The sequence below is a fragment of the Lysinibacillus sp. NPDC086135 genome (genome assembly GCF_044746345.1).
Taxonomy (GTDB): Bacteria; Bacillota; Bacilli; order Bacillales_A; family Planococcaceae; genus Lysinibacillus.
Genome location: NZ_JBIVCA010000029.1, coordinates 1 through 47,161 on the forward strand (window position 1 = coordinate 1; position 47,161 = coordinate 47,161).

Annotated in this window: 38 protein-coding genes, 1 pseudogene and 1 other annotated feature; of the genes and pseudogenes, 26 read left to right on the top strand and 13 right to left on the bottom strand. The window is 37.7% G+C overall.

Going from position 1 to position 47,161, the window contains the following annotated elements; genetic code table 11:
- Positions 1 to 430 precede the first annotated feature (430 nt).
- A pseudogene (locus ACIPKN_RS24870) lies at positions 431 to 1,366 on the top strand (IS30 family transposase).
- 155 nt (positions 1,367 to 1,521) lie between these two features.
- On the opposite strand, the gene ACIPKN_RS24875 reads toward ACIPKN_RS24870, so the two are convergent.
- A complete protein-coding gene (locus tag ACIPKN_RS24875) occupies positions 1,522 to 2,235 on the bottom strand; it encodes a hypothetical protein (protein WP_400941375.1) in 714 nt (237 codons plus the stop codon).
- A gap of 238 nt (positions 2,236 to 2,473) precedes the next feature.
- Here ACIPKN_RS24875 and ACIPKN_RS24880 point away from each other — a divergent pair, with 238 nt between their 5' ends.
- Both ACIPKN_RS24880 and ACIPKN_RS24885 read left to right on the top strand, forming a co-directional pair.
- Entirely contained in the window at positions 2,474 to 3,655 is a 1,182-nt protein-coding gene (locus ACIPKN_RS24880) for a PDZ domain-containing protein (RefSeq protein WP_400941377.1), read from the top strand.
- Entirely contained in the window at positions 3,655 to 3,885 is a 231-nt protein-coding gene (locus ACIPKN_RS24885) for a DUF2198 family protein (protein ID WP_400941433.1), read from the top strand. The genes ACIPKN_RS24880 and ACIPKN_RS24885 overlap by 1 nt, the downstream gene beginning before the upstream one ends.
- Before the next feature lie 52 nt (positions 3,886 to 3,937).
- On the opposite strand, the gene ACIPKN_RS24890 is transcribed toward ACIPKN_RS24885, so the two are convergent.
- Both ACIPKN_RS24890 and ACIPKN_RS24895 read right to left on the bottom strand, forming a co-directional pair.
- A complete protein-coding gene (locus tag ACIPKN_RS24890) occupies positions 3,938 to 4,264 on the bottom strand; it encodes an AzlD domain-containing protein (protein ID WP_142510287.1) in 327 nt (108 codons plus the stop codon).
- The gene (locus tag ACIPKN_RS24895; protein WP_400941380.1) at positions 4,261 to 4,992 is read right to left on the bottom strand and encodes an AzlC family ABC transporter permease; all 732 of its coding nucleotides are present in this window, start codon (positions 4,990 to 4,992) and stop codon (positions 4,261 to 4,263) included. The genes ACIPKN_RS24890 and ACIPKN_RS24895 overlap by 4 nt, the downstream gene beginning before the upstream one ends.
- A 124-nt stretch (positions 4,993 to 5,116) precedes the next feature.
- Between ACIPKN_RS24895 and ACIPKN_RS24900 the strand changes: the two genes are divergently transcribed.
- The 8 genes from ACIPKN_RS24900 to ACIPKN_RS24935 all read left to right on the top strand — a co-directional run bounded on the left by ACIPKN_RS24900 (position 5,117) and on the right by ACIPKN_RS24935 (position 19,355).
- The gene (locus ACIPKN_RS24900; RefSeq protein ID WP_323653037.1) at positions 5,117 to 5,668 is read left to right on the top strand and encodes a helix-turn-helix domain-containing protein; all 552 of its coding nucleotides are present in this window, start codon (positions 5,117 to 5,119) and stop codon (positions 5,666 to 5,668) included.
- Positions 5,669 to 5,679: 11 nt separating this feature from the next.
- The gene (locus ACIPKN_RS24905) at positions 5,680 to 6,309 is read left to right on the top strand and encodes a TVP38/TMEM64 family protein (RefSeq protein WP_142510284.1); all 630 of its coding nucleotides are present in this window, start codon (positions 5,680 to 5,682) and stop codon (positions 6,307 to 6,309) included.
- 503 nt (positions 6,310 to 6,812) lie between these two features.
- The gene (gene addB / locus ACIPKN_RS24910) at positions 6,813 to 10,322 is read left to right on the top strand and encodes a helicase-exonuclease AddAB subunit AddB (protein WP_400941384.1); all 3,510 of its coding nucleotides are present in this window, start codon (positions 6,813 to 6,815) and stop codon (positions 10,320 to 10,322) included.
- A gap of 1 nt (position 10,323) precedes the next feature.
- Complete coding sequence (gene addA / locus ACIPKN_RS24915; protein ID WP_400941386.1) at positions 10,324 to 14,040, top strand: helicase-exonuclease AddAB subunit AddA; 3,717 nt, start codon at positions 10,324 to 10,326, stop codon at positions 14,038 to 14,040.
- Positions 14,041 to 14,139: 99 nt separating this feature from the next.
- Entirely contained in the window at positions 14,140 to 15,306 is a 1,167-nt protein-coding gene (locus tag ACIPKN_RS24920) for a DUF418 domain-containing protein (RefSeq protein ID WP_400941388.1), read from the top strand.
- A 783-nt stretch (positions 15,307 to 16,089) separates the two neighbouring features.
- A complete protein-coding gene (locus ACIPKN_RS24925; RefSeq protein ID WP_400941390.1) occupies positions 16,090 to 16,992 on the top strand; it encodes a fumarylacetoacetate hydrolase family protein in 903 nt (300 codons plus the stop codon).
- Positions 16,993 to 17,185: 193 nt separating this feature from the next.
- Positions 17,186 to 17,554 (top strand): YisL family protein, encoded by a 369-nt coding sequence (locus ACIPKN_RS24930; protein WP_400941392.1) that lies wholly within the window; start codon positions 17,186 to 17,188, stop codon positions 17,552 to 17,554.
- 331 nt (positions 17,555 to 17,885) lie between these two features.
- Entirely contained in the window at positions 17,886 to 19,355 is a 1,470-nt protein-coding gene (locus ACIPKN_RS24935) for an alpha-amylase family glycosyl hydrolase (RefSeq protein ID WP_400941394.1), read from the top strand.
- 94 nt (positions 19,356 to 19,449) lie between these two features.
- On the opposite strand, the gene ACIPKN_RS24940 is transcribed toward ACIPKN_RS24935, so the two are convergent.
- Both ACIPKN_RS24940 and ACIPKN_RS24945 read right to left on the bottom strand, forming a co-directional pair.
- Positions 19,450 to 20,307, bottom strand: a complete 858-nt coding sequence (locus ACIPKN_RS24940) for a DegV family protein (protein ID WP_400941435.1) — start codon at positions 20,305 to 20,307, stop codon at positions 19,450 to 19,452.
- Positions 20,308 to 20,582: 275 nt separating this feature from the next.
- Positions 20,583 to 21,392, bottom strand: a complete 810-nt coding sequence (locus ACIPKN_RS24945; RefSeq protein ID WP_142510277.1) for a Cof-type HAD-IIB family hydrolase — start codon at positions 21,390 to 21,392, stop codon at positions 20,583 to 20,585.
- Between the two features lie 121 nt (positions 21,393 to 21,513).
- Here ACIPKN_RS24945 and ACIPKN_RS24950 point away from each other — a divergent pair, with 121 nt between their 5' ends.
- Together ACIPKN_RS24950 and ACIPKN_RS24955 are read left to right on the top strand one after the other, a co-directional pair.
- Entirely contained in the window at positions 21,514 to 22,278 is a 765-nt protein-coding gene (locus tag ACIPKN_RS24950) for a prolyl oligopeptidase family serine peptidase (RefSeq protein ID WP_400941397.1), read from the top strand.
- Positions 22,279 to 22,331: 53 nt separating this feature from the next.
- A complete protein-coding gene (locus tag ACIPKN_RS24955) occupies positions 22,332 to 22,640 on the top strand; it encodes a metal-sulfur cluster assembly factor (RefSeq protein WP_400941400.1) in 309 nt (102 codons plus the stop codon).
- A gap of 490 nt (positions 22,641 to 23,130) precedes the next feature.
- Here ACIPKN_RS24955 and ACIPKN_RS24960 read toward each other — a convergent pair whose 3' ends face one another.
- The gene (locus tag ACIPKN_RS24960; RefSeq protein WP_400941403.1) at positions 23,131 to 23,817 is read right to left on the bottom strand and encodes a Crp/Fnr family transcriptional regulator; all 687 of its coding nucleotides are present in this window, start codon (positions 23,815 to 23,817) and stop codon (positions 23,131 to 23,133) included.
- Between the two features lie 270 nt (positions 23,818 to 24,087).
- Here ACIPKN_RS24960 and ACIPKN_RS24965 point away from each other — a divergent pair, with 270 nt between their 5' ends.
- Positions 24,088 to 26,214 (top strand): ATP-dependent Clp protease ATP-binding subunit, encoded by a 2,127-nt coding sequence (locus tag ACIPKN_RS24965; protein WP_400941406.1) that lies wholly within the window; start codon positions 24,088 to 24,090, stop codon positions 26,212 to 26,214.
- A gap of 48 nt (positions 26,215 to 26,262) precedes the next feature.
- Here ACIPKN_RS24965 and ACIPKN_RS24970 read toward each other — a convergent pair whose 3' ends face one another.
- Complete coding sequence (locus ACIPKN_RS24970) at positions 26,263 to 26,457, bottom strand: YjzD family protein (protein WP_400941408.1); 195 nt, start codon at positions 26,455 to 26,457, stop codon at positions 26,263 to 26,265.
- 1,307 nt (positions 26,458 to 27,764) lie between these two features.
- On the opposite strand from ACIPKN_RS24970, the gene ACIPKN_RS24975 reads away from it, so the two are divergent.
- Positions 27,765 to 28,703 (top strand): beta-ketoacyl-ACP synthase III, encoded by a 939-nt coding sequence (locus tag ACIPKN_RS24975; RefSeq protein ID WP_400941410.1) that lies wholly within the window; start codon positions 27,765 to 27,767, stop codon positions 28,701 to 28,703.
- Positions 28,704 to 28,734: 31 nt separating this feature from the next.
- Positions 28,735 to 29,976, top strand: coding sequence for a beta-ketoacyl-ACP synthase II (fabF, locus tag ACIPKN_RS24980; protein WP_142510271.1), 1,242 nt, complete (start codon positions 28,735 to 28,737; stop codon positions 29,974 to 29,976).
- Positions 29,977 to 30,626: 650 nt separating this feature from the next.
- Here fabF and trpS read toward each other — a convergent pair.
- A complete protein-coding gene (gene trpS / locus ACIPKN_RS24985; protein ID WP_142510269.1) occupies positions 30,627 to 31,616 on the bottom strand; it encodes a tryptophan--tRNA ligase in 990 nt (329 codons plus the stop codon).
- Between the two features lie 298 nt (positions 31,617 to 31,914).
- Positions 31,915 to 32,149: a binding site (T-box leader), on the bottom strand.
- Positions 32,150 to 32,756: 607 nt separating this feature from the next.
- On the opposite strand from trpS, the gene spxA reads away from it, so the two are divergent.
- The 6 genes from spxA (at position 32,757) to ACIPKN_RS25015 (ending at position 40,477) form a co-directional block, all read left to right on the top strand.
- The gene (spxA, locus tag ACIPKN_RS24990; RefSeq protein WP_024362527.1) at positions 32,757 to 33,152 is read left to right on the top strand and encodes a transcriptional regulator SpxA; all 396 of its coding nucleotides are present in this window, start codon (positions 32,757 to 32,759) and stop codon (positions 33,150 to 33,152) included.
- A 436-nt stretch (positions 33,153 to 33,588) separates the two neighbouring features.
- Positions 33,589 to 34,257 carry an adaptor protein MecA gene (gene mecA / locus ACIPKN_RS24995; RefSeq protein WP_400941414.1) on the top strand — a complete coding sequence of 223 codons (669 nt, stop codon included), beginning with the start codon at positions 33,589 to 33,591 and terminating at the stop codon, positions 34,255 to 34,257.
- Between the two features lie 27 nt (positions 34,258 to 34,284).
- Positions 34,285 to 35,559 (top strand): competence protein CoiA, encoded by a 1,275-nt coding sequence (locus tag ACIPKN_RS25000; protein ID WP_400941416.1) that lies wholly within the window; start codon positions 34,285 to 34,287, stop codon positions 35,557 to 35,559.
- Between the two features lie 48 nt (positions 35,560 to 35,607).
- Complete coding sequence (pepF, locus tag ACIPKN_RS25005; protein WP_400941418.1) at positions 35,608 to 37,419, top strand: oligoendopeptidase F; 1,812 nt, start codon at positions 35,608 to 35,610, stop codon at positions 37,417 to 37,419.
- A 457-nt stretch (positions 37,420 to 37,876) separates the two neighbouring features.
- Entirely contained in the window at positions 37,877 to 39,565 is a 1,689-nt protein-coding gene (locus tag ACIPKN_RS25010; protein WP_400941420.1) for an MFS transporter, read from the top strand.
- A 312-nt stretch (positions 39,566 to 39,877) separates the two neighbouring features.
- Entirely contained in the window at positions 39,878 to 40,477 is a 600-nt protein-coding gene (locus tag ACIPKN_RS25015) for a TetR/AcrR family transcriptional regulator (protein ID WP_400941422.1), read from the top strand.
- A gap of 91 nt (positions 40,478 to 40,568) precedes the next feature.
- Here ACIPKN_RS25015 and ACIPKN_RS25020 read toward each other — a convergent pair whose 3' ends face one another.
- The 4 genes from ACIPKN_RS25020 to ACIPKN_RS25035 all read right to left on the bottom strand — a co-directional run bounded on the left by ACIPKN_RS25020 (position 40,569) and on the right by ACIPKN_RS25035 (position 43,408).
- Positions 40,569 to 41,378: a DsbA family protein gene (locus ACIPKN_RS25020; RefSeq protein WP_132363933.1), complete on the bottom strand. Its 810-nt coding sequence runs from the start codon at positions 41,376 to 41,378 to the stop codon at positions 40,569 to 40,571.
- Positions 41,371 to 41,778, bottom strand: a complete 408-nt coding sequence (locus tag ACIPKN_RS25025) for a globin domain-containing protein (protein WP_132363931.1) — start codon at positions 41,776 to 41,778, stop codon at positions 41,371 to 41,373. Before ACIPKN_RS25025 ends, ACIPKN_RS25020 begins: the two co-directional genes overlap by 8 nt.
- Positions 41,779 to 41,995: 217 nt before the next feature.
- Positions 41,996 to 42,784 (bottom strand): lytic transglycosylase domain-containing protein, encoded by a 789-nt coding sequence (locus tag ACIPKN_RS25030; RefSeq protein ID WP_142510262.1) that lies wholly within the window; start codon positions 42,782 to 42,784, stop codon positions 41,996 to 41,998.
- Between the two features lie 39 nt (positions 42,785 to 42,823).
- Positions 42,824 to 43,408, bottom strand: coding sequence for a CYTH domain-containing protein (locus ACIPKN_RS25035; RefSeq protein ID WP_400941426.1), 585 nt, complete (start codon positions 43,406 to 43,408; stop codon positions 42,824 to 42,826).
- 335 nt (positions 43,409 to 43,743) lie between these two features.
- Between ACIPKN_RS25035 and ACIPKN_RS25040 the strand changes: the two genes are divergently transcribed.
- The 4 genes from ACIPKN_RS25040 to ACIPKN_RS25055 all read left to right on the top strand — a co-directional run bounded on the left by ACIPKN_RS25040 (position 43,744) and on the right by ACIPKN_RS25055 (position 46,562).
- Positions 43,744 to 44,127, top strand: a complete 384-nt coding sequence (locus ACIPKN_RS25040) for a UPF0738 family protein (RefSeq protein WP_400941428.1) — start codon at positions 43,744 to 43,746, stop codon at positions 44,125 to 44,127.
- Positions 44,128 to 44,189: 62 nt separating this feature from the next.
- Entirely contained in the window at positions 44,190 to 44,861 is a 672-nt protein-coding gene (gene yjbM / locus ACIPKN_RS25045) for a GTP diphosphokinase (RefSeq protein WP_132363923.1), read from the top strand.
- Positions 44,858 to 45,652: an NAD kinase gene (locus tag ACIPKN_RS25050; protein ID WP_132363921.1), complete on the top strand. Its 795-nt coding sequence runs from the start codon at positions 44,858 to 44,860 to the stop codon at positions 45,650 to 45,652. The genes yjbM and ACIPKN_RS25050 overlap by 4 nt, the downstream gene beginning before the upstream one ends.
- A gap of 1 nt (position 45,653) precedes the next feature.
- Positions 45,654 to 46,562, top strand: a complete 909-nt coding sequence (locus ACIPKN_RS25055; protein ID WP_400941436.1) for an RluA family pseudouridine synthase — start codon at positions 45,654 to 45,656, stop codon at positions 46,560 to 46,562.
- 301 nt (positions 46,563 to 46,863) lie between these two features.
- Here ACIPKN_RS25055 and ACIPKN_RS25060 read toward each other — a convergent pair.
- The coding region (locus ACIPKN_RS25060; RefSeq protein WP_400941431.1) for a hypothetical protein at positions 46,864 to 47,161 on the bottom strand (298 nt) is incomplete at its 5' end.

The window sequence follows — 47,161 nt, forward strand, 5'->3', positions numbered from 1 at the left end:
AGTTAAGCTCTTTAGCGCCGATGGTAGTTGGGGGCTTCCCCCTGTGAGAGTAGGACGTCGCTAGGCACCTAGAAAAGTCGAGGATTTATTCCTCGACTTTTCTATTTGCATTTTTCCAGCTGGGTAACCCAAATAATAAAATGGTTATGGGTTCTGCCATTTATCTAGCCGAAGGTTAAGAAATAAGGAAACTCCTCGGAAAAGTAATGGGCGATGGAGCAAAATATCGAGCACCAGCTGACGAAGATGCAGGACCTAAAGGTTAGTTTGTTTAGAATAAAGTTTGATTAAAAGTAATTCTAAAAATCATTTTTTATAAATGACGGATTGTAATATTAAGTGCAACACCTAGATGTCAACATAAAGGAAGCCCATAACAACCTCGTGTAGAATGTAGTTACCACACCAACATTCAAACGGAGGAATTGTTATGAGCTATACTCATCTTACCATATCAGAACGTGTAAAAATAGAAACATACCTGGAACTTGATTATTCGATTCGTAAAATAGCGAAACTCTTAAATCGTCAACCTTCTACGATTTCCAAAGAAATAAAACGCCACGCCGGTAGTACGGCTGACGAAGCACAAGTACGTTACCAACAAAATAAATCCAACTGTGGTGCCAAGTTAAAATATACGCCAGAAGTAAAAGAAGCTGTTCAAGAAAAGTTGCGGGATACTTGGTCGCCTGAACAAATTGTCGGCCGTTTATATCAAGGACAGCTGAGTTTTAAAACCATCTATCGCTGGATTTACGATGGTCTTTTAGAAGTGCCTATAACCGTTCTCCGTCAAAAAGGAAAGCGCCAAAAACCACGCGAAACAAGAGGAAGATTTAACATTGGTACACCAATTTCTAAACGCCCAAAAGAAGTACGTAAACGTGAAACCTTTGGACATTGTGAGTTAGATACAGTTGTATCTAGACGTGGGAAAGCAAAAGGTTGTGTAGCAACATTTATTGAGCAAATGACACGGTGGTATGTTGGCTTTTTGATACCGGATCGCTCAGCTCAATCAATGGAAAGAGCAGTACGTCTACTTCATACTAAATTACCCAAAGGCGCTATAAAAACAGCCACAACAAGACCGAGGTAAAGAATTTAGCTGCTATAAAGTGTTAGAAAATGACTTGAAAATTGATGTTTATTTTGCGGATGCTATTCTTCTTGGCAGCGCGGAAGTAATGAAAATGGGAATGGATTACTTCACGAGTTCTTCCCTAAGCAAACAAATTTTGAAGAAGTATCACCAGAAGAACTAACAGAATCATTAAACTATATCAACAACCGACCAAGAAAATGTCTTGGTTGGAAAACTGCAAACGAGGCTTTTAATGAGCAATTGTTGCACTTAATTTGACAAATCATCAAATGAAAAGAAAGCACATTGAACAAAGTTTGATTAAAATGCTTTCTTTTCCGTCTCAAGCTGTAGAAACAACTTTGATAGCACAATTTGAAAAATAGCGACTTCTACAGCTCATGATTGTAGGAATTTTTATTATATTACTTGTATTATTTTTTTAGATTTGATAATTCATAGTTAATAACTTCCTTTATCTTATCGTTCCCAATTGCTCCATTCTGGAATGTATTAGAATCGCTCCAGTAAAGCTGCCTAAATGAAACACCATTATTAAGTTCAATCCCCAAAAATATACGTGTATCTTCTAGCTTACCTACATCAATTAATGATTGTACATCTTCTAATTTTAATTCATAAAATGCGGCTAGGAACGTATCCTTAGAAGACTGTGAGAATGTGTGTATTCTCTTGCCATCTTCAGTGCTTTCAAAATAGATATTCTTCACCAAATGATCCATAGGGTAAAGTTCTCCTACTGTTTTTGCCTTTTTATTTGTGTTGGCTACATAAACATCATTATTTGCAGCAATAATCAAGGAAGATGGATATCCTTTTATTTCAGAAATGATTGTTCCTTCTTTTAAATATGTCGCATCACCATTTTGCATCTTGTGATTACTGCATGCACTGTCAGCCATTTTATATGTCACTTTACCAAGTTCTTTACCTTTTTCAATCGTTATAGGAAGATTTTCATTCACTGGCTCTGGAAAATGATGCTCATACTGTATATCGTTAATCATCAACACATCCACCCATTCAATTTCCCCATCAGGACACCCTTTAAGAAAAGTGAAGTTACTGCAAGAAGATATCAACAAAGCAAATACAGAAATAAATATCATCTTTTTAAGAACTTTCAATATAACACCTCCTAGTTATTAGACACTTATTACAAATTTAAGTTACAAGAAATATTCGAATGTTCGGCTTAATTCATAAAAATGGTAATCGACATACTTGCAACGTTTTAAATTAATATCCGCTGAATACATAAAAAAATAAGAATAGAAGGCTTTCTGCTAGATTGTACTACGCAAGAGTGTAGTCGTTTGATACAATAAAATCATAGTATTCAAGATAGAAACGGCGGGTGTTCGTATGGTTAGTGATATTTTAATAGAAATTGTAACAGCGATTGGCCGCTTTTTAATCAACCCATTAATGTATATCGCAATGTTATTTGCGGTTTTATTAGGTTATAGTCGTGTAAAACAGGAGCGGAAGTTTTTTAATAGACGTATTATTTGGGGTTGGACAGAGCTAATTGGTCAATGGAAATTTGGGTGGCTAAATGCCCTCCTCATTTCACTCATAAGTGTTGGTTTAGGTTTAACAGTGCCTAAAGCTTTTTTAATGAATTTAATCGCTATTTCTGCGTTGGCACTATTACTGTTCTTCATTAATGCACTTTCACCTATCTATACAATGGGGCTTGCGACATTAGCAATGTGGTTGATGTACCATTACAATTGGACATTTTCTTGGTGGAAAATCTCTTTAGAAGGTGTAAATTTATTAGATGGTTCCATTATAACGATTACGGTTTTAGCAGGTCTAAGTGTGATTGCTGAGGGGATATTAATTCGTCGAACAGCAATGAAGGTAACGACACCGAGAGTTGAAAAGACGAAGCGAGGTATGCAGGCAATTGTCTATCGTTCAAGAAATGTATGGATATTGCCAATTTTCTTTGTAATACCTGGTGATATTATTCCTGTAGATTTCCCATATTGGCCACAATTTACATTAGGGGAGAGTACTTTTGCACTTGTACTATTTCCACTCGTCATAGGCTTTTCAAAGCTTACTCGAAAAGAATTGCCGACTTTGCAATTGCCTAAAATTGGCCGAGCGGTGCTAATACTAGGGCAGTTAATTTTAGTAGGTGGACTTGTTGCTGCGTTGGAGCCGTTAATTGGCTTTATCACGTTGGTAATTGGTGCAGTGATTCGTATCATTATCACAATCTTCTATGCGCTGCAAGATAAAACAGACATTTATGCGGTTGCACCAAATTCAAAGGGCGCTATTATTGCGGCTGTCTTACCTGATTCACCTGCTGAAAAAATGGGCTTACTGGCAGGAGAATGTATTCGTAAAGTAAACGGTCAGACCATTTTTACTGAAAATGATTTATACGAGGCTTTGCAATTAAATGCTGCACATTGCCGTCTAGAAGTAATAGATCGTAACAATGAAATACGCTTAACACAGCATGTTATATATAGCAATGATCATTATCGCATTGGATTATTACTAGCTGAGCAGAGGGATATATGATGGATGTTTTTGGGAAAATGATGCTAGCGTTATTTTTACCAGCATTACTCGTATTATTGTTTACTAGAATTACGTATAATCGGTATGTTGCCTTAATATTGGCAATTGCGCTTATTGCGGCGTCTGTCTATGCAGGATATACTTCGCCGCCTCTTATCTTCGTAATCGATGCATTTTCGTTAACAGTAGGCTTTTGGCTAGCAAGTAAAATGAAAAAAAACAAAAATTAATATAAAAGGTCAGTCCAAAGTGATAGCTTTCTCACTTTTAAGACTGACCTTTTTACATGAAGAATCTTACGGCTGCCATAATGATAACCCCCGCTACAACTGTAATAGATAAGCTTTTGGTAATAATTGCAATTATAAGGGTTGGCACAAAGGTAATCAATACGGGCCAATTTAATGTAACAATTTTTCCGCTTTCTGTATCCAATAAGTTTTCGATGACAAGAGCACTCAAAATACAAACTGGGATAAAGCTTAGCCATTTTAATACAACCTCAGGTAGTTTTACATTTCGAACGAAAATAAAAGGAATAATACGTGGTAGCCAAGTGACAAGTGCACAGCCAATGATGAGCCATACCATAGTAGTAGTTGTCGTCATTTATCTGTCACCACCCCTATAGTTGCTACAATAACTGTTGAAAGAAGAACAGCCACATGGGAGGGCACAATATAAGAAAGACCATACATAATGACAACCATATAGCCTATTAACATAAGATAATGCATTATTTTACTTTTACCTACACTGTTAAGTTGGAGAACAAGAAGTGCCACAAACATAGCAACCAATGCGAAATCTAGACCCCACTTTTCAGGAGTTGCTACCCACTGTCCTAAATATGCGCCAGCTACACAAGAAAGAATCCAAAATGAGTAAGCAGTTATGTTCAGCCCATCCATCCATTTGCCATGTAATTTCCCGCTTTGCATTTGCTTTGTAATAGCAACGCCAAATGTTTCGTCCGTCAATAATGTGCCGAAACCAACATTTCTTAGCATGGAATAGCGTGTAAAGTGCGGAGCTAATGTTAAACTCATTAATAAATGGCGTAGATTTACAACAAAAATGGTTACAATAATAGCAGAAGCAGGGCTATTTGTTAAAAGAAGTGCACAAAAGATAAATTGTGCGGAGCCTGCATAGATGAGTATAGTTAATAGTGCAATTTCGAATACAGATAACCCAGAAGCGGAACCTACAACACCGAAAGCGAGTCCTATGCTTATATAACCGAGTAAAGTGGGAACACAATCTTTAACGCCTTGTAAAAAGCTATCGTCTGGCATGTTTGCTGTTTCATTCTGAAAATCGGTTGTACTTGTCATAAATAAATCGTCCTTTCTTAAAAATTTCCATGTATACTAATAATGGAATAGTCTGATAGTTAGTTGTGTTTATTAAAGTATACATATGTCTGATAAAATAAACAATAGAAATTGGTGAAAAAAAATGGAGCAAATGAGTCGAAATTTGGCATTTCAATTAAAGAAGATCCGGCAACAACGTCATTTAAGCTTAGATGATGTTGCCAAAGCTACAGGGGTAAGTAAAGCTCAACTGGCCCAAATTGAAAAAGGGGAGGCAAATCCTACAGTATCAACGATTTGGAAAATTGCTGCGGGAATGCGTACTTCATTTTCCTCATTATTACAAGCACCAACAGCACACTTCATGAAATATAGTAGTAAGGATGCGCCACGTGTAGATGAAGATGAGGGGCGATATCGTGTGTATTCCATTATTCCTTATAATCCAGATCGTGGCTGGGAACTTTATAGGATTGAAATGGAGCCCGGTGCTTTCAGTAGAAGTGAAGCCCACACAGAAGGGGTAGAGGAAACTGTGACTGTAATCCAAGGGCAGGCCAATATTTCTGCTGGGGAGATGCATGAATTACTAGAAGAAGGGGATACACTAGTATTCTCAGGACATCAACCACATGAGTATAAAAATACTTCGGAAAAGTTAACGATTTTACATTTGATTTTGCAATATAAATAGAGGTGTCGATTTTGAGTGAATGGTTTACTGTAGATAATATTGAGCAGATTGCGGCACAATATCGAACGCTTGGCCCGGTCATTGGTTTATTTTTAACGTTTATAGAGGCGTTTTTTCCATTTTTACCTTTGGTCGTGTTCGTTGTCGCAAATGCGAGCGCATTTGGTTTATGGTTAGGTTTTTTATTATCCTGGATAGGATCCGTAGCGGGCTCATATGCGGTATTTTTGCTTGTCCGACATTTTGGCAAGCATCCAAAGCTTCGATTTGTAACAGGCAGTAAAAAAGTAGAGAAGCTAATTAAATGGGTAGATATGAATGGTATTAGTCCTCTGTTCGTGTTACTTTGTTTTCCTTTTACCCCCTCAATCATTGTAAACATTGTAGCGGGTCTATCTCATATTCATAAAAAGTTTTATTTTGTGGTGTTATTGGCTGGGAAGTTCGTTATGATTTTAGGAATGAGCGTACTTGGTTACGATTTAAAGTCTCTCCTAACGAGCCCTGTTAGACTGATTATTGCAGCTGTTGCGATTGTCTTGCTTTGGTGGGTTGGCAAGTTTATGGAGAAACGATTAAATGCCCGGGTAGAAAGAGACTTAAAACATGCGAGAAAATTGACGAAAAATCATCAACGTTGAAAGTTGAATATGCACATCTTACCCCTTATATCATGTAAAATGAGAGAAGGGGTTTTTTATCTTCATTCATAAAGGTAAGGCGATGTTCGAGAAACGTGGAGCAGCGTTTAGATAAAATAGTAAAATGCAAAGTTAGAGAAGCAAAAAGCTCGGGGGAACCATCAAAGTAATCGGGTCCATGCAAAAACTGCTCAAGTAGACCAGCAAAGCCCGTGTATTTACGACTAACATTTCTCCCATCTCTATAGGTGTTGTAATGAATTCGGGTTTAAGTTACTTTTTAGCGGGTGTACAAACATCTACTGAAAGAAGTTAAAGCCTCGGCGGATGTCACGGAAATCGGACAGGCGTTAATAAAGGATGTTAGCCTAAAATCATCGCATCCTTGCGATAACGGCTAACTGACCTGCTGCATCCTGCAGGCCTAAGCACAAAGCCGATTCCGGACGCAATTATGCCGAGGCATAATTGATATAGATATATTAACAGGAGGAGAAAAGTACATGACATTGCGTATTGTATCAGGACGTTCAGGAACGGGTAAATCAACGTTTATTCATCAAGAGATTGTCGAGCAACTAAAAACAGATCCGTTAGGTCATCCAATTTTTGTGATTGTACCTGACCAAATGTCTTATTCAACGGAGTATGAGCTTACGAATAAGCATGACTTGAAAGGCTTAATCCGTGCGCAGGTCATGACATTTAAACGATTAGCATGGCTAGTATTACAGGAAACGGGTGGTATTGCTCGAAAAGAAGTAAATGGCTATGGCTATCGAATGCTTATTCGCAAACTTTTAGAGGAACAAAAAAGTGAGTTTTCATTATTTCGACAAGCAGCTGGGAAACGAGGCTTTACTGAGGAAATTGAATCGCTATTACGAGAGTTTAGTCGTTATAGTGTAAATAGTTCGGTGCTAGCTGAAGTGACAGCATCTTTGCAAGCCATTGATGCGCCAAATACATTGCAAGCGAAGACGAATGATTTACAAGTAGTTTTGCAAGCTTTGGAGGAACGACTTGGCACGACATATGTCGATAGTGAGGGGTATTATCCGATTTTAACCGAGCAACTAAAATGCTCCGAGACGATGAAGCAGGCGTCAATTTATATAGATGGTTTTACAGCATTTACGGTAAGAGAATTAGAGCTTGTAAAAGAGTTATTAAAGGTGACAAAACAGGTAACGGTAGTTCTTCCCTTTGACCATATCGATGAAGTTTATGATGAGCAATCTTTATTCCATGAAGCCGCTTCTACGAACCAACGTTTACACGATATTGCAGATGAAGAAGGCATTGAAGTTGAAGCACCATTGCACTTCTATAATACGTATCGTTTCCAGTCTATTGATTTACAACATATGGAAGCTCTCTTTGCTGATATGGTGCCTCAAACGAAAGAAACTTCAGGTGATGTAATGGTGCTTGAAGCATCTAATCGACGTGCGGAGATACATGCCATTGCCCGGGAAATAACAAAGCTGACGAGAGAGAAAGGGTATCGTTATCAAGATATAGTACTTCTTTATAGACAAGCAGAAGTCTATGACCCGCTCATTACAACAATTTTCCAACAATATGAAATTCCTATTTTTACAAATTCGAAAAAGACGATGTTACATCACCCTTTAATTGAACTTAGTCGATCTGCTTTAGAGGTTATTACTTCTAATTGGAAATATGAACCAGTTTTTCGTAGTGTAAAAACAGATTTATTTTTCCCATTACATGCTGAGTTAAATGTTTGGCGTGAGCGAGCGGATCGTTTAGAAAACTACTGTTTAGCACAGGGCGTTTTTGGAGAGCGCTGGTTTGAAGAAGCTCGATGGTTTTTCAAAAAGTATCGTGGACTAGAATTCCATTCGCGAGTGCAGACGGATGAAGAACGTGCAATGCAGGCAGAAATCGAGGCTATTCGCAACGAAATTCGTCAGCCGCTTAAATCATTACAGGACAAGCTGGAAGTGGCGACAACAGGTAGAGATGTAGCGACAGCTTTATTTGAGTTGATTGAGCATTTAAATGTTTATGAAAAGCTTCAAGCAATGAAAGACCGTGAACTTGATCGAGGCGATGCATTAGCTGCAAGTGAGCATGATCAAGCGTGGAAAGAATGGATTGCAGTGCTCGATCAGTTTGTGTATATGTTTGGTGAGCAGGAGATGTCCGTAGAGGAAGCGGCGAAAATCTTAGACGAGGGCTTTGATACATTAGAATTTTCGCGTATCCCGCCTACATTAGATGAAGTTATGGTAGCGACAGTTGATTTAGCTCGTTTATCGAATATAAAAGTCGCTTTTGTCTTAGGAATGAATGATGGAGTCTATCCAACTCGTATGGATTATGAGGGATTGCTGTCAGATAACGAACGTGAATGGTTTAGTCAAATTGGCTATGAACTGGCGCCAACATCTAAAAATCGTTTGCTGCAGGAAAATTTCTTGCTATATCGAGCTTTAACGACACCCTCCGATAAATTATATATGTCCTATCCAACGGCAGATGAAGAGGGCAAGGCGCTACTGTCTTCACTCTATATAAAGAAAATTATCGGCAATGATAAAACGGCAGGCCTTTTGAGCGGTGTCGAGGTCGAGCGAGTTGTAATCGATCCAATTGAACTATTGGATGAAAGTGCATTACCGTATTTACGCCATCCACGTACAGCTTTAGCACATTTAATGGTGCAAAAACGTCAAGCTGAACATAGTCGAGAACTAGCGCCAGAGTGGCTTGCTTTACAAAAATTTTATAAACAAGACCCTTATTGGGCACTTATTTATGATCGAGTTTTACATCCAATCACTCATAAAAATGAAGCAGAACCATTAGAAAACTACATCACTCAGGAATTATATGGTCAAAAGCTAACATCTAGCGTGTCTCGTATTGAGAAATATTTCCGTTGCCCATTCTCTCATTTTACAACGTATGGACTTCATCTAGAAGAGCGGGCAGAGTACAGACTAGAAACATTTGCAATGGGTGATTTATTCCATGAGGCATTGAAATGGATTACTGAAGAGACACACCGTCTGCAACTATCATGGATACGTTTAACAAAGCAGCAAATTAAACAATTAGCACGCCAAGCTGTAGAGCAAATTGTGCCGGTATTTTCACATCAAATCTTACTGTCAAGCGCACGTTATCGCTACATTCAACGCAAACTTATTCGTATTGTCGAGCGAACAATGACGGCACTTACGCAGCATGCGAATGTATCTCACTTTAAGCCAATTGCCATTGAGGCATCATTTGGACCGGGGCAAAATGAACAGCTTCCTCCACTTGAAATAGATTTAACAGGTGGTAAGAAAATGTTTATGCGAGGTCGTATTGATAGAGTGGATAGTGCGTCTATTGATGACCGCTCTTATTTACGGATCGTCGATTATAAATCATCCGCTCGTGATTTAGATTTGAATGAGGTTTACCACGGTTTGTCTCTACAGGTACTAACGTATTTAGATGTGGCGATGGAAAACGCTTCTTATTGGCTGTCAGGTGAGGCGGAGCCAGCTGGGGTTCTTTATGTACATGTCCACAATCCAATGCTAAAGCTTGATAAGGATTTAAGTGATAGTGAAATTGAAGTAGACCGTTTAAAACAATACAAAATGAAAGGACTTTTGTCAGAAAATGCGGAGGCCATTTTATCGATGGATGAGCAATTAGAGGAATCGAGTGGGCATTCAAAAATTATTCCTGTCTATATGAAGAAAGATGGGACACCGTCAGAATCTCAGTCGCGTATTGTACCTGTTAATGATATGAAAAATCTACAGCATTTTGTACGGCGCAAGCATCAAGAGGCTGGTGATGGAATTTTAGCAGGGGATACGTCCATTAGTCCTTATAAACTTAAAACAAAAACAGCATGTGACTACTGTCAATTTACAGCTGTTTGTCAATTCGACCCATCTGATGGCAAGCAAAGCTATCGTCAGTTACAGCAAGCAAAACCGAATGATATCGTTGAGAAAATTCGGAAGGAGATGAAGTAAGTTGGTACAAAAAATACCCGAAAAGCCAGCGGAAGTAACGTGGACTGACGACCAATGGAAGGCCATATATGCAAGCGGTCAGGATACACTTGTATCGGCTGCGGCAGGCTCTGGTAAAACGGCAGTACTTATTAATCGCATGATTGAAAAGGTAGTTGCGATAGAGGATCCCATTAATGTGGATGAGTTACTTGTCGTTACATTTACAAATGCATCTGCTGCTGAGATGCGTCACCGTATGGCGGAGGCGCTTGAAAAGGCTATTGCAGAAAATCCAACTTCCAACCATTTACGACGCCAGCTAAGCCTTGTCAATAAAGCACAAATTTCAACGCTGCATTCCTTCTGTTTAGCAATCGTTAAACAGTATGCCTATATGTTAGATATTGACCCAGGCTTTCGTATAGCGAATGAGGCGGAGGTTGCGTTGCTAAGGGACGATATATTGGCAGAAGTATTAGAAGATGCTTACGATTCTGAGGATGAGGCACAGGTTCAAGCAATCTACCGTCTCGTTGATAGCTTTACGTCGGATCGTGATGATCAAGCTATTGAAACATTAATAAGCAAGCTATATGATACGTCTCGTGTACATGCAGAGCCTCTAAAATGGCTTCGTAGTCTACCAGAGACATATGACTTAGCTGCGGACGTGACCATTGATGATTTAGAGCTGTCGAAATATGTAAAGTTAACAGTCAAGCATAGTCTTGAGGAGGCATTCGTTTTAATTTCTGAAATGCGTGCCATTACGCTACAGCCCGAGGGACCTGCTCCATATGCTGAAACCGCAGAAATGGATTTTGCCATGATTCAGGAAGGTATTCGTATTAGTCGTGAAGGAACATGGCAGGAACTCTTTGATTATTTTGGTACGGTGAAATGGTCAACGTTAAAGCGTGTATCAAAGGATACTTTAGTAGATGTGGAGCTACAAGAGCTTGCCAAGAAAAAACGTGAGTCAGCTAAAAAAATTGTCAATAAGCTGAAAGAGACTTATTTTGTTCGTACTCCTGCACGCTTGCTTGAAGAAATACGATTAATGGGTCCGACGATCGGAACATTAGTCCAATTAACAAATATTTTTAGTGAACAGTTCCGCATGGCAAAATTAGAACGAGGAATTATTGATTTCTCGGATTTAGAGCATTTCGCATTGCAAATTTTAACTGTAGAAGTTGAAGGTAACTTACAGTCTTCACCTGTTGCACTAGATTTGAAACAACGGTTTAAAGAAGTACTTGTTGATGAATATCAAGATACAAATATGCTTCAAGAAACAATATTGCAGCTTGTGAAAACAGGTAGTGAGCAAGATGGAAATCTATTCATGGTTGGGGACGTGAAGCAAAGTATTTACCGTTTCCGTTTAGCAGAACCGAAGCTTTTTATGCGAAAATATAGTGAGTTTCTAGAGGCCCCAGATTTAACGGGAATGCGTATAGATTTAAACGCTAATTTTCGTAGTCGAAAAGAAGTGTTGAACGCTACAAACTATGTATTTGCACAAATTATGGGTGAGCGTGTAGGGGAAATTCTTTATGATGAAAATGCTTCATTAAAGCCAGCAGCGCCGTATGATGATAAAGAAGTTCCGGTAGAGCTAGTCATCATGCATCCTCCTGAAGAAGAGGCATTGGACGAAGAGACGGAAGACATTGCAAGCGATGCCTCTGAACTAGAGGAATTAAAAAAATCACAGTATGAGGCACGTTTTATCATTGAGCGTATTCGGCAGATGATGGAGGATGGGACAACCGTATTCGATACAAAAACGAAGACAGAACGTCCATTAAAATATAGTGATATTGTGATTTTAATGCGTTCAATGACATGGTCAACTGATTTAGTTGAGGAATTTAAGCTTGCGGGAATCCCTCTCTATGCGGAGTCCTCTAAAGGATATTTTGATGCGCTTGAAGTCATGATTATGCTGAATGTACTAAAGGTTGTCGATAATCCATATCAGGATATCCCTTTAGCTTCAGTGCTCCGTGCACCATTTGTTGGCTTAACAGAAAATGAGCTAGCAAAAATACGGTTAGCAGATAAAAAAGCACCATTTTATGATGCATTAAGGCAATTTATTCGAAGTGATGGGCATGGTGTGCAATCAGATACTTTTGTGAAGCTTCAACGATTTATGCTAGCATTTGAAAACTGGCGAGATTTAGCACGACGTGGTTCACTGTCAGATTTAATTTGGAAAATTTATTTAGACACGCATTATTATGAGATGGTTGGTGCTATGCCAAATGGTAAGCAACGTCAGGCCAACCTACGCATTTTACATGACCGTGCTTTAATGTATGAGAAAACAGCCTTTCGAGGACTATTTCGCTTTTTACGTTTTATTGATCGTATGCGTACGCGTGGAGATGATTTAGGAACAGCTAAATCGATTGGAGAAAAGGACGATGTTGTACGTCTTGTAACGATCCACTCTTCAAAAGGTTTGGAATACCCTGTTGTCTTTGTTGCAGGGATGGGGAGACCGTTTAATAAAATGGATTTCCACAATCCATATTTATTCGATCAAGATTTTGGCCTTGCAGTGAAGGCAATTGATCCAGAAAATCGTATTACGTATACATCTCTACCATTTTTAGCGCTAAAGGAGAAAAAGGAGCTTGAAATGCGGGCTGAGGAAATGCGTGTATTATACGTAGCGATGACACGTGCGAAGGAGCGACTTATTTTAGTAGGCTCCGTAAAAAATTGGCGTAAAACGCTCGATAACTGGCAGGATGCTCAAAGTTTACCTGTGGATGCCCCATTACAAGAGTATTTACGCGCGAGAGCTAATAGCTACTTTGATTGGCTTGGGCCTGCAGTTGCGAGACATGCAGATTTTGCAAAAATTGCTTCTTCCTCCTATAAGGCATCTGAAGACGTATCGCATTGGTGGGTACGAGCTGTTGAAACAAGCCATTTTGCGTATGATATACAGGCGTTAGAGGATGAGGTACAGCCATTGCTAGAAACGCCAGAGGACGAAGCATTGCTGTCGGAAATTACGATGCGTTTTCAAGCACATTATGCATTTCAGAAATCAACACAAAAACGCTCAAAAACATCTGTAAGTGAAATAAAGCGTTTAGAAAATCTACAGCGACAGGAGGAGCCTGAATATTACTTTTCAGTACCTTCTAAGCAAAAAACGACGACTATTGCGCCCCGTCCAACCTTTTTACAGGACAAACAGTTGACAGGTGCAGAAATAGGAACAGCTGTCCATACAGTCATGCAACATGTACCTCAAAACGGCTTTACGGATGTACAGGAGGTTAAGGAGTTTGTCGCTAATTTAGTGGCAAGACAGCTTCTGACCGAGGCGGAGGGGAAGATTGTCCCATGGAAAAAAATATATAATTTCTTTACAACAGATATTGGACAACGCTTTAAAAAAGCAAAAACAATCCGAAGAGAACTGCCATTTACGATTAGTAGGGTAGATGAAGATGGCGACGCTCAAATTGTACAAGGGATTATTGATTGCTTATTTGAGGATGAGAATGGTGAATGGATTTTGCTTGATTATAAAACAGATCGTATTCAATCACATTTTGCTGAGGAGCCAGCGCTAACAAAGGAACTTTTAAACCGATATGGTGTTCAGCTGAGAGTTTATAGTGAGGCGATTGAATCTATCCTTCATATAAAAGTGAGTGATAAGGTTCTATATTTATTCGATATTGAACGGGCTTTACATGCATAAGTGAACACGGTGTAAACAGGGCTATCTGATATCGTTTCATATAAAGGAATGAATGTTAGAGAGCTCTGTTTTCGCCGTATACATAGAGGAGGCTATTTTGTGGAGTTTAAACCGACAATGTTGCAGGAGCGCGTCGCAACATTAGATATTTTGCGTGGTATTAGCTTACTAGGCATTTTACTCGTTAATATGTTTGCCTTTTATTTGCCGATGCCATATATTGATTTGGCATCATGGTTTACAACACCATCTGATACAGTGTGGCAGCAAAATTTAGATATTTATGTACAAAGTAGCTTTTATCCGCTGTTTGCCATGTTATTTGGCTATGGACTCGCTATGCAGTGGCAGAAAGCGCAAAGTCGTGAACAAAATTTTTATGCAATAGGACTGCGAAGACTTTCTGTATTATTTGTATTTGGTTTGCTACATGCTGTGCTCATTTGGTGGGGCGACATTTTGATGATGTATGCATTTTGCGGCATTTTTTTATTGCTTTTACTACGTCTTCACCCTATTTGGTTAATGTCAATAGGTATTGTGATTAACGGCGTTATGCAAGTTTTTATGTTATTTATTGTAGGATATATTAATTTTAATATGAAAATTGATGAGTATTTAGATATTACTTCGGTAGAGCAGGCGATAATTTCTTACGGAACGGGCAGTTGGATGGATGCATTTATGCAACGTTTAACCGATTTATCTGTTCAGGCGGGGATCGGCATGTGGTTTGTAGCGTTATTTACAATTTTACCATTTATGTTAATTGGTGCCGCGGCATCTAAATGGCGTTTAGTGGAACGAGCAAAGGAGCTAAAATGGCTTTGGCTGGCATTAGCAATAGCTGGATTAGCAGTTGGCATTTTTATTAAGAGCTTACCAGTCATGTTTACGCGTACTTATTTGCTAGACTACTTGAAAGTATACATAGGTGGTCCAATTTTAGCAGTTGGCTATACGGGGCTCATTGTTTTACTTTGTTTACTTCCAGTTATATCAAAGCTGCTTAGTCCTTTTGCAAAAATGGGGCGCATGTCATTAACGATGTACATACTTCAATCAATGATTGGAACATGTTTATTTTATCAATTTGGATTTGGCTTGTATGGAAAAGTGAGTGTCGCAACAGGTGTGTTAATTGCAGTCGGTATTATTATTGTCCAAATGATTGTGGCAGAAATTTGCCTAGCGAAATGGCAACAAGGCCCGTTAGAGGCTTTATGGCGCAAGTTAACGTATAAGATGAAAACTAAAGCAGGGTAATTGTTGAGGGCTTGACTCTCGTGCAAAAAAACGCACAATCTGCGGTGGAAATTAGCGTTCATTTTCAATGTGAGGGCAACATAAAGTTAATGAACACGTCTTGTTTAATAAGAATAATTAATTGCGATTTAGCTTATTATTAATTGTTTGGGATAGTAAATGTTAAACCGTATGTTATTTATCTTCATTATGAAGATAAAGCCTCTGGCGGATGTCATGAATTTTTAAAGGAATGAATTGTGCGGGCACAATTCAAAATTCAGAAGCAATTACGTCAAGGCGAAATTGATATAAGTGGATTGTAGTGGAGATTGGGCGACTCCTCGGGATTAGCAATAGAGGAACGAAGGCTAAAAGCATCACATCCTGTGATAATGCCTTCGTGACCAACATCGTGTTGGCCCGAGACCCTGCAGCGCAGCGGATGTTTTCTGTGCGAAAGCGTAGCGTCAGCAACAAATGTTTTCTGTAGCGAAAGCGAAGCGTCAGCTACAAATGTTTTTTCTGTGTGAAAGCGAAGCGGCAGCAACAAATGTTTTCTGTAGCGAAAGCGAAGCGTCAGCTACAAATGTTTTGACTGTGCGAAAGCGAAGCGGCAGCAACAAATGTTTTCTGTAGCGAAAGCGAAGCGTCAGCTACAAAGCGCCCAGTCGGAACGGAAATCAACCACACGTTATGGTGAAAAAACACAAATTATTCGGAATAAAAATAGTTATCGTAAAAGTAAGGCAATTTCTATAATTTTGTTGTATCATGTAGAAAAAAGAAGGAGCTCTGAAAATCATGAAAATTTTATCGTTTAAATTAGGTGGACATGTAAGTTTTGGACCAAAAGTAAAAAAAGAAGAAGCGGTATGGGATGTACTCGCTATTCAAAATGAACTTCAAGTTCTCCCTTCTTTTTCAAGTTCAATTGTAGATGGCATTGCTCTAGGCTTTGATTTTGTTGAACAGATTCGTAAATTAGTAGAAGCCGCTGAAAAATCAGACCGTGCAGAAAGTTTTAAACGTGAATTTACAGTGATCGAGTGGTTATCACCGATTCCGCGTACACCAAAAAACATTATGTGTATTGGGAAAAACTATGATGAACATGCTAAAGAAATGGGGACAGAGGCAGCTCCAATAGACTTAATGGTATTTACAAAATCTCCGACTGCTATTGCAGCTGATGGCCAAACAATTTCTATTCATGCTGATCTTTCATCGAAAATGGATTATGAAGGCGAATTAGCAGTTGTCATTGGTAAGCGTGGTAAAAATATTCCGAAAAACTTAGCATATGATTATGTATTTGGCTACACGATTGCCAATGATATAACAGCTCGTGATTTACAAGAAAAACATAAGCAATTTTTCTTAGGAAAAAGCTTGGAAGGAACTTGTCCACTTGGACCTTACCTTGTAACAAAAGATGAAATTCCAAATCCACAAGATTTAACAGTGGTAACAAAAGTGAACGATGAAGTGCGTCAAAACGGCTCAACAAAAGATATGATGTTCACTGTAGAATCATTAGTATCGATTTTATCTCAGCATGTAACATTAGAGCCAGGTGATGTTATTTTAACGGGTACTCCAGCGGGTGTTGGCAAAGGCATGAATCCGCCACAATTCTTAAAAGCTGGAGATACTGTGAAAGTGTCTATCCAGGGCATCGGTACTTTAGTAAATCATTTTGAATAATACTCCAAATCCGCGTGAGTTTACCTCCGCGGATTTTTATCCTTTTCGGCATTGTTTATCTGTAGCGACAGCAACCATGATGCCGAGGCATAATTGTTGTATATTACATGAACACTATTGTAATGTTTGAAACCCTTTCCATCACATGGTAGGATAGAGTTTGATAGAAAAAAGAATATGAGGTGGGAAAATAATGAATTTCTTAACTAGCCAAACGCATTTGCATATTACCACTTGGGTAGTTGCAATCGTAATCTTTTTAATTGCAGCATTAATGGGCAAGCAGTCAAAAGGCTTACATATGACATTACGTTTATTCTACATTTTAATTATCATTACTGGTGGGGCACTATTCATTAAAGGCATGGATTATAATATGGGTATGCTCTACGGCTTTAAATTCCTAGGCGGTATTTTAGTTATTGGGATGATGGAAATGGTATTAGTTCGTCAAAAGAAAAATAAACCAACAGGTATGTTTTGGATTTTATTTGCAGTATTCTTATTCATTACATTATATTTAGGCTTCAAACTACCAATGGGGCAAACTTTCTTAGCATAATTATTTGGAAAGGTCGTGAAGATTTCGCTTCACGGCTTTTTATTTTGGAGAGAAGATGAAATTGCTTAGGTAGCTTAAAAGACTGATCGGGTTAGCCAGAGAAGTGCTCGGGTAGGTAAGAAAACTGATCGGGTTAGCCGAAGAAGTGCTCAGGTAACTCGAAAAACTGCTCGGGTCCCCGCCCGAGCCACTGAATGAATTGATAGTAAAAGTTGACACCTTTTTGTCGTAATTAATTTTGCATTTTCGGAAAATATTTTTAAATGATAGCGACGTGACTATTTTATTTGGTAAAATGACGATGGATTGGTTTGAAAGAGAGGGAATAAATGTGAAATTCAAGAAGTGGATAAGTGCGACAGCTGCATCGCTTTTACTAGCAACTTCATTAGTGAGTGCTACACCAATTGCGTATGCTGATGAAGCATCGACAAGAACGATTGCAGAAGAAAGCATCTATGATTTACTCGTTGACCGTTTCTTTAATGGTTCGGGCACTAACGATTTTGATACAAATACGCAAGACCCTACTAAGTTTGCAGGAGGCGATTTTGTAGGCTTACAGGAAAAACTAAAATTTATCGGAGAGATGGGCTTTACAATCGTTTCTATTGGTACGATTTTTACCACTGAGAAATATGATGGATCGATGCCGACGAGCTACTCTACAATTGAGCGTCATTTTGGTACATCTGAGGAATTCCAAAGCGTCATTGAGGCCTATAAAGCTAAAAATGTATCGATCATGGTTGATTTCCCGCTAAACAACGTAAGTCCGAATCATGAGTGGGCAAAAGATCCAGCGAAAAAGGATTGGATTGCTTCAACAAATAATGGACAAGTACAGTGGGACTTAACAAACAAAGATGTACAAGAAGCACTTATTAAATCAGCAACAGATTTTGTCTCTACATATAATGTTGGTGGGGTGCGTTTAACAAATATTGCTGGTGTCGATACAGGATTTATCAATGAAGTGATTAAAGCAGTAAAAGATTCGAAAAAATCGCTCTATGTGATTTCGAATGAAGAAAGTGATGCAAACTTTGATGCAAGTATTTCACCGGCTACGGCTGATATTTATCGTAATATATTTAAAAATGTTGATATGGATTCTTCTAAGTTGATGGAACCTTTTACGGGTGAAAAGCCAACTCAAATTATGGTGGATTCCCTAGAAACGCGTCGTTTCACATTTGATTCTGCAACAGAAAATATGTTCCCACCAACGCGTTTGAAAATGGCGATGGGTGCTTTATTTATGATGCCAGGAATTCCAGTTGTGCAATATGGTACAGAAATTGCGATGAACGGGGAAACAAAGCCAGATACGCACCAAATTTTCAACTTTAAAACAGATGATGAATTAATCGAATATATTAAAAATGTTCAATCGTTACGTAATAAATCTGAGACATTACGCAAAGGTGATTTTGACGTTATTACCAATGAAAATGGCCTGCTTGTATTTACACGTACATCCGATAAAGAAAAATGGGTCATCATGGTTAACAACACTAGTAAAACACAACGCGTTGATTTAACACCTGCTCAGCTTGGGGAAGGTAAAATGTTAAATGGTATTATCCATCAAGAAAAAGTTCGTATAAATGAAAAAGACGTGTATCCGGTTATTTTAAATCGTGAAATGGTAGAGGTTTATCAAGTTAGAAATGATGAAGGATTAAATGTACCTTATATGGTAGCACTAGGATTAGTATGGGTTATATTCATAGGATTTGTAGTTGTTATTATTAGACGAGGTAAAGTACGTCGTAATGAGCAAGATGCTCAATCATAAAGGGTGCTTCACCCCTTAATGATTTTACAGGTAGTTAATACAAGATAAAATGATAGACCCCCTCAACACTTTTTAAGTGCGGAGGGGGTTTTTGTTAAGCTTGATAGCTTTTATTCGTAAAGAAAATAGCAATTGTACCTGGTCCAACGTGTGAGCCTATTGCTGAGCCAATCATTGTTACTTGAATGGCTTTTGGCGAAAATCTTTTTTGGATAGAAGCCTTTACTTCGTTGGCAAAGTCCACATCATCACTATGACTAATACCAACAATTTTATCAGAAAAATCATCGCCGCGTTCTTGCATTAAATTTAACATGCGAGCGATGGCTTTTTTGCGCCCGCGAGATTTTTCAATCGGCACAAGCTTACCGTCCTCTACATTTAAAATTGGTTTAATGCTTAGGAGCCCTCCAAGAAATGCGCTTGCTTTTGATACACGCCCACCTTTAGCAAGGTAATCTAAATCCTCAACCGTAAATAAGTGTTCCATTTGTGGGGTAAGAGCTGTGATTTTTGCTTCGATTTCTTCCAATGAAGCACCTGTATTTCGAAGTCGAACCGTTTCTTCGACTACTAGGCCAAAACCAAGTGAAGCACATTTAGAATCGATAATAGCTAATTTAAGGGAGGGATATTGCTCCTGCACTTGATTGCGAATCATGACCGCCGTATTATAGGTGCCTGATAATTCCGATGAAAAGGCAATATAAATCCCTTCCTCTTCATTCTTTGCTAGATTTTCGAAATGGTTGAGAAAAATCTCTGGTGATACTTGGGATGTTTTTGGGCGAGCACCTTGACGAATAGCATCGTAAATTTCTTTGGAATCAATTGAAATGACATCATCATATTCATTATTGTTCAATTGCACGCGTAGTGGAAGAAGTTCAACATTGTTTTCTTCATAGTAAGACTTTGGTAAATCGCATCCACTATCAGTAAAAATTTTCATCATTTGTCCCCCTAATTTAATATTCTATATGAGAAGTTTTCAAATACCTATACTACATAACAGGTGAACAAGTGTCGAGCTTTCACTTTCCACTCTATGTTTCTCAAAACTATTTCGAATGAAATATTATATAGATATATTATCATATCGAGTTTCAATATAATTGCAACCTAGGATGTTTAACTTTATTCAATAAGTACCCATCGAATAAAGAGTACTCTTGAATAAAGTTAAACAGAAAAAAATGGGGTATTTATGTTCAAATTACTACTTAACTAGGTTAATTTCAAGCGATCGATGAGTATTTTAGCGATGCCATCGTCATTATTGGTTGTAGTAATTTCATTGGCAATATTTTTTAAAGAAGGAATACCGTTGCCCATTGCTACACCGATACCTGCATAATCGATCATTTCTAAATCGTTATCTTCATCACCGAATGCAATAATACGCTCGCGTGGGATTCCTAAATCTTTTGCTACATGAGCGATTCCTACTGCTTTATTTAAGCCACGGTGAACAATCTCAATAATGTGAAGTGGTGCACCCCAACGGCGATGTTCAATAACCTCTGCATGAACAGCCTGTAAATGATCACGAATAATCATGGAATTTACTTCATTCGCTTGAATTAGTAAACTAGTTGGGTCATCAAGTAAATGAGTATAGAGATCTCCAAGAGTAATTTTTGGATTCCCCATATTAAAAATATTTAATATCCGTTCATCTTCTGTATGCACATAAATATCGTCCTTAATCTCAGCAATGATATTTTCGTATTCATAGCTATTGATGGAATCGACGACATCATGCACTACGCCTAAATCAATAGGAGTATGCATAGTTTGCCAAGCAGCATTTTTTGGGTGGTGGACGTAAGCACCATTAAAATTCACGATGGGCGTTGTAAGGCCAAGCTCGTGATAGTAAATATCACTCGCACGATAAGGACGACCTGTAGCAATCATCACTTGATGGCCATGTTCTTTTGCCTGCAATAATGTTTTTTTAGTTTTTGCTGAAATTTGTTGTTGGTCTGTTAATAACGTACCATCTAAGTCCAAAACGATTAAATGCGGTTTCATAGCTTATTGCCCCTTTCATATAATTTGAATAGTATCTCTTTGTAAACCATTCGTCAAAATTTTGTCACAGTGAGAAAAGTTTGCTAACATAAAGATGAGACAAAAATTGGGAGTGACAAAGATGATTGTTGAAAAAGAATTGTGGGGAAATATTCCTTTATTACATATACATACGGAAAATATGAATGAAGAAACCCCGGTTGTGGTTTTTTTACATGGCTTTATGAGTGCAAAAGAACATAACTTACATTATGCATACCAATTAGTAGGCAGGGGGGTGCGTGTCCTATTACCAGATGCAAAATTACATGGCGACCGTAGTGAAGGTCTATCTGAGATGAAAATGAGCTTACATTTTTGGGATATCGTTTTAAATTCTATTCATGAAGTTGAACAATTATATAATGAATTAAAGAATAAAAAATTATTATTGAATGATAAAATTGGCGTTGCTGGTACATCGATGGGTGGAATTGTAACATCAGGCTGTTTAAAGCGTTATGACTGGATTAATACAGCAGCAGTATGTATGGGTGCGCCAGGATTTCTTAAATTAGCGGAGTATCAATTACAGCAATTCGCTAAAAGCGGTGTGAATTGGCCAATGTCCGAAGAAGAAGTACAACAAACGAATGAGCTTCTTGCTAAATATGATGTCAGTCTAACACCAGAAAAATTCGCAGGAAGACCTGTGTTATTTTGGCATGGGGAATTAGATAAAACCGTTCCTTTTAATGAAACGTATAATTTTTATTTATCTTTACGCAAATACTATGAAAAAAATCCAGAAGACTTAAAATTCTTAGCAAATAAAAGAGCGGGCCATGCTGTGTCTCGAGACGGTATGTTAGCAGCAACTGAATGGCTTGCACAGCATTTGGCATAATAAGATACATCTGCTATGATTAAGTTAACACTGTGACGGAAGGAGAAATACAGATGGATCAAGATATGAAAGACAGCATGTTCGGTGCATTAGAAAATGTAATTGACCCTGAGCTTGGTATTGATATCGTCAACTTAGGTTTAGTATATGATGTAGAGTTAGATGAAGAAGGTGTAGCAACTGTTACAATGACATTAACTTCTATGGGTTGCCCGCTTGGACCTGTTATTGTTGATCAAGTGAATACAGCTTTAGGTGAGCTTCCAGAGGTAAAAAGTACAAATGTCAACATTGTATGGAATCCACCTTGGTCAAAAGATAAAATGTCACGCTATGCAAAAATGGCATTAGGTGTACGCTAAGTCCACTTAAAGCACGATAAAAAATCCCTGCTTATAACAGTAAGCAGGGATTTTTGCTGTTTCTGTTCCGAGCTACTCACCAAACAGAAGAAACTTATAATAATGACACTATTGTACATCTGGTGTTGCGGATACTACGCTTTCGCACAGAAAAACATTATTGTTATAGTTTATTGTTTTATCACTATGAAATTTAGTAACATACGCTATGAGATGTGGTTGATTGTAGTGGAGGCTGGGCGACTCCTCAGGGATCAGCAATAGAGGAACGAAGGCTAAAAGCATCACATCCTGTGATAACGCCTTCGTGACCAACATCGTGTTGGCCCGAGACCCTGGAGCGAGCAACGCGAGTGAAGCGGCTCATCGGACGCCCCCAGGAAAGCGCCCAGCCGGAACGGAAATCAACCCCTCGCTTTGCTGGAGCCACGCTTTAATAGCACAAAATCCCCGCTTATTACGGTAGGCGGGGATTTCGTATGTAAGTGTATTAATCAATACGACATATTTGTAACGGACAATTTTCACAGGCAATTTCATCCTTTAAAAATTGTAGATCGTGAATAGTTATATAACCTTTTTCGAAGGAGACGATATTGTGCTTCTTTAAGTCATTAAGCATGCGATTAATCATCTCTCGACTCGTTGCACATAAATTAGCGATTTCTGTATTTGTTAATGGGATGTCAATATAAATTGTGTCATTTTCTAAAGACTTACCATAAGTATTCGAAAGACGGATGAGTGTTGAAAATAAAGCGCCCTTTTTACCATTTAAAACTAGATCGCGCAAACGACTTTGATGCTTTAAATTTTCTGTTTGCAACCACTTCATATATTCCACCATTAAATTAGGTTGTTCTACTAGTAAAAGTTCCAATGATTCACGGCTTAGAACATATAAACTAGAGGGTTCTAAAACTTTAGCAGTCATAGAATTATACGTAAGGTTACAAAATAATGAGCCTTCTCCAATAATACTATCAGGACCACAAATACGAATGGTTAATTCCTTCCCATTCTCCGTTTCCTGGCTAATCGAGATAGCTCCTGTTTTTATATAATAAATTTCTTGCGCACGTTCGCCCTCTAAAAAAATTTTACTATCCTTATTTACTTTAATAAAAACACCGTGCTTTTGAAAAAGATCGTGAAATTTTTCTTGTATATTATCCATTATAACCATATTTCCAACACATCGCTTTCTTTTTGTGAAAAATTGTCAATTCTTACAAAAGGATGGTGAGCAATTTTGATACTAAATCTAAGAAACATACTTTATTATAACGTAATTTTCCAGTTATAAGGGGATAAATTTTAGGGCTAATTCTTTGCGGAGGTTTGTCGTGTGTTGTAAAATAAAGTTAGTCAAAAAAGGTCAAACATTTTTGTGAAACAGAGTGGCGAACGGGATTCCGCTTAACATTATTGAAAAGGAGTGCTAAATATGCAATTTCAACAAACTAATGACAAAAAACCATTAGAACAATTTGGACGTAATTTAATTGAAGAAGTAAAAAATGGAAAAATGGACCCGGTAATCGGCCGTGATGAAGAAATTCGGAATGTTATTCGTATTTTAACACGTAAAACGAAAAATAATCCTGTTTTAATAGGTGAGCCGGGGGTTGGTAAAACAGCAATTGTAGAAGGGTTAGCCCAACGTATCGTAAAGGGCGATGTGCCTGAGGGGTTAAAGGATTGCATACTGTATGAGTTAGATATGAGTGCTTTGATAGCAGGTGCTAGTTATCGTGGACAATTTGAAGAGCGCTTAAAAGGTGTTTTAAAAGAGGTAAAAGACTCAGAGGGGCGCATCATTTTATTTATAGATGAAATTCATACGATTGTTGGTGCAGGTAAAACGGATGGTGCGATGGACGCTGGGAATATGCTGAAGCCAATGCTTGCACGAGGTGAGCTACATTGTATCGGGGCTACAACATTAGATGAATACCGTATGTATATTGAAAAGGATCCTGCTTTAGAGCGTCGTTTCCAACAAGTACTTGTACGTGAGCCATCTATTGAAGATACCGTTTCCATTTTACGCGGCTTGAAAGAGCGCTTTGAATTACATCATGCAGTACGCATTCATGACCGTGCGATTGTAGCAGCAGCAGGCCTTTCAGATCGCTATATTACAGAGCGTTTCCTGCCAGATAAGGCTATCGATTTAATCGATGAAGCATGTGCGATGATTCGAACAGAAATTGATTCCATGCCACAGGAATTGGATGCAGTAAAACGCCGTATTATGCAGCTTGAGATTGAGGAACAAGCACTACGTAAAGAAAAGGACGAGGCGAGTAAAAAGCGATTAGAGCAACTCAGTGAGGAATTAAAAAAGCTGAAAGAATCTTCTGAGGGCATGCTGAAACAATGGGAAACCGAAAAAGAAGTGTTACATGGCATTCAGAAAAAACGTGAAGAACTTGATAAATACCGCCGTGATTTAGATGAAGCAGAAAGTAAATATGATTTAAATAAAGCAGCCGAACTACGTCATGGGAAAATTCCTACGCTTGAAAAGGAAATTCAAGAGATGGAAAAACAATTTGAGAATGGTACAGAATCACGTATTTTACGTGAAGAGGTAACAGCTGATGAAATTGCATCTATCGTTTCACGATGGACAGGGATACCGGTGACGAAATTAGTAGAAGGTGAGCGTGAAAAATTATTGCGCTTAAAAGATACATTGCATGAGCGTGTAGTCGGACAAGATAATGCTGTACAACTTGTTACAGAAGCGGTATGGCGTGCTAGAGCTGGTATTAAAGACCCGTATCGACCAATTGGTAGCTTTTTATTCTTAGGGCCAACAGGTGTTGGTAAAACAGAGCTTGCGAAGGCACTAGCGGCACAGCTGTTTGATTCTGAGGATCATTTTATTCGCATTGATATGAGTGAATATATGGAAAAACATAGTGTATCACGTCTTGTAGGGGCACCTCCAGGCTATATTGGCTATGAAGAAGGTGGTCAATTAACAGAAGCTGTTCGCCGAAATCCATATTCAGTAGTGTTATTAGATGAAATTGAAAAAGCCCACCCTGATGTTGCAAATATTTTACTGCAAATATTAGATGATGGACGCATTACGGATAGCCAAGGTCGTATGGTCAACTTTACGAACGCAGTGGTCATTTTAACTTCTAACATTGGCTCAAGCTATTTAATGGAAGCGAAGGAAGACGATGTTGCAGTTGAGGATTTAGTGATGGCTGCACTACGTCAACACTTTAAACCAGAGCTATTAAATCGTATGGATGATATTATTATGTTCCATGCACTATCGGATGAGCATTTTACAGCTATTGCATGGAAATATATCGAACAGCTTGTCAAACGAGTTGCAGAGCAAGACATTACTTTACAAGTAGAACAAAACGTCGTTGATTGGGTTGTAGAACAAGGAGCAGATGCTCAGTTCGGCGCAAGACCATTAAAACGCTTCGTGCAACGATATATTGAAACAGCGGTTGCGAAAGAGTTGCTTCGAGGTGAAGTATTACCAGGAGAAACATTGCAAATTAAGATGCATAATGGTCAATGTATCGTTGAAAAATAACGAAAAAACCTGTTTCGCATTGAGCGAAACAGGTTTTTTCTAGTTGAATTAATGATTGTCTGCAGCTTCTGGAGTTGACTCATTTGGAATAATTGCACCGATAATGAAAATAAGAATTGTAAATACAACTGATGTAACAATAGCAGTGTTGATATCAAAATCTGCACCAAGTACAGAGCCTACTACGTAGTTTAACATTGAAACTAGTAGGAATGACCATATGAATGTTACGATATATCGCATTAATTTCACCTCAACCGAACTTTTTTATATCATTATCATATCATAACATAAATCGAAAAAAAAAAAACCTTTTCTGTGAAACATGGCGAAATTGTCACAACGATAATCCTACTTTTGTACTTTCGTGCAATTTCATTGGTATCAGCGAAATTCGAAGACGTCGTAAATGCTGATTGCTAGAGAGTCGTGGTTGTTTGAATTTGGAAAAATAATCGATTGGTTCATGTCACCTTTCGATTTCCAGTTTCACGAAGTGTATCTTTTCGTTGATTCTACTTTAATGTAGAACATGATTTTTTCGTTATTGTTGGCATGTATAATTATTATCATTGTTTTAATGAGTGAAGAAGTTATAGAGAAAAAGAACTAGTGAAGAAAAGGTTGTAGTATTAGAGTTCATACTCACTGCAATTTTATTTTATGGTGAAAAGGGCTAGCATATGGTTATCTTTTATTCAAACTAATGTTGAGTTCTAACGTATCTCATACCGAATTGGGTCATCTGTGCGTTGGTCATTTTTGATTTGAAACTTTTTTACATATCATTCGTATTATAACTAGACAATTCGAATTGATAGAACTGAAAAAAGGGAGAAATGAAATTTTGAACCATTGAATGAAACAATTACTTTTTGTGATTTACTTAATTACCATTGCGGATGCGTATTACTCAACGTTGTTTATTGAACCGAAAGCACCACCGCAACACCAGACCATTAAAGCGTCAGCCATAACGTTGATACAACTACGGTAGCAAACCTAACAAAAAGAAATGTACAACACGTCGTTTGAAACCTTCTGTACTGCAACACATCAAGCGATTTCTTCAGAGCATTAAATGTTCCAAAGAGAATATGATCCTTAACGACCTATTAGAGAATAGATTGGACATACGCAGATTCATGCGAGAGCCACCTTTCATCTTTTTACGATATCGACTTTTACGTTGTTGATAATTTATATATGAACAAAGCTAAAGCTGCAGATTTATTGCAGCTTTTTTTCATTAACCGCCATTTTTAAATTTTTCAGCTTCACTTATCCCCAAAAGTTTGCTTTTTCTTGCATCAGCTCTAAAAGTTGGAGATGACATTTGTTAAATCGTATGCAATGTATATAAGTTGATTTACGTTCCAGATGGGTGATTCCTTAGGATTTATCGGATGCCCCAAGTCGGAACGGAAATCAACCCCACGTTAGTAATGAGGAACGTTAAATTTAATTCATCTTGCACCTCTCCTTCGTTATGAGTTATAATTAAGACCAGTTACTAATAATTGATAGTAAGAAAGCAGAGGGGTTGCTAAATGAACGCTGGTATTATAGGAATTGGCAAATACGTTCCGGAGAAGGTCGTTACAAATTTTGATTTAGAAAAAATGATGGACACTTCGGATGAATGGATTCGAACTCGCACAGGGATTGAAGAACGCCGTTTTGCAGCAGATGACCAAGAAACTTCAGATTTAGCAGTAGCTGCTGCAAAAGAGGCTATTGCAAAAGCAGGTATTACACCAGAGGAAATAGGCTTAATACTTGTAGCAACAGTAACACAAGATCAAAATTTTCCAAGTGTAGCATGTATGGTTCAGGAGCAAATTGGAGCAGTCAATGCAGCTGCGATGGACCAAGCAGCTGCTTGTGCAGGGTTTATATATAGTTTAGTGACAGCAAAGCAATTTGTAGAATCAAATGCTTATAAATATGTCTTAGTAGTAGGTGTTGAAAAGCTGTCGAAGGTACTTGATTGGGAAGACCGAAATACCGCTGTGTTATTCGGTGACGGTGCAAGTGCAGCAATTGTTGGTCCAGTATCAGAAGGTAGAGGTATTTTATCATTTGAGCTTGGAGCTGACGGTACAGGTGGAAAGAATTTGTATTTAACACAGCAGGATACAATCGCTATGAATGGCCGTGAAGTATTTAAGTTTGCAGTTCGTCAAATGGGTGAATCTGCTGTAAACGTTTTAGAAAAAGCAGGTTTAACAAAAGACGACGTAGATTTTTTAGTGCCGCATCAGGCGAATATTCGAATTATGGAATCTGCTCGTGAGCGTCTAGAACTACCACCGGAAAAAATGTCGAAAACGATTCATAAATATGGTAATACATCGGCAGCGTCTATTGGTATTTCCTTGGTAGATGAGCTTGAGGCAGGTAAGATTAAAGATGATGATTTATTAGTACTTGTTGGATTTGGCGGTGGCTTAACATGGGGTGCCGTTACAATTAGATGGGGAAAATAAAAAACGAAAAATGCTTGAGGGGAGTAAGACAATGAGTAAACGACGAGTAGTAATTACAGGAATTGGCGCAGTTACACCACTAGGGAATAGCATCGAAGAAACATGGACTAACATTAAAGCAGGAAAATCTGGCGTTGGCGAGTTAACACGTTTAAATAAAGATCTTTTCGCAGCGAAAATAGCCGCTGAAGTGAAAGACTTCAATATTGAAAAGTATATTGAACGTAAGGAAGCTCGTAAAATGGATCGCTTTACACAGTATGCCTTAGCAGCGTCTATCATGGCGATGGAAGATGCACAATTAACAATCGATGAAGAACTAGCACCACGAGCAGGTGTCTGGATTGGCTCTGGAATCGGTGGTATGGAAACATACGAACAACAATTTTTAACATTCCAAGAGCGCGGAGCAAGACGTGTAAGTCCATTCTTTATTCCAATGATGATTCCAGATATGGCTTCAGGCCAAGTGTCGATACACTTTGGGGCAAAGGGCATTAATTCTTGTTCAGTAACTGCTTGTGCTTCAGGTACAAACTCCATTGGGGATGCTTTTAAAGTAATTGAGCGTGGCGACGCAGATGTTATGATTTCTGGTGGTGCAGAGTCGCCAATCGTTACGATGGCAGTAGCAGGCTTCTGCGCAAATACTGCATTATCTTTAAATACAGATCCAGCAACAGCTTGCCGTCCATTCGATAAGAATCGCGATGGTTTCATCATCGGTGAAGGTGCGGGTATTGTTATTTTGGAAGAGTACGAGCACGCAAAAGCACGCGGTGCAAAAATCTACGCAGAAGTTCTTGGCTATGGTGCAACAGGGGATGCGCATCATATTACCGCTCCAGCTCCAGAAGGAGAAGGTGCTTCTCGTGCAATGATGCAAGCTTTAACTGATGGAGGCGTAGAAGCTTCACAAGTAGACTATATTAACGCACATGGAACAAGTACACCATATAACGATTTATTTGAAACACAGGCAGTAAAAACAGTCTTTGGTGAACATGCCTATAATCTTGCAATGAGTTCTACAAAATCAATGACAGGTCACTTATTAGGTGCAGCTGGTGGTGTTGAAGCTATTTTCACAGCGCTAGCACTTAAAGAAGGCATTTTACCACCGACTATTAATTTAACAGATCCAGATCCAGATTGTGATTTAGATTATGTACCGAATGAAGCTCGAAAAGCAGAGATTAAATATGCTATGAGTAACTCACTTGGATTTGGTGGACACAACGCTAGTCTACTATTCAAAAAAATTGAGGAATAATTAAGTAAAACTATAATCAGTGGGGATTTCATCATCCCTACTTTTTTTATTATTAAAAATTAGAGTGTCATGTCAAAAGATACATGCTATGTAAAGTGGTTGATTGGAGCGGAGGCTAGGCGACCCCTTGGGGCTCATCGGACGCCCCCAGGAAGCTTTGCTCTGTGCGAAAGCGAAGCGGCAGCTACAAAGCGCCTAGCCGGAACGGAAATCAACCCCTCGTTTTGCCAGAAGAACCTTACGTTATTTGATATGATCAACAAAAAAAACGTCAGCCTAATTTACATGGCTGACGTCTTTTTTTATAGTTTTGTGAATAGATGATAATTAAGAAGAAATAGAAAGGATGTCCTTATCTTGTTCCGACTCTTTTTATTTTTAATGAGCTATGGCTTATTGATTCTCTCAGTAGGGAATCTCATTTTGTATTTGAATTATCGGACGCTCGGATATTCCTGGCTAGTAGTTTTTAAGTTCATGGCACAAACATCAGCATTTTATATGGCCATTGGATCAGCCGTTGTGTTATGCGCTGTTGTGCTTGATCTTGGTTATGATAAAACTATAATTGAAAAAGATAAGATGTAACTCTTAAGTTACTCTCTTTTTGGCCAAGCTCTTACAATCATCTTTATGATAAAGTCTTCTTTTTAGCGACGTGCACGACCAAGGCCCATTGCTTCTTCCATGCGTTTTAATGTAGCACTTGCAATTGCATTTGCCTTTTCAGCACCTGCATCTAAAATAATATCTAATTCTGAGGATTCTACCAAATTATAGAACTTCTCTTGAATTGGTGTTAGGTGATCAATAACCGTTGCTGCCACACCTTGTTTGAAACCACCATAGCCAACGCCTTCGTATTTTTTTACAAGATCGTCAATAGATACGCCTGAAATCGCAGATTCGATTGTTAGTAAATTAGAAACACCAGGTTTATTTTCCACATCAAATGCCACAAAACCATCAGAGTCAGTAACAGCCGACTTAATTTTTTTCTCAATATCTTTCGCTGAATCTAAAAGCTTAATTGTCGCTTTTGTATTTGGATCAGATTTACTCATTTTCTTAATTGGTTCTTGTAGTGATTTGATACGAGCCCCTGCTTTTGGTAATTGAATTTCAGGAATCGTTAAAACGTCACCATAACGTTTGTTAAAGCGCTCTGCTAGATCACGAGTAAGCTCTATATGCTGCTTTTGATCATCACCGACAGGGACAATGTTTGTATTATACAAAAGGATGTCTGCCGCCATTAATGGTGGATATGTTAGTAGAGCGGCAGATACGCTTTCCTTACCGTGAGATTTATCCTTGAACTGTGTCATACGTTCAAGCTCTCCAATCGATGCGACACATTGTAGCATCCAGCCTGCCTGTGCATGTGCTGGCACTTCTGATTGAATAAATAATGTAGATTTTTTAGGATCGATGCCAGTAGCGATATACGTAGCTGCTAGATTGCGAATATTTTGACGTAATTCCTTTGGATCTTGTGCCACTGTTATTGCATGCTGATCGACGATACAATAAACAGCATCACCTTCATCTTGTAATGCAGGGAATTGCTTAAACGCACCTAAATAATTCCCTAGAGTTACAATACCTGTTGGCTGTACGCCTGAAAAAATAGTTGTCATTGTCATTTCCTCCTTGAATTCAAGTCCCTTATTTTTACATAAACGACAAAATGAAGAGTCGTCACCAAAACGTGTGGTTGATTTCCGTTCCGACTGGGCGCTTTCCTGGGGGCGTCCGATGAGCCGCTTCACTCGCGCTGCTCGCTCCAGGGTCTCATCTGTGACGCTAATCCCCAAGGAGTCGCCCAGTCTCCACTACAATCAACTTTTCGTAATAGACGTTTTAATAAAAGTCATTCACAATTCTTGGTGATGAACCGAAATAAAAAAACATCATGCGTCCTCATTAGTTCTCTAATGAAGGGACGAATGATGTTTGAATCCGCGGTACCACCCAGCTTGCCTAAACAGGCCACTCTACTTCGTAACGTGAAGGGGACGAGCTCTGCTAATAGACTTCGGTAAGGAAACTAAGCCGTTCACAAAGCTAACTCGGAAGTCCATTCCAAATGCTTACACGATCTGTTTGCAGCAACCACAGACTCTCTAAACGTGTAAAATGCAAATGTACTACTCTTCGTCAGCGTTTTTTATTTAGTTCAATAACCGTCTTCCATCTGTATAGATGAGGTGAACTCACCAAAGACATAATTGATTGATTGCAAAAAATTATATTATAAAGGCTCAGTGAAATGCAAGTGCGTAAAGTCAGACTTTTGGCGGTGTTCATTATTGAAAAAAAATTATATGCTATTATCGCTGGTTTTTTTTATCTATTCAGCATCCCTGGAAAGCGCCAGTTGGAACGGAAATCAAACAAACGTTATGGTGATGGGGCTATTTATTTGAAAATGCAACCAATATTAGTAAATATACGTCTATATTGTACGCACTGAACTGACAATATTCTCGTTTAAATTTTTTAAATGAGAACAAAAATAATCGGATATGAGTGTTTAAAATGTGCTACGAATGGGAATATTATTAGTAGCTCATTTAGATATACCAAGAAGTAACTGCTTTGAAAAGTTATATAAAAAGACAGAAAATTTCGTGGGATAGGGTTATTCTTTTTTTTATTGGAACTATATTCAAACATCACAGAGTACTGTATAATGGTATGTAGATTACATTACATTAATTCTAATTTAACACACTGGTTTATAGATAATGATTAAAAGGAAAGGATGTGTCAGTATGATAGTAACTTTATTTACATCACCAAGTTGTACGTCTTGCCGAAAAGCGAAAGCATGGTTAGAGGAGCATGAAATCCCGTATACAGAACGTAATATATTTTCCGAACCATTAAGCATTAGTGAAATTAAAGAAATTTTACGTATGACAGAGGATGGTACGGATGAAATTATTTCAACTCGATCAAAGATTTTCCAAAAACTGAATGTTGATGTTGAAAGCTTACCATTACAACGTTTATATGAGTTAATTCAAGAGTATCCAGGTTTATTACGTCGTCCAATCATTTTAGATGAGAAACGTTTACAAGTTGGCTACAATGAGGATGAAATTCGTCGTTTTCTACCTCGTAAAGTTCGTGCGTATCAATTACAAGAAGCACAGCGTATGGTGAACTAATATCTCCATATTCTGCACAGAATAAGTATTAGATGTTACATATGCATCAAGCATATTGTGACATCTATTTTTTTGTGTTTTACTTATGTAAAACCTTCTATATAAAGTATAATAAATAGTAGGGAAAAGTCATATATTTCCGTAAAGTATGTTAAACTTGATTTTAACTTAATAGTTTACTACAATTTCAATAATTCAAATATCTTCTGTTGAAACGGTGTATATCCTTTTCATTTTATGACAGAACAGCATACAATATAATTAGAGACAACTGTGGACAATAAAATTTTGATTTCGGTTGCTCAATGGTTTTACTGTAGTGTGGTCAAAGGTTGAAAAACAAAAACGGAGTATGAGGTTAAAAACAATGAATAAAAGCATACTAATGAAACAAAACTGTTTTTCGACAAATGACAGTGAAGGGAGATGAGGTCTAGTGGACATCGAACGTGTAAACGAAAATACACTCAAGCTCTTTATTACGTACAATGATATAGAGGATCGCGGCTATAGTCGTGAAGAAATTTGGTACAATCGAGCAAAGGGTGAACAACTTTTTTGGGATATGATTGATGAAGTAAACACTGAGGATTACTTTGATGTAGAAGGTCCTATTTGGATTCATATCAATGCGTCTGAAGTAGGCTTAGAAATCATTGTCACACGTGCACATATTTTAAAAGACGGTGAAACCTTAGATGGTTCTTCGCAATTTGGCGAACACAAAGAGATGTTTGCCCCATTTGAGGACGTTGGAGAGGATCTTCTCAGTCAACTAACTCAGTTTGGTGACTTAGATGAGTCAGAGTTATTTATGGATACAGATATTTATGTTTATAAATTTAAAGATATTGATGAGTTAATCCCTGTAGCGAAACGCATGACAGATGAATTAGTGGATTCCTCATTATTTAAATATGAAAATTGGTACTATCTGGTAGTTGACTTCACAAACGCAAATGAAGAACTAAATCATCACGATAGAAATGCCGTTATTAAAGAATTTTTAATACCATCAAATTTCACAATTCATCGCTTAGAGGAATATGGCGAAAAAATTATGGAAATCAATTGCTTTGAAACAGTACGAAAATATTTTATTTAAAGTATTGAGTACTTGAATTGGAGTGACTTGACTGTAAACAAACTTGGTGATTATCAAGTTTGTTTACAGTCTTTTTATTTAGAAATTAAAAAGATAGCAATTTTTAAATTTCAAGAAAAAGCCGTTCTTTATTTGTTGCTTTTAAAACACTCCTTTACAATTAATCGAAAAGGAGATGATTTTATGCTTATGGCCTATAACGAGCTTCAGCAGATTTTCCTCCCATACGAGTATTCAAGGGAAGCATTACAACGATATAGGCGGCAGATGAAATTTTATTGTCCCCAATGCCAACAGCCTGTCCAATTAAAGATTGGCCAATATAATATCCCTCATTTCGCTCATATTGCTAATAGTAGCTGTGAGCGGTTATTTGCAGAGGGTGAATCAAAACTTCATTTACAAGGAAAAGTACAATTATTTGAATGGCTGAAAAAACTCGGGCATACAGTAAAGCTTGAGCCTTATTTACAGAAACTTGCACAGCGACCAGATATGCTTTTAATAAAGGAGAGACAGCAAATTGCTATTGAATTTCAATGTAGCACAATTTCACATGAAAAGTGGCAATTGCGTACATCTGGATATGAGAAAAATTCTATACAGCCATTGTGGCTTTTTCAAACACCTCAAAAACAATCTACACAAGGTATTCAAAAAATTTCTATTTCTCCAATTATGCAAAAGATAATAAATGTCACAGCACAAGGCTTGGCTTATTTGGTGACCTATGATGCAAACACTTCGAGGTTTATTTATTGGACGAATCTTCTTCATGTTCAGGGGCATACTTTTATAGGCAAAGTACAGGAACTGACGATTAACAAGCAATATTTCCCTTTTTATGAGCCTAAGCCAATTACGAAAGAAGAATTTCAACTTTATTGGCAGCTTTATAAAAAGCATTGTAAACAATTCGTATACCAACGATTATTACTTCGTAAAAATGGGGTACAAGATTCATTTTTACGAAGTAATTATGAGTTACGCTTTACTTTAACTGCAATGCCTGATTACGTAGGTGTTCCGGTAAAAAATGCAGAAGCGATACCGATGTTTTCTATTGAGTGGCAAACGATTTTCCTTTATTTTTGTCGTCAATTACAATTAGAACCTCATGAACTAGACGGGAGAACTATTCGATCGTTTTTAATCGAACAAAATGTAGAGGTAACAAATCAAGCGGTACAAGCAATCAAAAATTACGGAATGGTGCTGGCGGAAAGTTATGAAAAAAATCGTTTTTCTGATATTTGTGAGCAAATGTACGCACATTTATTTGCAATTGCCACAATATACTGAGAAAATATGAGAGTATAGGAAAAGATAACATATTAAGGGGGCTGGCACATGGCTAGTAATCAAATTTTAGTAAGAAACGAAGTTCCAGAAGAGTTAACTTGGCGCTTGGAGGATATATTTGCAACTGACGCACTTTGGGAAGAAGAGTATAAAGAAGTTGGAGAAATGGCAAAAAAGGCATCTAGCTATGCAGGTACTTTAAAAAATGGAGCAGATGCGTTATTAGCAGTTCTAACTTATCACGATGATATTTACCAACGTACAATGAAGCTTTATACGTATGCTCATATGCGTTATGACCAAGATACGACAAATAGCTTCTACCAGGATATGAATAGTCGTATTCAAACATTAGCAACTAGTATCTCAGCTGCTCTATCGTTTTTAACACCTGAGATTTTATCATTGAGTGAAGAAACAATAGAACATTACTTAGCAGAAAACAAAGACTTACAACTGTACAAGCAATCTTTAAAAGAAATAACGATGGCACGTCCGCACGTTTTACCAGCAGAACAGGAAGCATTACTTGCACAAATGTCTGAGGTTACAGGTACTGCTTCCAATACATTTAGTATGTTAAACAACGCAGATATAGTCTTCCCTAAAGTGAAAAATGAAGATGGAGAAGAAGTGCAACTAACACACGGTAACTATATTAAGTTTTTAGAAAGTAAAGATCGCACTGTTCGTGAAAATGCCTTTAAAGCAATGTATGAAACTTACGGTAACTTTAAAAATACGTTTTCGACTACAATAACTGGCAATGTTAAAAAGCATAATGTAAACGCGCGTATCCGTAATTATGATTCTGCACGCCACGCAGCAATGTCTAACAACTTCATTCCAGAAAGTGTTTATGACCAATTAGTAGAAACAATTCATAAGCATTTACCAGCTATGCAGCGCTATATCTCATTACGTAAGAAACTTTTAGGTGTGGACGAACTGCATATGTGGGATTTATTTGCCCCACTCGTTAAGGAAGTCGATATGAAAGTCACTTACGACGAAGCGAAGGATATTTTAGTAAAGGCTTTAGCGCCACTAGGTGAGGAATATCAAGGCATTGTTCAGGGTGGTCTTGATAATCGTTGGGTGGATGTCTTAGAAAACAAAGGGAAACGCAGTGGTGCGTACTCTTCAGGTGCTTATGGAACGAATCCATATATTTTAATGAACTGGCAAGACAATATTAATAATCTGTTCACACTAGCTCATGAATTTGGTCATAGTGTACACAGTTATTATTCACGTAAAAATCAGCCGTTTGTTTATGGTGATTATTCTATTTTTGTGGCTGAAGTAGCTTCGACATGTAATGAAGAACTGTTAAATGATTATTTACTGAACACAATTGAAGATCCACAACAGAAAATTTATTTATTAAATCATTGGTTAGATGGCTTCAGAAGTACTGTTTTCAGACAAACAATGTTTGCTGAATTTGAACACCTAATCCACCAAATGGATAAGAATGGTGAATCTTTAACAGCGGAGCGTTTAACAGAGGTTTACTATAATTTAAATAAACAATACTTCGGCGAGGATATTGTTGTAGATGAGGAAATCGGCTTAGAATGGGCTCGTATTCCACACTTCTACTATAATTACTATGTGTATCAATATGCTACAGGTAAATCAGCTGCAACAGCATTAAGTAAACAGATTTTAGAAGAGGGTACACCAGCTGTAGAACGTTATATTAATAACTTCTTAAAAGCAGGTTGCTCTGATTTCCCGATTGAGGTATTGAAGGCAGCAGGTGTTGATATGAACGTTGCTAAACCGATTGATGATGCATGTAAAGTATTTGAAGAACGTTTAAATGAGTTAGAAAAATTATTGTTGAATAATTAATTTTGAAGGCTGTAGGTATTTCACTACAGCCTTTTTTCTATGATTAATTAAATAATAAAAATTTAAGGAATAATGATTTTTTTTGATTTCTAAATGGTTTAAAATGTGTATCTTGGAAAAATACTGTTTGTAATCGCTTTCTATTTGACAAATTTGTGAATCTATCATCGGACTTGTTGCTATATTTACTATTCCATGATAAATTGATTCATGTGAAATAAATCACAAAACAAACATACACCCCTTTGTTTGAACGTGAACATTTCTCCCATCCCCTTTGTGAAAAAGAAGCGTCACTATCTGTCGAGGATAGTGGCGCTTCTTTTATTTTTAGAAAATGTTCCGATAAATAAATAGAGCTAATCTATAAATAAAATGAATGCAACCAGTTGCATTCATTTTATTTTTTCTTTATAATGCAATCAAATGATTACATTTTATGAAAAGAGGTTAGAAAGTGAAGAGTAAACAAAGTTATATGATGCCGGTAATTGCTGCGGCTCTTGGTTTTTTTATGGCTTTATTGGACACCACAATTGTGAATGTTTCTTTGCCAAAAATTACAGCATACTATGAAACGACAATTGATCAAATTTCTTGGGTGATTGATAGCTACAACATTGCCTTTGGTGTTGTTTTGCTAACGGCGGTAAGATTTGCAGATCAATTTGGTAGAAAGAAAATATTTCAAATAGGGCTTATTTTGTTTGTAATTGCGTCAGTTCTATGTGGATTATCACAATCTATTGGGTTATTAATTTTATTTCGGTCGATTCAAGGTTTGGCGGCAGCAATGATTGTTCCAGTATGTGTCCCTTTAGTACTTGTTCATACTCCGGCAGAAAAGGTTGGTGTTGTAACGGCACTATTTGGAATAATGGCTGGGGTATCGACTGCATTGGGACCGACAATTGGAGGAGTAGTCTCAGAGAACTTTTCATGGCAGTGGATATTTTATATTAATGTACCGATAGGGATTTTAGCAGTGAGTTTAATTCATTATTTTGTACATGAATCGTATGATTCTACTGCCTCTAAGAAGATCGACTGGATGGGTATGATAACAATTAGTATTTCATTGTTTGCACTCATATACGGTCTTTTACAAGTGAAGGAAGTTGGGTGGTCATCACCACTTGTACTATGTTGTTTAATTGGCAGTGTTATAGGCTTATTATTATTTGTAAAGTTTGAATCAAAAAATAAAGATCCAATGCTTCCAGTTCAGTTATTTAAAAACTATCAGTTTGCATGCGGGAATATCGCACTGTTATGTTTAGGAATCGGGATGATGTGTGTCTACTTTTTAATGGCATTTTATTTAACAACAGTAAACGGAATTTCTCAGATACAGGCGGGTTTAATACTTAGCTCATCTTCTATAGCGACAATGCTCATTACACCTCTTGCAGCTAAAGCAAATAAATGGGGGACATTATGGTTTGGTGTCATTGGTTATGTACTATTTAGTATAGGAACCTACTTGTTAGGTTTTATTTCATCAGATCAATCGGTTTGGGTTATTGTAGGAGTTTTAATGATTGTTGGTTTAGGATCGGGTTTAATCTTTAGCCCATTATCAATAGCACTCATTTTGCAGGTTCCCGAAGAAAAGGCTGGGATTGCATCAGGGTTATTTCAAGTAAGTCGTGTCATTGGGGCTGCGGTTGGCGTGGCAATTTTAGTCGTGATGCTACAGCATATGATGCAAAACGAAATGAAAGCAGCAAAAAATGAAATGATCGAAAAGGTTGAGATAAGTAAATTTAGTGATAATACGAAGGAAAAGCTAAAGCTTCAATTCGAAAAAAGTAAAAATGAGCTAACAGAAAATAAATCGTCACTACAAGACGTTTTACATAAGTTAACGGACGAAGAGGAAAAAGTACTAAAATCTTCACCAGATAAAGTACATGCTGAAATTAAGGAAAGATTCGCTATTGAAAGAAAGGAAATAATAAATCTTTATCCAGCGTTAGAAAAAATAATGAAGGATCATATTTCTTTAGCATATAAAGCAGTTTTTAGATTTGGAGCAATTGTCATGTTAATTGGTGCCGTTTTCGCTTATTTAAATGGCATAAATGCAAGAAGAATGAAGAAATATATAAGAGAACGAAACTTTGAAGCTGCTAAGAAATGTTAACTTTTTTGAGCTGATGTTCAAACATTCGAAATAAATAAAGGAACTCAATCTAATAACGCCACGTCCTGTGGCATTACCGAAATGACCAATATCAGCCCTCGTGCAGGCCAAAGCACAAAGCCGATTCCGGACGCATTGTTTATTTGTGCGAAAGCGAAGCGACGGCAGCAAATGTTTTCTGCACGAAAGCGAAGCGACAGCGGCAATTATGCCGAGGCATAATTGCTTAAACTGAATGCAACTGATTGCTATCACTTTTTAATTCCGATATAATATTGAGCAAATTATGGTCGGAGGAGGAAAGAGGGTATAATGGCAAAGCTGAAGACAAGAGAAAAAATTCTTAATGCTGCATTGACGCTTTTTGGAGAAAAAGGGTTTGCTGGAACTTCTACACGTGAAATTGCTGAACGTGCCGGTGTGAATCACATTACACTTTTTAGACACTTTGGAAATAAGGAGAATTTGTTTCGTGAGAGTGTTATTTCACATAAAACAGACAGAGATTATTTTCCTAAAATAGAAGAGGCGTTTACAGGTGATATAGAGCAAGATCTTAAAATCTTGGCACAAGCTTATTTTGAAGAAAACATTCCTGTCAAGGAAACTATTTGGGTACTTATGCGTGAGATTCAACAAGATAAAGAATTTGAAAAAATGTTTTTTGAGTACCCGAATAAGTTATTTCAACATTTAGAAAATTATTTAATTAAATTACATGAGCAAGGGAAAATTCCAAAAGGGAACTTTAAATATACTGCGAATTTTTTCTATTCTCTGCTGTCGTCAATTTTAGTTTTTCAATTGACATTACCTTATATAAATGAACATATTAATCCGGATATTGATGAGATGATAGATGAGGTTGTGCATTTATTTACTTTAAGTTTGTTTAATCCGAAAGAAAGTTAATGATGAGGCTAAAAAGACAAATAAAAGCAAGTGAAGTTTTTTTCTTCACTTGCTTTTATTATTAGGAGCTTAGAATAATAGTATAATTGCTTTATTTAATACGCCACAGTGTAGCGTGATTTGTCTGAATTCGTTCAATCTTTTGTTGCAGCATACGCTTTTTTAATTCGCGTTCAGCTGTTTGTTCTGTTAATGAGTAGATGAAAGCTACTTCATTTGTTGAAAGTGTATGGAATTTTGTAAATAACTCTTCCATTGTTGGCAATGGTTGACGCACAAGCTGTTCATCCATCATTTCTTGTAAAATATGTTCATAAACTTCATAGGAATAGCTACCACTAACTTTTAGACCCTCATCTTCAATACATTCATTGAAAAACACAATGCTAGGCACTTCATCAACTTCCATTTCACGTTTAATGTATAAATCGCATTGGAAGGCACGTGCTGCTTCCTTTGAACCAAAGTCTGCAGAAAATTCATTCATGTCTAATTGAACATCTTCCGCAATTTTTAACAGCGTAGCGTAAGAATTGACATCTTGTTGGTTTAGTAATACATATTCTTGTAGTTTCGACAAATAGCGTGCACCGACACGTTTGCCCTGTAACTCTGCCGCTTTAATAGCGATAGATGGTAAGACAGGATGATTAATGTCGAGTTCAATACCCGATAAACAACCTTTTACACGTTTACTTAAACAATTCAAAGAGGCAAGCTCTGTGCTTAGCACAAAGCGCCATGTAAAGTAATGATTGTACTCTAAATGTAACTTACGAAGAATGGCTTGCATATTATAAGCTTCTGGACAAAGTGGATCTACGAAAATATACAATTCAATAGGCTTATTAGCAGTAGAAATCTCAAGAGTTGGCTTCTGCAGCATTTGAATATTATTCACGTAACAATTCCCCCTCATCGTCATTTGGTGTATTAATCATGTGATGAGCTGTTAATACTAAACGTTGATAATATGTTTCTCGGAACTTCCCTTCCAACCCCACTTCATCCATCGCTTCGGACATACATTCAAGCCAAGCTTGGGCACGATCAGGTGTAATCGGAAAATTCATATGGCGTGCACGCATCATTGGGTGTCCATGCTCCTCAGTAAAAAGATTTGGTCCACCTAAATACTGTGTTTGAAATTGAATTTGCTTGCGTGCTGTCTCTGTTAAATCTTTCGGAAAGATTGGAATTAGATCAGGATGCTGAGCAACTCTTTTATAGAATGCATGGATTAGCTCTGAAAGCTTTTCAGCCCCCAGCTCCTCATAAGGAACAGTGTATTTTCGATTCATAATTAAATGCCCCTTTAATTCTTTATATCGTAAAGTATATTTTTATACTTGGTCATCTTTACAAATGTGAATTTCTTGTGACTACCTTCATTCTATCAACGTCTTTTCGTTAACACAAACAAAGCGCTCTTCCGAAATGTTTTTCGCTAAAAAAGCACAAATTTCACCACGCGGGTGAAATTTGCCGAAAAAGACTGTATTAACAATGTTTAAACGATTAAGCTGTGTAGTAATTCATCACTTTTTTGACATAATTCTGTGTTTCTTTGAAAGGAGGAATGCCACCATACTTTGTAACGCGTGAAGATCCTGCATTATAAGCAGCTAACGCTAATGTAGGGTCATTATCAAATTTATCTAGCAATTGACGTAAATATTTTGCACCTGCCATAATATTTTGCTCAGGATCAAAGGCGTTTGTAACCCCTAAATATTGCGCTGTTTTTGGCATTAATTGCATTAATCCTTGTGCTCCAGCATGACTAACCACGCTTGAATTAAAATTGGACTCTTGCTTAATCACTGCAGCGATGAGCTTCTCTGGTACATTATATGTAGTTGCTGCCTTTTGAATAATCGAAGCGTATTTGTTCGCACCTGTTAGTGAATTGGCATACGCTGTTGAACCAATTACATTGTCCGCAACATAGGAGTCGAGCTTTGTACTAGATTGTGTATTTGCTAATGCCGCCTGTACAGCAGAAGGTATAAAGACGTCATTAGAACCCCTATAAAGTAATGATTGATACGCACTATTTTGCATGTTTTCAGCTAACCCATTTAAACTACTAAACTGGTTCATCAATGATGAAGCGCTTGATACACCCCCGAGCAAGCTAGATAATTTTGCACTATTAGTAGTAGTTGAGTCGCCTAGCAATTCGCTAATCATATCAGAAAAAATAGCATTGCTGTCTGTAAGATTGTTTGACGATGAATTTTCTGAAGATCCTAGTGTTTGTAATGCTTGAATCTCAAATAAAGTTCTGAGTGATTGGATATCCAAGGAGTTGTCACCCTTTCTTGTATACTAGTTAAGCTACTGTTATTTATTCATTTGTAATGCTTTCATGAAACGTGCGATTTTTTTATCTGTAGCCCGTTTTTCAATACCATATTGCTGTAGAAATTCGTCGAAGATTGCATTTCCTTTTATTGCATCTTTTGATTCATATTCTACCTCATAATCGTCGCACTGCAAATAGAAAGAATGATCGAATACTAGAAGACCATCCCTATAAGGAATTTCGACACGATCGGTTGTAAGTGAACCAAATATTGCTAAATTTTTTAAAGGAATGTTGAAGAGAGCTAGTCTTTTTGCTACCTCTTGGGCATAAAAACCTTCTCCAACAAGCATTTTCTTAGCTTGCTCAGCAGTTAGTTCGTCAGTTGTTTCTAAATGAGCGTGCTCTGCATTTTTTTCTTTTAAAGTACATTCAAAATATTTGCCGATTTGTCGAATACGGAGCCCACTTTGTAGTTTTCGAATAGCTTGGGAAGGTGTGTCGAAATAATGATTTGTTTGGCGATGAATAGCACCTTCGGGAATGTTAAATGCTTGCAATAAATGCTCGTATTGTTGCTTTGTTAAGAGATTTTTAAATTCTATTTCAAGTTCTTGTACCATTATGATCACCTGTTTATTTTATTTTTTTCGTGTGTTGATTAGTGGAAAGGTTCATCAACATGGCATGGGGTTGATTTCCTTTCCGGCTGGGCGCTTTGTAGCTGTAATAGAGCATCAATGTTGGTCACGAGGTTGTTATCTTAGGATGTGGTGTTTTAGCCTTTATTCCTCTATTGCTGATCTCCAAGGAAGTCGCCCAGACGGAACGGAAATCAACTACACGCTATAATAAAAAGTTTCGTTCGTTATTTCATTGATTTAATATTTACACACTGCAACTATTTACCCTCTATGCTAAAATAAGAGGAAGAGTACGACGAAAAGGGGAACCGCATGTGCGTAAAATTTATACAATAGAAACATTGAATTTTGAAAACGAGCAACTTCATTTTAGTTTAAACGACATTGAAGCAAATTTACAGTTAAAACCTGCTGCACAATTAATAGCAGACTCTGATGACTTTGCATTCATTTATTTACTTGATGCAGGAGAGAATTATCATTACTTGCGTTTTCCACCGAGTAGTTGGGATGAACTTGTACATATTTTGCAAAAAAAGCAAAATCCAAAGCTACAACTAGGTACGGAAGTTATTGAGCTTATTAATTTTTACGATGAACTAGAAATGCTCGTGTATAATATTGAAGGAAATTACAATTATGGGGCAGAATTTGTCCAAGCGGTGGAACACCACTTCAAGACAATTCTTTCTGAATAAAAAGACAAAACGAACAGACGGTGTTGGTTTTGTTCGATACCGATTGTCGGGAGGTTTTTGCGATGGGACAATGGGAAATATTTTTAAGTCCTTATAAACAAGCAGTAGATGAGTTAAAAGTAAAATTAAAGGGTATGCGTTCACAGTTTGGCATTGTTAATGCAAATTCACCAATTGAATTTGTAACGGGACGTGTAAAACCTTTAGCAAGTATATACGATAAATCATTAGAAAAAGGACTCGCATTTGAACCTTCTAAACAGCTAGGTGATGAGTTAGGGGATATCGCAGGTTTACGTATTATGTGTCAATTTGTAGATGATATTTCAACAGTTACGGAACTAATACGTCAACGTAAAGATATGCGTGTAGTGGAAGAGCGTGACTATATTACACATAATAAGCCAAGTGGCTACCGATCATATCATATGATTGTCGAATATCCTGTTGAAACGATACAAGGGAAAAAAGTGGTTTTAGCTGAAATTCAAATAAGAACACTAGCTATGAATTTCTGGGCATCTATTGAGCATTCTTTAAATTATAAATATAAAGGCATGTTCCCCGAGGAAATTAAAAATCGCCTTCAAAGTGCAGCAGAGGCCGCCTTCCGATTGGATGAGGAAATGTCGTCCATTCGTAGTGAGATACAAGAAGCGCAGGCCTATTTTAGTGAATACAAAGAGGCATCGAATCCTAATTTATTATCGGAGAAGGAGCGTGACACAAAATGAAGTTTTCCATTCAATCACGTAGAGATGCACAGTCGAACGAATTAATGGAGCTAGCTAAAACGTATTTGCAGGACTTTGGGTTAACTTATGATGAAGAAGCTCCTGAAATTGTCATCTCTATTGGAGGAGATGGCACTTTACTCCATGCCTTTCATCGATATGCTCATATGCTACATCAGGTTGCCTTCGTAGGTATCCATACGGGACATTTAGGATTTTATGCGGATTGGAAGCCATCTGAATTAGAAAAGCTTGTTTTGTCCATTGCCAAAAAGGACTTTAACGTTGTGGAGTATCCACTACTAGAGGTAAAGGTGGAACATCATAATGCAGAATCCAATACGTATTTAGCGTTAAATGAAGCAACTATAAAATCACCTGATGTCACGCTTGTTATGGATGTTGAGTTAAATGGTAATCAGTTTGAACGTTTCCGTGGAGACGGTCTTTGTGTGTCAACTCCTTCTGGTAGTACAGCTTATAATAAAGCCCTCGGTGGAGCAATTATTCACCCAACTTTAGCGGCACTCCAAATTACTGAGATAGCATCTATCAATAACCGTGTCTTCCGTACAGTTGGTTCTCCACTCATTTTACCAGCACACCATCACTGTGTTTTACGTCCAGTAAATGAACAAAACTTTAATATGACTGTTGATCATTTACAAGTTACGCAAGGCGATGTGAAGTCGATTGCTTTTAATGTAGCAACTGAAAGAGTACGTTTTGCTCGTTTCCGTCCATTCCCATTCTGGGAACGTGTACATGAGTCATTCGTGGCAAATGAGTAAAATGGATACAAGATTTACACTGCATTTTATAGCGGAAAAGGAAGGCCAGCTACTAAGGGAAGCCTTAACTGAATGGCGCATCTCCAAGCGAGCTTTAACGGCAATTAAATTTGATGGAGGCTTACTGACCGTGAATGATGTTGAACGCAATGTTCGACATCCTCTTCGCGTTGGGGACCGAGTTGAAGTTAAATTTCCTCTTGAAGAAAAAAGTGAAGGGCTCGCTGTTGAACATGGTGAACTTTCTATTATTTATGAAGATGAAACGATTTTAGTGCTTAATAAGCCAGCACATCAGAGCACGATTCCTTCGCGTGAGCATCCAACATATAGCGTAGCTAATTTAGTGTGTGGTCATTTTCAGCAACAGGGTCTAGCATCAACTGCTCATATCGTAACGAGACTTGATCGTGATACTTCTGGTTTGCTGTGCATTGCCAAACATGCTCATATTCATCATTTAACGGGACTTGCACAGCGCAATGGAGAAATTTGTAGACAATATGAAGCCATTGTACATGGACATGTGGCACAAGATGTACAATCAATTATTGCTCCTATTGGACGCAAGGAGACGAGTATCATTGAACGAGAGGTACGTGAGGATGGTCAATTTGCACATACAGACGTGACCATTTTAAGGCGCTTTTATTTACAGGATGAACCGATGACACATATACAGCTAAAGTTGCACACAGGGCGTACACATCAAATTCGTGTGCATATGGCCTATATAGGACATCCACTTGTTGGAGATGAACTTTATGGAGGAAGTCGCGATCATATAAATAGACAAGCCCTACACTGTGTATCCTTAAAGATGCTTCACCCTTTGACAGATGAGCGTTTACAATTTAAAAGTAACTTAAATGTAGATATGCAGAGATTATTGAATGACTCCTTAGTTTGAAGCTTGACACAATAACCTATCTATGAACGAAGACTTCATTAGTTCACTAAGAGTGAAAACTATTACTGAATATGTTATATAAGTAAGGAGATGTTCGCACAAACGGGCATCTCTTTATCATTTTATAGCTCAGTAAAAGTATAGTCTTTTCTTAACAGCACGTTAACAGAAAAGAAAGTGTTTGTAGGATATAGTAATGTAGAGGGTTATTTGGCTTGGTACCGCTAGTTTCTGTGCGAAAGAGAAGCGGCAGCAACAAATGTTTTGTCTGTGCGAAAGCGAAGCGGCAGCAACAAATGTTTTATCTGTCCGAAAGCGAAGCGGCAGCAACAAATGTTTTATCTGTGCGAAAGCGAAGCGGCAGCAACAAATGTTTTATCTGTGCGAAAGCGAAGCGGCAGCAATAAATGTTTTGTCTGTGCGAAAGAGAAGCGGCAGCAACAAATGTTTTGTCTGTGCGAAAGCGAAGCGGCAGCAACAAATGTTTTATCTGTGCGAAAGCGAAGCGGCAGCAACAAATGTTTTGTCTGTGCGAAAGCGAAGCGGCAGCAACAAATGTTTTATCTGTGCGAAAGCGAAGCGGCAGCAACAAATGTTTT

What these genes read in the sequence shown, in the direction of transcription:
- yjbM (WP_132363923.1), top strand. Translation starts at nt 44,190, where the DNA reads ATGGGACAATGGGAAATATTTTTAAGTCCTTATAAACAAGCAGTAGAT.
- ACIPKN_RS24970 (WP_400941408.1), bottom strand. Translation starts at nt 26,457, where the DNA reads ATGCGATATATCGTAACATTCATATGGTCATTCCTACTAGTTTCAATG.
- ACIPKN_RS24965 (WP_400941406.1), top strand. Translation starts at nt 24,088, where the DNA reads ATGCAATTTCAACAAACTAATGACAAAAAACCATTAGAACAATTTGGA.
- ACIPKN_RS24955 (WP_400941400.1), top strand. Translation starts at nt 22,332, where the DNA reads ATGGATCAAGATATGAAAGACAGCATGTTCGGTGCATTAGAAAATGTA.
- ACIPKN_RS24885 (WP_400941433.1), top strand. Translation starts at nt 3,655, where the DNA reads ATGGATGTTTTTGGGAAAATGATGCTAGCGTTATTTTTACCAGCATTA.
- ACIPKN_RS25050 (WP_132363921.1), top strand. Translation starts at nt 44,858, where the DNA reads ATGAAGTTTTCCATTCAATCACGTAGAGATGCACAGTCGAACGAATTA.
- ACIPKN_RS25055 (WP_400941436.1), top strand. Translation starts at nt 45,654, where the DNA reads ATGGATACAAGATTTACACTGCATTTTATAGCGGAAAAGGAAGGCCAG.
- ACIPKN_RS24930 (WP_400941392.1), top strand. Translation starts at nt 17,186, where the DNA reads ATGAATTTCTTAACTAGCCAAACGCATTTGCATATTACCACTTGGGTA.
- ACIPKN_RS24945 (WP_142510277.1), bottom strand. Translation starts at nt 21,392, where the DNA reads ATGAAACCGCATTTAATCGTTTTGGACTTAGATGGTACGTTATTAACA.
- ACIPKN_RS24975 (WP_400941410.1), top strand. Translation starts at nt 27,765, where the DNA reads ATGAACGCTGGTATTATAGGAATTGGCAAATACGTTCCGGAGAAGGTC.
- ACIPKN_RS24880 (WP_400941377.1), top strand. Translation starts at nt 2,474, where the DNA reads ATGGTTAGTGATATTTTAATAGAAATTGTAACAGCGATTGGCCGCTTT.
- ACIPKN_RS24925 (WP_400941390.1), top strand. Translation starts at nt 16,090, where the DNA reads ATGAAAATTTTATCGTTTAAATTAGGTGGACATGTAAGTTTTGGACCA.
- ACIPKN_RS25015 (WP_400941422.1), top strand. Translation starts at nt 39,878, where the DNA reads ATGGCAAAGCTGAAGACAAGAGAAAAAATTCTTAATGCTGCATTGACG.
- ACIPKN_RS24895 (WP_400941380.1), bottom strand. Translation starts at nt 4,992, where the DNA reads ATGACAAGTACAACCGATTTTCAGAATGAAACAGCAAACATGCCAGAC.
- ACIPKN_RS25035 (WP_400941426.1), bottom strand. Translation starts at nt 43,408, where the DNA reads ATGGTACAAGAACTTGAAATAGAATTTAAAAATCTCTTAACAAAGCAA.
- addB (WP_400941384.1), top strand. Translation starts at nt 6,813, where the DNA reads ATGACATTGCGTATTGTATCAGGACGTTCAGGAACGGGTAAATCAACG.
- fabF (WP_142510271.1), top strand. Translation starts at nt 28,735, where the DNA reads ATGAGTAAACGACGAGTAGTAATTACAGGAATTGGCGCAGTTACACCA.
- ACIPKN_RS24900 (WP_323653037.1), top strand. Translation starts at nt 5,117, where the DNA reads ATGGAGCAAATGAGTCGAAATTTGGCATTTCAATTAAAGAAGATCCGG.
- pepF (WP_400941418.1), top strand. Translation starts at nt 35,608, where the DNA reads ATGGCTAGTAATCAAATTTTAGTAAGAAACGAAGTTCCAGAAGAGTTA.
- ACIPKN_RS24950 (WP_400941397.1), top strand. Translation starts at nt 21,514, where the DNA reads ATGATTGTTGAAAAAGAATTGTGGGGAAATATTCCTTTATTACATATA.
- trpS (WP_142510269.1), bottom strand. Translation starts at nt 31,616, where the DNA reads ATGACAACTATTTTTTCAGGCGTACAGCCAACAGGTATTGTAACTCTA.
- ACIPKN_RS25025 (WP_132363931.1), bottom strand. Translation starts at nt 41,778, where the DNA reads ATGAATCGAAAATACACTGTTCCTTATGAGGAGCTGGGGGCTGAAAAG.
- ACIPKN_RS24960 (WP_400941403.1), bottom strand. Translation starts at nt 23,817, where the DNA reads ATGGATAATATACAAGAAAAATTTCACGATCTTTTTCAAAAGCACGGT.
- ACIPKN_RS24890 (WP_142510287.1), bottom strand. Translation starts at nt 4,264, where the DNA reads ATGACGACAACTACTACTATGGTATGGCTCATCATTGGCTGTGCACTT.
- ACIPKN_RS24940 (WP_400941435.1), bottom strand. Translation starts at nt 20,307, where the DNA reads ATGAAAATTTTTACTGATAGTGGATGCGATTTACCAAAGTCTTACTAT.